The sequence below is a fragment of the Myxococcus eversor genome (genome assembly GCF_010894455.1).
Lineage (GTDB): Bacteria > Myxococcota > Myxococcia > Myxococcales > Myxococcaceae > Myxococcus > Myxococcus eversor.
In genome coordinates this window covers 229,522-286,962 of record NZ_JAAIXY010000012.1, presented here as the reverse complement: position 1 = coordinate 286,962, position 57,441 = coordinate 229,522, and the positions used below count along the sequence as shown (strand labels likewise).

Here is a 57,441-nt window from a genome sequence, read left to right as displayed (position 1 = left end):
GGGAGAACGACAGCAGTCCCGCGTTCGCGCCCCGAGTAATCAGCGTCTTGTGGATGCCCAGCATGTTCATCAGCCCGGACGTGTCGAACTTGCCCGCGAACACACCGATGGACCCCACCACCGCATGCGGGGCACTCCACAGCTCCTTCGCCCCCAGCGCCACCATGTAGCCCGCACTGGCGCACACCCGATCCATGTACGCGAGCACCGGCTTCTTCCGCGCCACCCGCTGCACCGCCTCCAATATCTGCTCCGAAGCAATCGCCGCCCCACCCGGGCTGTTCACATACAGCAGCACCGCCTTCGTGCGCTTGTCCCGCCCCGCCGCCCGCAACCCCTTCACCACCGCATCCACCGTGGCCAGCCGCCCGCCCGCGTTCCCCTTCCCCGGCACGATCATCCCCGACACCGGCACCAACGCGAGCCGAGGCTTCCTCTTCATCCGCCGCCACTTCACCGGCGGAAACGGCACCGTCTCCAGGTACGTGTCCAGAGCCTCCAGCTCCGTGTCCTCCACGTCCGCCGGCGCCTTCCCCTCCTCCACCTTCACCAACCCCAGGTGCAGCGGCAGGTCCGCCTCATCCACCAGCGCGTCCACCAGCCCCGCCGCCTCCGCCCTCGGCCCGCTGTACGGACCCTGGTCGATGAGCGCCCTCACCTCCTCGGGCGTCTTGCGCCGAGCCGCCGACACCGCGTCCACCAGCGTCGCGTAGCGCTCGTCCAGGAACGACTCCACCGTGCGCCGCTGGATGTCCGACACCGCCGGGTGCGTGAACAGCTCCGGCGCCGTCTTGTAGTCGCCCCGCCGGATGAACTGCGGCCGGATGCCAATCCGAGACAACCCCTCGCCCAGCGCCGTGGACTCCGCCGAGTACCCCACCAGCTCCAGCCGCCCCATCGGGGCCAGGAGCACCTCGTCAGCCGCGCACAGCACCGGGTACGTGTCCGTGTCCACCATCACCGCCCAGGACACCACCCGCTTGCCCGCCGCCCGGAACTCCGCCAGCAACGCCACCACCGCGTCCCGCTTCGCCCCCGGCAACCCCAGCTCCTCCACCTCCAACAGGATTCCCTTCACCCTGGGGTCCTTGGCGAGCAGCCTCAGGGACTCGCCGAACCGCTCCAGCGAGGTGACGTCCGCGGGCTCCGGACGCGAGCCTCCTCCCAGCGAAAACCGGGGCTTGCGCTGCTCCCGGTACGGAGGATCCCCCGCCAGCCGGAAGCGCACATAGGCGGGCCGATGACTGGCCGCGAACAGGCGGAAGGGCGCACCCAACAGGGTTCGCAGGAGCAGCAACAGGTTGGCGAGGGCGATGAAGGGCAGGCGCAGCATGGCGTCCGGGGTCGATGTGGGCCCCCTGGCGCGTACTGGACACGCTCTCCCGGTGCAAGCCCTGTTCAGCACTCCCGTTGGGTCGTGATAGCCTCCCCCCTCATGCGAAATCCCTCCCTTGCCCGACTCCTCCTGGTCCTCGCGCTCGCGACCGGCGGCGGAGCGGCACTGGCTCAGCCGCGCAAACCGGTCCAGGAATTCAACGCCCCTCGTGAACTCACCGCCGAGGAGCGCGAGGCCGCCAAGCAGCGCGCCATGGGCAACAACCTCAACAACTATGGCAAGGACATCCAGGTGAAGGCCCAGCCCTTCCCGTGGAAGGCCGTGGGCCTCGCCGGCCTCGTGTTCCTCGTCGCCATCCCCTTCGGGTTCCGCGCCTTCCGGTCCACCTCGAAGGAGATGGGCAACGAGAACACCTTCGGCAACAACTCCAACCGCGACAACGACGAGCCGGCCTGAGCCACCCCCACCCCGGCCCTCAAGCCGGGGCCACCTCCACCGCGCCGCCCGCCTCCACCCGGACTCGAACCGGGAGGAAGCGCTCGACGACGCGGGCATGGGTGGTCAGGTGGTCCGTCACCCGAGCCGCGGTGAAGCGCGTGGTGCCCGGCGTCACTGGCCCCAGGCGCCCCGCGGCCAGCAGCGCCGCCGGCAGCAGAATCTGATCCGCCAGCGACTCGTCCAGCGCGCCCCCCGTCTCCATGAAGCGCGCCAGGGCCTCGCCGGCCTCGCGCCCCACGTCCTCGGCGGGCCGCCCCTTCTCCCCCAGCGCGGTGAAGCCGGCGATGGTGTGCTCGAACTGCGCCAGCACGAACGTCACCGTGCCCAGCGAGCGACTCACCGGCAACGGGCGGTTCTCCGCCTCGGCCAGGATGCCCCGCTCCCGCAGCACGGCCACGGCGGCGCGTGACTGCTTCTCGGCGATGGCGAACGGCAGGCCTCCCACGAAGGACGAGACATGCACCTCGCGCAGCATCCCCCGCGCGGGCAGCTCCACCAGCCGGGGCGGCTCCTGCGGCGGAAAGACGTGGGCCACCATCTCCCCCGCGCCCTCCGGATAGAACCCCGCCTGCGTCATGGTGAGGTGCACGGGGAGCCCGTACGCGTGGGCCACCGGCTGCCATACCGTGGCGACGTAGTGGAAGCTGGGGCTGTGCGGCAGGTGTGTGCCGCCCCTCAGCGTGAGCTTCCCGCCCCCGGCCAGCGCCAGCGGATAGACGAGGCACTGGAAGATGAGCGGCGTGCTGCCCGCGGTGCCGACCTCCAGCAGATAGTCCCCCGCGCGCACGGGGCTCGGCGTGAAGGACAGTTCGGAGGCGCCCACCGTGGCGCCCTCGCTGGTGCCCCCCAGGGCCTCGGCGCCGCGCACACAGGCCAGGTGCTGGGGCCGCAACCCCGGAGGCTCCCGCCGCGAGCGCAGGCGGGTGATGTGGAACGGCCGTCCGGTGATGAGTGACAGCGACAACGCCGAGCGGAGGATCTGCCCTCCTCCCTCACCCTCACTCCCGTCGAGCCGCACCGGCCCGCTCTCGGGCCCCTCGGTGCCAGTCATGACCGTCCCATCCCTCCGTGCGGGCGAAAAGGTAACAGGAACGGGAGGGAAATCCCGCTCCGTCATCCGCCCTTCGAGCGCGAGCGGACAGTGCTGGACAGATGCACCGCCGCGCTCGCGCGCTTCACCTCAGTTGCCCTGTGCATCCAGCGCTGGCAGCACGCCCACCTTGATGGAGCTGGGGTGCGCCGCGGAGTGGTACACGCGATGGAAGGAGCGCGTGAAGTCCGTCTCCTTCGCCTCGAAGATGTTGGGCACGTACGTCTGCGGGTTGCGGTCGATGAACGGGAACCAGCTCGACTGGACCTGGATCATCACCCGGTGCCCCTTCTGGAACGTGTGGAAGACGTCGTTGATGGCGAAGCGCACCTTCGACACCTCGCCGGGCTTGAAGGCCTTGGGCTCGCTGTAGCTGTCGCGGAAGCGACCGCGGAACGGCTCGCCGCGCACCAGCGTCTGCTGCCCACCCCGGTTCTTCTCGCCCTTCTCCGCGTCGGCCCGACTCCAGCCGCGAGGCTTGCCGGGATTCACGTCCACCAGCTTCACCACCCAGTCCGCGTCCGAGCCCGTCGTGGAAACCCACAGGTCCGCCTCCAGCGGGCCCGCCAGCGTGAGGTCCTGCTCCAGGGGCTCGGTCTCGAACACCAGCACGTCCGGGCGGCTCGCGACGAAGCGCTGGTCCTCCGCCATGTAGTTCTTGCTCCAGCGCGTCGTGATCTCCTGCGTGTACGGCACCGGCTTGGCCGGGTCGCTGATGTACTCCGCGAAGGACTCCGTCGTGCCCGTGGGTGCCTGCTGGGACAGCCCGCCCTTGGGCTGGAAGAACAGCCGCGTCTCACGCAGCCCCTTCGGCGGCCAGCTCTCCAACTGGCGCCAGCGGTTGGCGCCCGTCTCGAACACCAGCGCCTCCGGCACCGCCGCCTTCTCGCCCCCCTTGAGGTGCTGCTTGAAGAAGGCCAGGCCCAGCTCCTGGTACGTGTCCGAGGTGTTGAAGCCGAACTCGGCGTCACCCAGCTCGGACCCCTCGGTGCCCACCCAGCCCCCGTGTTGCCACGGGCCCATCACCAGCGTGTTCGCCACGCCCGGGTTCTGCTTCTCGATGGCGGCGTACGTCCGCAGCGGGCCATACAGGTCCTCGGTGTCGTACCAGCCGCCCACCACCAGCATCGCCGCCTTCAGGCCCTTCAGGTGCGGCAGGAGATTCCTCGCCTGCCAGAAGGCGTCGTAGTTGGGATGCGCCGTGACGTCCTTCCAGAACGCGACGTCGCCCTTGAAGTGCTTCGTGTCCGCGTTGCTCAGCGGGCCCAGGTCCATGAAGAACTCGTAGCCGTCCGGCGTGCCGTATTCGAAGCGCGACCAGTCCTCGCTGTCCGTGGGCTTCGGCCGGGGCTTGCCGAACCCCGAGAAGAAGTTGAACGCGAGCGACAGGTTGAAGGCGCCATGCCGGTGCATGTCGTCCCAGAACCAGTCAGCGATGGGCGCCTGCGGAGACACCGCCTTGAGCGCCGGGTGGCCGCTGATGGCACCCGCGGAGGCGTAGAAGCCGGGATAGGAGATGCCCCACTGCCCCACCTTGCCGTTGTTGTTCGGCACGCGCGCCACCAGCCAGTCGATGGTGTCGAACGTGTCGGTGCTCTCGTCGGTGTCCTTCGCGCCCTTCTTCGGGTTGATGGGGCGCACGTTGACGAAGTCACCCTCGGACATGAGCCGGCCGCGCACGTCCTGGAACACGAAGATGAAGCCCTCCTTCTCGAACGCCTCGCTCGGCCCGAGCTGCGCCTTGTAGCGGTCCAACCCATAGGGCGCGACGCTGTAGGGCGTGCGCACCAGCAGGATGGGATAGCGCTTGGTGGGAGAGGCATCGACGGGGATGTAGACGGAGGTGAAGAGCTTCACGCCATCCCGCATGGGGATGCGGTACTCGAACTTGGTGTAGCGCGAGCGGATGCGCTCCGTGCGCTCCGGCGTCGAGGCACCAGGAGCCTTCGACGGCGGGGGTGGCGGCGTCTGGGCGACGGCGGGACTTGCGAGGGACAACCAAAGCAGCGCCGCGAGACTGCGGGACACGGGGGACATGCACGCTCCAGTGAAGAGACGCGACATCATGGGGGACACAACCGCCCCCGAACGGCCCGTATCGCCGTTTGTTCCCGAGCTCGACGGGGACGTCAGCCCCGTCCTTCTCCGCCTTCGTCCGGGGCGCTGTCCAGCCCGTACTTGCGAAGCTTGTCGTGCAGGGTGGCCCGGCCGATGCCCAGCCGCCGCGCCGCGCCGCTGCGGTTTCCGCCCTCGATGCGCAGTGCGTCGAGCACCAGCCCCCGCTCATAGGCTTCGACCCGCTCCTTGAGTCCCGTGCCCGTGGGGGTGGCCTCCCCTTCCTCGCTCCGGGCCCCTTCGGCCACGGGCCCCGCCGACGTGGCGCCAGCCGCCCGGGGCGCGGACGTGGGCAGGAGGGACAGGTCCAGCTCTCCATCGCTCGACAGGGCCACGAGGCTCTCCAGGGTGTTCTCCAGCTCGCGCACATTGCCCGGCCAGGGCAGCGCCACCAGCCGGTCGACGAAGCCCTCCGGCACCTTCAGCGGGCCGGTGTGGAACCTGTCGCTGAAGCGGTCCAGGAACATCCGCGCCAGCACGGGGATGTCCTCGGGACGCTCTCGCAGCGGCGGCACGCGGAGCTGCACCACGTTGAGCCGATAGTAGAGGTCCTCGCGGAACTGCCCCTCCACCGCGCGCTTGCGCAGGTCGCGGTGCGTGGCGGCCAGGATGCGGACGTCCACCTTCACCGGCCGGTCTTCACCCACCGGGCGAACCTCGCCCTCCTGGAGCACGCGCAACAGCTTGGCCTGGAGCGGAGGCGCCAGCTCGCCGACTTCATCCAGCAGCAGTGTGCCGCCATCCGCCTCGCGAAACAGCCCCGGGCGGACCCGATGCGCTCCGGTGAAGGCGCCCTTCGAGTGACCGAACAGCTCCGCCTCCGCGAGCTCCTCGGTGAGGGCCGCGCAGTTGAAGCGCAGATAGGGCCCGTTCGCTCGAGGCGAGGCGCGCACCAGGGCCTCCGCCACGCGCTCCTTGCCGGTGCCGCTCTCCCCGGTGATGAGCACCGTCACGTCGCGGGAGCCCGCGCGTTGGACCAACTGCGCCAGCCGGCCCATGGGCTCCGAGGAGAAGACCATGGAGCGCGACAGGTTCAGCTCCCCCGTCAGTCGCTCGTTCTCATGGCGCAGCCGCACGGACTCCAGGGCGCGCGTGACGACGGCGAGCAGTTCGTCCACGTCGAAGGGCTTGCGGAAGTAGTCATAGGCGCCCGCCTTCACCGCCTCCACCGCGAAGCGCTCCGAGCCATGCGCGGTGATGACGATGATGCGCGGCGCGTGGGGCACCACGCTGACCCGGCGCACCAGCTCCATGCCGTCCATCCGAGGCATGCGCAGGTCGGTGATGACCAGCTCGAACGGGCGCGCCGCCAGCTTCTCCAGCGCGGCCTCGCCGTCCTCCGCCTGCTCCACCTCGATGCCGGACAGGCTGCGCAGCATCTCCCGCAGGGTGAAGCGCACGCCCGCGTCATCGTCCACCACCAGCACGCGAGACACCGCGCCCGACTCACCGCGCATGGGCCACCTCGCGCACGTCCCGCACCGGGCCCAGGGTGTCCGCCGGAAGCTCGCGCGGCAACATCAACTCCGCCACACAGCCCCCCGACGCCTCGTTGCGCAGCGTCACTTCGCCGCCATGCTGCCGCGCCAGCGCCCGCGCCACCGTCAGGCCGAGCCCCGAGCCCTTCGACTTCGTGGTGACGCCCGCGTCGAAGGCCCGCGCGGACACCTCGGGTGACAGCCCCGCTCCCGAATCCCGAACGACGACGCGCACGTCGCCCACGCTCCCGGATTCGACGTCCACCATCACCTGGCCTCCTCGTGGACTCGCGTCGATGGCGTTGTGCAGCAGGTTCATCACCACCTGCTTCACCTTGCGCGGATCACACACGGCGACCACCTGCCCCTCGCCGCCCCGGGCCAGTCGCACGCCGTGCTCGGCGGCGAGCCCCTCGTGCAGCACCACGGCCTCGTCGCACAGCGCGCCCAGGTCCACCTCGCTGACCGACAACGGCACCAGCGGACGCGAGAAGTTGAGGAACTCCTCCAGGATGTCCTGCATGCGCGACACCTCGCCGGCCAGCACCTCCAGTCGCTCCTGGGGTTGCGCACGCCCGGGCTCGCGCCGCATGAGCTGCGTGAGTCCCTTCACCGTGGCGAGGGGATTCTTCAGCTCATGGGCAATCTCCCCCGACAAGGACTCCAGCGTGCGAGCGTGGGCGCGGTGCGTGGCGAACAGCTCGTCGCGCTGATGGAAGGACTCCGCCACCATGTCCTCGAAGGTTCCCCGGACGGCGGCGCCCACGATGTTGGCCACCACCACCAGGAGGAACATGCAGACCGCCACCGCGATGAGCAGCGCTCGCGGAGGCTCTCCCAGGAAGGACAGGTGCAAGGGCGGAGTCCACCCGAACAGATGCGCCGCCGACAGCAGCGCCAGCAGCCCCAGCTCCTCCCCCATCAACGCGAGCCGCTGACGGGGCGGAAGCACCGCGGCGCCGACGAAGGCCAGCGGGAGCAGCAGCGGCAGCAGCGGACTGGCGAGCCCTCCCGTACCCCACGTCAGGCTCTGCTCCAGGAGGATGCCCAGCGACAGGTTGCCGGCGATGCTGCGCTCCGTGAGGCCCTCGCGCTCATACCGGCGCAACTCGAAGAAGAAGAACGACAGGGCTACCACCACCTGGACGGGCAACCAGATGCGGCGCCAGTGCGCTCCATCGCACAGGGTCGCGACCGAGATGGCCGCCATCAGCAGGAGGCCGCCATACGCACGCAAGCGCACCATGCGGCCGAAGATTCGGTCGATGTGCTTGAGCCGGAGGGCCTCGTAGCTGCGGCGGGTTCGCGGTTCCATGTCGCCCTGTCAGGCCGAGGTGTGCCCGGCCTGGATGCCCGCCCGACGCTCCAGATAGCGGCGGGCCAGCTGATTGATGTCGTCGTTCTCGAGCACCTTCTTCGGCGCTCCCAGCTCGGCGGTGGCCAGCATCGCCAGACCCACCGCCTCCGTGGTCGTCACGAACCTTGGAGCCACGGCCTTGAGCACCGGGTACAGCGGGCTGAGAACCTTGTAGAGGACCCGGTAGACCCGCGTCTTCGATTCGATGCCGTGCATCGGCCGGATGATGCCCGGACGGAACAGGTACACCGCGCGGAACGGCATCGCGGCCAGCGCGTTCTCCGTGCGCCCCTTGACGCGGGCCCACATCGAGCGCCCCTTCTCCGTGCTGTCCGTCCCCGCGCCCGAAACAAAGATGAAGGTCAGCTTCGGGTTCGTCCGCACCAGCACCTGGGCCGCCGCGAGCGTCAGGTCATACGTCACCCGTCGGTAGTCCTCCTCCTTCATCCCCGCCGACGACACGCCCAGGCAGAAGAAGCAGGCGTCATGACCGTCGAGCGAGGACTCCGAGGAGGCATCCAGGAAGTCCTTGAGCAGCAGCTCGCGCAGCTTCGCGTGCTTCTGCCCCGTCTCCGCCCGGCCCACCGCGAGCACCTGCTCCACGTCGGGCGACAGCAGACACTCGCGCAGCACACCCTGCCCCACCATGCCCGTCGCACCGAAGAGGATGACCTTCATGGCTGACCTCCAGGCTGGTTCGCCGTCACGGGCGTCCCCATGCCCGTGGAGAGGATGGGATGTTGCGCCGCGGTCTCCCACGCCAGCTCCGGCCACCATCGCTCCCGGACACCCGCTGCTTCGACCTCCGGCTCCACACTCTGTCCAGGCCTGGGCAGCACCAACGTCACGGAGAGGCGCTCGGCCTCCGCTCGAGCCCGCTCGGCCGGCTCGGTCCACCCGTGGTAGGCGAGCCCGAAGAGGGCCCAGTGCACCGGAATCATGACCTTTCCCCGTAGCATCTGGTGTGCCAGCACGGCCTGCTCGGGACCGATGTGCCAGTCCGGCCAGGCGCGGTGGTACTGGCCCGTCTCAATCATCGTCACGTCGAAGGGCCCCAGGCGCTCGCCGATGTCCCGCATGGCCGGGAACAGGCCCGTGTCGCCCGAGTAGAATGCCCGGTGCTTGGGGCCGATGAGCGCGTAGCCGGCCCAGAGCGTGGCGTCCTTGTCGAACAGGAACCGCCCGGAAGCATGGCGCGCGGGGGTGGTGACAATCTCCAGCTCCCCGACACGGGTGCGCTCCCACCAGTCCATCTCCACGATTCGCTCGGCCGGAATGCCCCAGTACTCCAGGTGCGCACCCACGCCGAGCGGCACGATGAACACCACCTTGGAGTGCTTCGCGGAGTCCCTCAGCGCCAGGAGCGTGGGCCGGTCCAGGTGGTCGTAGTGGTCATGGGAGATGACCACCGCGTCGACGGGCGGCAGGTCCTCCAGGGCGATGGGCGGCGCGAACCACCGCTTGGGGCCCACCCAGGAATACGGCGAGACGCGCTCGCTCCACACCGGGTCCGTCAGGATGCGATGCCCGTCGATCTCCACCAGCTGCGAGGAGTGCCCCATCCACGTCACCCGCAGCCCCGTCGCGGGCGGCGTCTGGAAGCGCTGGGGGTTGATGGCCTCCACCGCCATCGGCTCGCCGGGGCTGGTGTGCGGGCTGACGTCGAACATCCCCGACATCATCTCTCCGAAGTGGTTCACCAGCGGCTGGGGGTTGTCGAAGTGCCCATCCTTCCACTGGGGCGAGCGCTCCATCCGCTCCCGCCGGGCCCCCGTCGCCTTCTTGCCGAAGCCCGTATAACCGTCCACGACGAGCACGAGGCTGCCCACCGCCAGCACCGCGCCCAAACCCATTGCTCCACGGCGCAGCACACGCCGCCAACCACGCGTCTTCATCGGGATGCTCCCAGGGGCATGCACAGCGCGCGGACCGCGACGCCGATGCCTTGAACGAATGCCTCACGCGTACCGCTGATGTACTTGAGCCCGCGCGCCGTCGCGTAGAGCGTGTCGGTGAGTTGCCGCGCGGTGAGGCCCGTGGACTTGTACGCGGCCACCAGCCCGGAGGCCCGCAGCACCTTCGCCACCGCCTCCTGGAACAGGGCCTCGAAGCGCATGGCCTCCTCGCCCAGCCCCATGGTGCTCAGGACCTCGGTCAGGTCCTTGGCGTCCGCGCCCACCATGCCGACGTAGCGGCCCACCCAGGCGTCGAAGCCCCGCACCAGCCGCTCTTCCAGCGGCAGGGAGACATCCGACAACCCCTCGCTGGCGCTCCGCAGCGAGGACTCCATCGCGTGCTGCAACGTCGCCTGGAAGAGCTCTTCCTTCGTCGCGAAGTGCAGGTACAGCCCCTGGCGGGACACGTCGGCGGCACGGGCCACCTGGTCCATGGACGTCTTCCGGAAGCCGTAGCGCAGGAAGACATTGAGCGCCACGTCCAGCAGCCGGCTCCGCCGTGCGTCGTCCGGCGGTTTCTCGGGAGATTTCAGCTCGGTACCCATCTTGGACAGATTTGACAAGATGGACCCAGATTGTCAATTCAATCAACCCCTCGCGCGGGGCTGGGACTTCGGCTCAGCGCAGGCCGGCGCGGCCTCCGTCGAGCACCCGCAGCGAGCGCTTCGCCGGCCGACGGGCACCGGTGGAGGGCTTGTCCGTCTTGCCGCCCACGGCCTTCACGCCGCGCCGGGGGGCGGGCCGGGAGGGTGCGACAGCGCGTCCGCTCGCTCGTCTCCGTCGGGGCGCGGTCTTGGCCTTGGGCCCCTGCTGAATCGGGCGGGTGAGCGGCAGGCAGAAGTACAGGTACATGTCGAGCAGCATGGGGCCTCTTCGCCTTCAACGAGATGCGCACGGGATGTGGCGCGCGGTTCATGAGCAATGGCGATGCCACCTTCCCCATCCTCCGAAGAAGGCAGGCGCAAGGTGCCATGGCGGGTTCGAACGAGCCCGTGAAGAAGCATGAAGATGCCGTGGTGAAAGCCCCTCCGCTCCTCGGAAGGACGCCCCTCTCACGAGGCATGCGCACCTTCTCCTCCGAGGCGAGCAGCGCCATCGCCGACACGCCTGATGGGTGTCGGCCTTCCGGCGGGGTGCCGGGTTTCCGGCAGGGGTTCCGCGCGGGCCTCCGACACCCAGGCGAGCACGCTCGGCGTGAGAGTGCTGGCATGGGCCTTGCCATCAGGGCGGGCGTCACCGCGGGGGGAAACCGCGGCATCGAGGAGAGGCTCCATGCGACGTGCCGTCGTGGTGTTCGTGGTCCTGGTGGTGGTGCTCGCCACCCTGTTGGGGGTGCGCATCCTGAAGGACCGACGGGCCGCGGAAGGGCCTGCTGGAGGCTCGGGCGTCGTGGAGGGCACGGCGGTGGACGTGCGGGCCCGGCTCAATGCGCGAGTGGTGACGCGGCATGTGGAGGAAGGCGCCCGCGTGGAGAAGAACGCGGTGATCGTCACGCTGGATTGCACGGAGCCCGAAGCGGGGTTGAGTGAAGCCACCGCGCGACTGGCCATGGCGCAGGCGCAAGCAGACGGTGCGCGCGCGGTGGCGGTGGCCGCGGGACGAAGCAGCGAGGCCGTGGCCGCGCAGGCCGAGGGAAGTCAGGCGCAGATCGCCTCGCTGGCGGACCAGCATGGACTCGCCCAGCGACAGGCGGACCGGCTCCAGCAGATGGGAGATGCGACGACGGCCGCCGCGTTGGACCAGGCGCGAGCCCAGGCCCAGTCCCTGGAGCAGCAGCTCTCGGCGGCGAAACACGCGAGCACCGCGGCATCCCGACAGGCCCGCGCCGCGACGGAGCAGGAGCGCGCCAGTCTCCAGCAGGCCGAGTCCGCCCTGCGCGCCATCCAGGCCGCGGAGGCCACGGTGCGCCGGGCCCAGGTGTCGGTGGCGGAGTGCGAGCTGCGCGCGCCGCTGAGCGGCACGGTGGAGACGCTGCCCTTGGAGGTCGGCGAGCTCGCATTGCCCGGTGCGGTCGTCGCTCGACTGGTGGACACGCACCGACCGAAAGCGACCTTCTACCTGCCCAACGCGGAGCTGGCGGCGGCGATGCCGGGGCAGTCCGCCACGGTGCGCGCGGACGCGTATCCCGACCGCACCTTCCAGGCACGCGTCGTCACCGTGGCGCGCGAGGCCGCCTTCACCCCTCGCAACGTGCAGACGCGCGGCGACAGGGACCGGCTCGTCTATCCCGTCGAGGTGCACATCGACGCGCCCGAAGGCGTGCTGCTTCCGGGCATGCCCGTGGACATCACCCTGGGGCCCGTGAACGACGCGGCGGTGGCGGAGCAACGGCCATGAGCAACAGCCCCGATGTGGACGTCTCGCTGGAGGATGTGCGCCGTGCCTTCGGGGCCGCGCAGGCGTTGAAGGGCGTGTCGCTGGCCGTCCACACCGGCGAGGTCTACGGGTTGGTGGGGCCGGACGGCGCGGGGAAGACGACGGCCATCCGGTTGATGGCGGGGCTGCTGCTCCCCGACGCGGGGCGTGTGCGGATGCTCGGCGAGGACCCGGCGGACACGCGCTCCTCGGTGCGTGAGTCCCTGGGGCTGGTGCCGCAGCGGAACACGCTCTACGGGGACTTGAGCGTCGACGAGAACCTGCGCTTCTTCTCGCGGCTGTTCGGTCTGTCGAACCAGGACTTCGCCGAGCGACGCGAGCGACTGCTGGACATCACCCGACTGGGCCGATTCACGGACCGGCGCGCGGACGCGCTGTCGGGCGGCATGTACAAGAAGCTGGCGCTGGCGTGCGCCCTGCTCCACCGCCCCCGCGTGCTGCTGCTGGACGAGCCCACCAACGGCGTGGACCCGGTGAGCCGCCGCGAGCTGTGGGAGCTGCTGTATGGCCTGGTCCACGAGGGCATGACGCTGCTGGTGTCCACTCCGTACATGGACGAGGCGGCGCGGTGCCACCGGGTGGGTCTGCTCTATTCGGGAGAGCTCATCGCGGAGGGAGACCCTCGGGAGCTGGCGCGCCAGCACGGGGCGGCGGCGTCCAATTTCGAGGCGGTGTTCCTGGCCCTCGTCGAGAAGCGCGATGGCGGGAGGGCCGCGTGACTCCGGCCATCGAGGTGCATCACCTGACGCGGCGCTTCGGAGACTTCACCGCCGTGGATGACGTGAGCTTCGAGGTGGGCGCGGGCGAAATCTTCGGCTACCTGGGCGCCAACGGCGCGGGAAAGTCCACCACCATCCGGATGCTGTGCGGCCTGCTGAAGCCCACCGGTGGCAGCGCGCGCGTCGCGGGCTTCGACGTGGACAAGGAGCCCGAGCGCGTGAAGGCCGGCATCGGCTACATGTCCCAGAAGTTCTCGCTGTACCTGGACCTGAGCGTGAGGGCGAACCTGGAGTTCTTCGCCTCCGCCTACGGCGCCCATGGCCGGGAGTTGGAGACGCGCATCGGGGAGATGGTGGAGCGGATGCAGCTCGGCGCCGTGCAGGACGAGGTGACGGGGGCGCTGCCCGGAGGCATGCAGCAGCGCATCGCGCTGGCGAGCGCGGTGCTGCACCGGCCTCGCATCGTCTTCCTGGACGAGCCCACCGCGGGCGTGGACCCGGTGCAGCGCCGCTCCTTCTGGGAGCTGATTCGCGACCTCGCCTCGCGCGGCACCACCGTCTTCGTCACCACGCACTACATGGACGAAGCGGAGAACTGCGCCCGCATCGGCATCATGGTGGACGGGAAGCTGGTGGCGCTGGACACGCCCGAGGGACTGAAGCGGACGCACGCCCCGGGTCGGGTGCTGGAGGTGCGAGGCCCGCGCCTCGCCCCGGCGTTGGACTCGCTGCGTGGCATGGCGGGCGTGCTGGATGTGAGCCGCTTCGGCTCTGGAGCCACCGTGCGCGTGGACCCGGAGCGCCTGCCCGCGGAAAGCCTGGCGGAATGGCTGCGAGCACGCGGCGTGGACCCGCTGGAGATGGAGGACTCGGCGCCCACGCTGGACGACGTATTCCTGGCGCTCACGGCCCGCGCGCAGCGGGGAGAGGACTGAAGCCCATGGCCTCGACACGCGTGAATCGTCGGGTGGGTCGCATCCTCGCGATGGCGGGCAAGGAGGTGCTGCACATCCGCCGCGACATCCGCACCCTCTACCTGGCCCTGGCGTTGCCGGTGGTGATGTTGGTGCTGTTCGGCTTCGGCATCAGCTTCGACGTGGACCACCTGGAGCTGGCCGTCGTCGACCAGGACCGCACGGACTTGTCGCGAGAGTTGGTGCGTCAGGTCACCGCGCCCCAGGAGTTCGTGGTCGTCCAGGACGGAACGTCGCCGGACGAAGCAGTCGGTGCGCTGCGCCGAGGCACCGCGATGAGCGTGCTCCTCATCAAGAAGGGGTTCGCCGAGGACGTGAAGCGCGGAGGCGCCCAGGTCCAGTTGCTGGTGGATGGCGCGGACGGCAACTCGGCCACGCAGGCGCTCGCCAAAGCCCAGGCCCTGGTGGAGATGGCGGGCCGCAAACTGGGAGGCTCGATACAGGTGGCCGCGCCTCCGCTGGAAGCACGCGTGCGCACGCTGTTCAACCCGGACGCGCGCTCGGCGATGTTCCTGGTGCCCGGGCTGGCGGCATATCTCCTGGCCATCGTCGCGGTGCTCATCACCGCGCTGACGGTGGCGCGCGAGTGGGAGCGAGGCTCGATGGAGCAGCTCTTCGCGACGCCCGTGGGTCGACTCGAGATTGTCGTGGGCAAGCTGCTCCCCTACCTGGGCATCGGCCTGCTCCAGGTGCTGCTGGTGCTCACGGTGGGCGCGTGGGTGTTCGACGTTCCGGTGCGAGGGAGCCTCGTCGCGCTGAGCCTGGGCTCGGTCCTGTTCCTGGTGGGGATGCTCGGACAGGGGCTGCTCATCTCGGTGGTGACGCGCAACCAGGTGGTGGCGACACAGGTGGCGACGATGACGTCCGTGCTGCCGTCGATGCTGCTGTCGGGCTTCATCTTCCCCATCGAGAACCTGCCGCCCCCGCTCAAGCTCATCAGCACGTTGATTCCCGCGCGGTACTACGTGGCGACGCTGCGCGGGGTGCTCCTGCGCGGCAATGGCCTGGACGTGCTGTGGCCGCAACTGGTGGCCCTGGCCCTGTTCGCGGCCCTCATGCTGGTGGTGGCGACCCGCCGCTTCCAGCGCCGACTGGACTGAAGGGAGGCTTTGCGAACATGCATCCGCTGGTGGTGCAGTACCGCGCGGTGGTGGTGAAGGAGGTGCGCCAGACGGCGAGAGACCGCCGGGTCATGGCGCTCATCACGCTGGCGCCGCTGGTGCAGCTCTTCATGCTCGGCTTCGCGGTGAACTTCGACGTGCGCCATGTCCCCACGGTGGTGGTGGACCGGGACAAGACGGCGGAGAGCCGCGACTACGCGCGCTCCCAGCTCGCCGGGGACACGCTCGACTTGAAGGCCGAGGTCTCCGACGAGCTCGCCGCCGAGGAGGCACTGGAGCGCGGCGAGGCCTCCGTGGCGCTCATCTTCCCTCGGGATTTCCAGAAAGACCTGCTGCGAGGCCACGGCGCGCAGGTGCAGGCGCTGGTGGATGGCTCGGACCCGACGCGCTCGTCCGTCGCGGCGAACGCGGTGGCGCAGTACGCGGTGCTCAAGGCGATGCAACTGGCGCGGGCGCAGGCACAGGCACAGGGAGAGACACCGCCCCGCTCCCCCGTGGAGCTGGTGCCACGCGTGCTCTACAACCCGGAGCTGTCCACGTCCGTGTACGTGGTGCCGGGCATCGCGGCGATGCTGCTGCTCATCGTCACCACGGTCATCATGGCCATGGGCCTGTCCCGCGAGCGCGAGACGGGGACACTGGAGCAGCTCCAGGTGACACCGCTGCGTCCCGGCATCCTGATGGCCGGCAAGGTGACGCCGTTCCTGTTGATTGGCCTGGTGGACGTGGGGCTCGCGCTGAGCGTGGGCGCCTGGGTCTTCAAAGTGCCCCTGCGCGGAAGCCTCACGCTCGTCGCGGTGGCCACCCTCTTCTACCTGCTGTCCACCCTGGGCGTCGGGCTGCTCATCGCGACGGTGAGCCGCACGCAGCAACAGGCGTTCGTCGGAGGGTTCCTCTTTGTCCTGCCCGCGGTGCTCTTGTCCGGAGTGATGAGCCCCATCCGCGCGATGCCGGGCTGGCTGGCGTGGCTGACGTACCTGAACCCCGTGCGCTACTACGTGGAGGTGCTCCGAGGTGTGCTGCTCAAGGAGGCGGGGTTGCCGGACTTGTGGCGGCAGGTGCTCGCGCTCGCCGTGTTCGGCGCCTTGATGATGGCCGTGGCCTCGCGCCGCTTCCACAAGACGTCGGCCTGAGTCACACCTCGAAAGGGGGGCGCTACCGTAGTCCAGGACGCGCCCTCCGTGGGGAGCCGCGACCAGGGAACAGGCGGCCCGTGTGCTCGTCCGCTCGTCCTCGCACTGTGACTGGAAAGCCCACCGGGTGTGCGTTACAGCCCCGCTCCAGCATGTCCGAGACCGCCGCCCCTTCCCTCTCCGTCTTCCGCCATCGTGACTTCCGCACGTACCAGATCGCCCGACTCTGCGCGGTGCTCGCCATGCAGATCGAGTCCGTGGCCATCGGCTGGCAGGTCTATGAGGTGACGGGCAGCGCCCTGGCGTTGGGCTACACGGGGCTCGCCCAGTTCGTGCCCTTCCTTGCCTTCTGTCTGATTGGTGGACAGGTCGCCGACCGGTTCGACCGCCGCATCATCCTGGCCATCTGTCAGAGCGTGATGTTTCTGTGCAGCCTCGCGCTGCTGTCCTTCTCCCTGGGCCACATCACGGACGTGCGCTTCGTGTACGGCGTCCTGGTCCTCTTCGGAACGGCCCGCGCGTTCTATGCCCCCGCTGGCGGAGCGCTCACGCCGCACCTGGTGCCCAAGAACGAGCTGACGCGCGCGGTCGCCGTGAACTCCACGACGTGGCAGGTGGCCACCATCGCGGGCCCGGCGGTCGGCGGAGTCCTCTATGGCTGGGCGGGAGCCACCGGGGCGTACCTGGGCTCCGCGTCGCTCTGCGCGCTGACGGTGGTGTGGATCCTCTCGTTGAAGGTGCGGACCGGGCGGGCCTCGTCGCAGCCGCTGTCCTTCTCCACGCTGGTGGCGGGCCTGGGCTTCGTGCGCCGGCAGCGGTTGCTCTTGGGGAGCATCACGCTGGACCTCTTCGCCGTATTGCTGGGAGGCGCGGTGGCGCTGCTGCCCATCTACGCGCGGGACGTGCTGCACACGGGCCCCTGGGGGCTGGGCCTCTTGCGGTGCGCGCCGGCCGCGGGCGCGGCGGTGGTGGCCGTCATGCTGGCGATGCGTCCCCTGGGCGGCCGGGCCGGATGGAAGATGTTCACGGCGGTCGCCATCTTCGGAGCGGCGACACTCGTGTTCGGCATGAGCAAGTCGCTGCCGCTGTCCCTGGTGGCGCTGGCCATCGCGGGCGCGGCCGACATGGTGAGCGTGGTGGTGCGCCACACGCTGGAGCTGATGGCGACGCCAGACGAGATGCGCGGGCGCGTGGGCGCGGTGAACATGATGTGCATCGGCGCATCCAACGAACTGGGCGAGTTCCGCGCGGGCTGGCTCGCGGAGCACGTGGGCGCGATTCCGGCCGTCGTCACGGGAGCCGTGGGCACGCTGGCCATCGTCGCCATCTGGGCCTGGGGCTTCCCCGAACTGAGGAAGGTGGACCGGCTGGAGACGGCGGGCCGCCCCACTCCGGCGGAGCCACAACCGGCGGAGTCACCCACGGCGCAGGCGGGCTGAACTCAGGCCTGCGCGCCCTCGTAGCTGACGCGCAGCCCCTTGTGCGTCACGGTGATGAGGGGCCGCCCCAGCCATCCGCAGTGCTTGCAGACGCCGCTGGGACCCGCCGCCGTGACACGTACCGGCAGGTCCGCCGCACAGACGGGGCAACCCTCGGGAATCATGAAGTCGCGCGTGGTGGGAAGTGCTTCGGTCATACCTTTGAGTTAACGCAGCTTCCGCCCTCCGCAATGGCGGCGGCCACCCGACGGACAAGCATCCAGCCGAGCAACCGCCCTCCCTCACGCCGCCTCGTCGAGGAACCTCCGGTAGGCACGGACGACGTCCGCATCGGAGACGTTGTCCAGGCCCTCACTCACCTGAAGCTCCGTCTCCACGACGCCGGGCACCCGCGTGGGACTGAAGCCTCCCAGCCAGACGCCCGTGTCCCGCGCCGCGTAGAAGGCGCGCAGTGAGAGCGTCTTCGCGTCCCCGCGCACGAACACCCGGAACATGTTCGTCTGCACCGGACGCGGCAGGACAGTGAGGCGGGTGTCGGCCGCCAGGGCCTCGGTCAGCGCCTTCGCGCGCTTCACCTGCGCGGGGACTCGCGCCACCGCCGCGTCCAGCCGCATGGCCGCGGAGGCGACGTAGGGCGTCAGGTGGAAGAGGTTGCCTCCATGCCGGTGCCGCCAGATGCGCGCCTCGCGGATGAAGTCGCGGCCTCCCACCAGCATCGCGCCACCCAGCGCCCCCACCCGCTTGTAGAAGGACACGTAGACGGAGTCGAAGCCCTGGCAGATCTCCGGGAAGGGCCGATTGTAGAAGGGTTGGCACTCCCACAGCCGGGCCCCGTCCATGTGGAGCTTCACGCCCTTCTCACGGCACGTCTTCTTCAGCTCCTCCAACTGCTCCCACGTCTGGAGCTGACCGCCCAGCCACCGCACCGGCAGCTCGACGCTCACGACGCCGAGCGGCTCCGGTGACTCCAGCACATCCCTGGCGAGCAACGGCCGCGTCCACGGAGAGACGATGACGTCATGCAGCCCATGCAACACGACGTGGGCGCTGTCCTCGTGCAGCACATGGTGTGACGACGGGTGGACGCCGAAGTTCCGGTTCTTCAACGCGTCCGCATAGCTCCGCAGCGCGATGAGCTGCGCCATGGTGCCGGTGGGCATGTAGCAGCCCGCCTCGAAGCCCAGCATCCCCGCGACCTTCTTCTCGAAGCCGTCGATGAACTCGCTGTTGCCGTAGAAGTCCCCCGTCACGCCCTGGCGCCGCATCCACTCGCCCACGGCGATGAGCTCCGCGCCCGGGTCATCCGCCGCGAGCACCCCCGTGAGTGAGCCACGACAGGCCCGGCGGACCTCCTCCACCTCCGCTCGCGAGGGCTCGGCGGGGAACCCCTTCATCTCCTTCCGAGCCGGAGCCTTCGTCGGCGCGGGCGCCGCGGCACCCGCCGGGGCACCCCAGAGCGCGCTCCCCGCGAGCAGGCTGGTCAACGACAGGAACTCGCTCCGACTGAACTGATGACGGGACATGGGACTCCTCAACCAGGGGACAGACGTCGCCCTCCCGCGAGCGTAGCCCCCACCCCGCCCCGGCTCATCCGATTCCCGCCTCCGACACACCCCATCCCGAGTCCGGACACGTTGTTTCAATCCCTGCCGCTGTGTGTCTCCCCCTCACCGCCCGCCTCCCAATCCCTGACGCAACGCAATATCCGACCACCCTTCCGGAGCCCCTCGAGGCCCTCCAGCGCCTGACGCACTGCAATACTGATTCAGTATTCATGTGCCGATGACCAGAAAGGTGAATCACCCTTCAACTTCATTTGCCGCCGGGACCACCCGTTTGGTACGGATCGCTGTGCTGTCACGGAAAGACGTGCCAGCGTCTCTCCACACAACATCAGCTAGCGATTGCAACGGAGCTACACATGGCAACGCGTCGCAGGGTTTTCCGCGCGGTGGTGGCTGTTGTCGGCCTGTTTGGAACGGCGTGCTCGGACCAGGAGCCGGGCGGCGAAGGTCCCGGGCCGGACACGGAGGTCCCCGCCGCGGTGAAGGCGTGTCGTGAGCGCATCGCCGCGAAGACGTCCGAAGTTCAAGCGGCGAGCATCGACATCGCGACGTGGTCCATCGGCGACCCCGAGGAGATGAAGGAGATCACCACGGCGGTACCGCAGACGCAGGAGACCTACCGCACCTATGACGGCAAGTACCGGCCCCTGTCGAACCATCCGGGCTGCTCCGTGAGCAACCTCTACTACGACAAGGCGAACACCACCGGCACCACGCCGTACACGGACGGCAACAACGACGGCAAGTGGACCGGCAACACGGCCTTCGGAGGTCCCAACAGCGCCACCGGGTTCATCGACGGGGACGTGGCGAAGATTCCGGGCTTCCCCTGTGCCGCCAAGGAATACGCCCAGCCCAACGAGGACACGACGAAGCCCATCATCATCCTCGTCCACGGCAACTCCACCCGGCCGCACACGTGGGAGAAGTTCATCCTGCCGCCGGGCACGACGGTCAACACGGCCACGGAGAACGTCCAGTTCACCGGGGACACCGCCGCCCGCGCGCAGCTCGCGGAGACGCTCATCGCCCAGCGCTATCGCGTCATCGCCGTGGACTTCCGCACGGACGTCGTCCCGGGCATCGACCCGTCCACCAACAACACCACCCAGAACGCCGCGGGCAACATCGACCACGGCTGGTCCACGCCCATCCTCCAGTCGCTCATCAAGGCGGTGATGAAGGACCAGCCCAACCGGAAGGTGGCGCTCATCGCGCACTCGCTCGGCGTGACGGTGGCGCGCGACGCCCTGCGCCGGATGTACGTGGAGTGGCGCTCCGGCCTCGCGGGCGCCGTCAACCCCTTCCCCCAGGTGAGCCACGTCATCCTCGGCTCGGGCGCCAACCACGGCGTGTCCACGTATGACCCGGCCGCCGGCTCGCTCTGCAGCACCAACAACACCATGCGCGGCACCATCGTCTGCGAGATGGGCAGCCGCTCCAACTACTCCCAGACGTACTTCCACAAGCCGCTCAACGGTCCCCGGGACTTGTTCGCCACGCCCTGCGCGGATGGTGACTACGCCTTCGGCAAGACGGGCCAGTGCGGGGAGAACGTCGTGAAGTACTACACGCTGACGATGACGGACAAGGAGCGGGGCACCAACTACCAGGACTTCTACGTGTCCGAGGCGGCCTCGCGCATCGAGATGGAAGGCTGCGTGACGAACACGCTGACCACGCTCAACGACTACGACACGAGCGGCTACTTCAATCGGGGCTTCATCGCCAACCACTTCGGTTCGCTCCGCTCGAACGCGGGGCTCGCGCTGACGCTGCGCTACCTGGGCGAGTAACCCCCTCCTCTCCCCCCCAGTCGGACCGGCGCGCGGCCTCCTCACCGCGCGCCGGTCCGAGCCCTTCCCGTCCTCCTCTTCGAGCCCCCCATGAAGCGACTTCCCTTCACCGCGTCCCTCTGCGTCCTGGCCCTCGGAACCTCGCCAGCGGCCTGGGCCCAGAGCACTGACTCAGCGCCCCCCTCTCCTCCCACCGTGGCCCAGGCTGAGCCCACGTCCACGCCCGCGCCCGCCGAGGCGCCCGCGCCCCAGGCCACCACCGACGCGACGTCCGCCGGAGAGCTCGCCGCCGAGAAGCCCACGGCGAAAGAGGCGGCCCAGAACCCCGAGGAGATGGCGGGCACCACCGAGGTCGTCGACACGCGCCCGCCGCCCGTCACCCGGCCGAGCCTGGCCGTGGGCAACGAGACGTTCTACGTGAAGCCCGTGCTCGCGCTCGCGGGCGGCCTCCACGTGGAGAACCTCATCCAGACACTCAACCGCAACCGGGAGAGCCGCGCGACGACGGTGGCCCTCACCCGCTTCGGCTTCGAGGGACGCCTGGGGCAGTACGTCTCCTTCCGCAGCGAGTTCGAGCGCAACATCCGCGCGCACGGCTCCGGCGTGTGGGAAGGCACCGCTTCCTTCAGCGTCAGGGACCAGGTCATCCGGCTCCAGCGCTGGGACGTCACGCTGGAGGCCGGCATCATCGTGGACCCGGCCAGCGTGGACTTCATCTCCACGCACATCGCCGACACGCTGCTGGCGGACAAGTACACCCGAGACCCGCTGCTCTACAGCGGCTTCAACCGGGGCCAGGGCGCGCAGGCCGCCTACGAGTGGAACGGCTTCCGCGTGGGCATGGGCTTCACCGCGGCCAACCCGCTGAGCACCTCCAGCTCCTACCAGGTGGGCGGCTCGTTCGGCGGAGGCAGCCGCTTCTGGGAGCGCCCGCTGGCCAACTACCGCAACGGCCAGCCCGATGACGACCTGCACTTCCAGGTCCTCAGCCCCTCGCTGTCGTACTCGCACGAGCTGTTCGAGGCGAAGGCCATGGCCCAGGTCTTCGACGTGAACTACCAGACGACGTCGCGCACGGACCCGCTGCTGCACGGCAACAACCTGCGCGGCAACCTGCTGTTCAAGCTGCACGCGAACGTGGGCATCCCCCTCTTCATCACCCCGTTCTTCAACTTCGCGCGCGTCACCAACGACGTGACGAACAGCACGCCGGGCTTCGCCGACCAACTGCTGGGCACCCGGTACACCGCCACCAGCCTGGGCGCGGGCGTGGACGTCAACCTCCACGGGCGCTCGGGCATCGGCGTGCAGTTCAACCGCGTCGCGGACCGCTCGCCGTCCTTCGTCGCGGCCACCCAGGACGCGCCCGCCCGCGAGCCCGTCACCCGCACCACGCAGACCTTCCTCAACATCGGTGGCACCTACTGGTTCACCGAGGACGTGGCGATTGGCGGCCGGTACGCGCGCTACCAGAAGAAGCAGGACGGCGTCCAAGACGAGATTGACGCGTCCTACTTCCTGACGCTCCGCCTGCAGATCTAGCCCCGCGCCGACGCACGCCACTTGATCCAGCCCAGAGGAGCAGCCCCCCATGGAAGCACCGGCGCAAGAGCAGCGGGACTCCATCCTGAAGGTGGCGGTGGCCAGCTTCATCGGCACCGCCATCGAGTGGTACGACTTCTTCCTCTACGGGACGGCGGCGGCGCTGGTGTTCAACCGCCTCTTCTTCCCGTCGTTCGACCCGCTCACCGGGACGATGGCCGCCTTCGGCACCTTCGCCGTGGGCTTCATCGCCCGGCCCCTGGGCGGCGTCGTCTTCGGGCACTACGGCGACAAGCTGGGCCGCAAGGCGATGCTCAGCGCCACGCTCATGCTGATGGGCGTGGCCACCTTCGCGGTGGGCCTGCTGCCCACGTATGAAACGGTGGGCCCCTGGGCTCCCGCGCTGCTCGTGCTGCTGCGGCTCATCCAGGGCTTCGGGCTCGGCGGTGAGTGGGGCGGCGCGGTGTTGATGGCGGTGGAGCATGCCCCCGCGCATCGCCGGGGGTTCTACGGGAGCTGGCCGCAGATGGGCGCCCCCGCGGGCCTGCTCGTGGCCACGGCGGTGTTCAGCTACTTCTCGAGCATGCCGGACGCCGCGTTCCTCGCGTGGGGCTGGCGCGTGCCCTTCCTGCTCAGCGCGGTGCTCATCGGCATGGGCGTGTTCATCCGGCTGAAGGTCGCGGAGTCGCCCGTCTTCAAGGCGCGCCCCAAGCAGGAGGCGGCCGAGAGCATGCCGGTGATGGAAGCGCTCCGTCAGTACCCGCGACAAATCCTGCTCGCCATGGGGGCGCGCTTCGCGGAGAACGGCTTCTTCTACATCATCACCACGTTCGTCCTCTCCTACGGGACGGAGCGGCTGGGGCTGCCTCGCACCACGCTGCTCAACGGCGTGCTCATCGCCACGTCCGTGCACCTGGTGGCGATTCCCGCGTTCGGCGCGGCGTCGGACCGCTTCGGCCGCCGCCCCATCTACCTGGCCGGCGCGCTGGGCTGCGGGCTGATGGCCTTCCCCTTCTTCTGGCTGCTCGACACGAAGGAGACGGGGCTCATCTGGCTGGCGATTACGCTGGGCATCATCGCCCACGCGGCCATGTACGGCCCGCAGGCCAGCTTCTTCTCGGAGCTGTTCGGCACCCGCGTGCGCTACAGCGCGGCCTCGCTCGGCTACCAGCTCGCGTCGGTGTTCGCCGGGGGCCTGTCCCCCGTCATCGCCACCGCGCTCCTGGCACAGTCGGGAGGACAGGCCTGGCCGGTGTCGCTCTACATGGTGTCCCTGGCCGTCGTCACCCTCGTCTCCGTCTGGCTGTCGGCGGAGACCTACCGCGCCCACCTCACGGACGCGCCTCCAGCAGGAGACGCGCTCAGCGAGCCGTCCAGCCACAGTCCATCACCTGCGCGGACCCCGTGATTCCTCCGGCGGCGTCCGAGCACAGGAAGCCGATGTAGGCGGCGACCTCCGCCGGCTCCAGCAGTCGCTTCACCGCCGCGGGCGCGAGCATTATCTTCTCCACGACCTCCGCTTCGGTGAGGCCGTGGACGCGCGCCTGGTCGGCGATCTGCTTCTCCACCAGCGGCGTGCGCACGTAGCTGGGGCACACGGCATTCACGGTGACGCCCCGGTCCGCGGCCTCCAGCGCCACCGTCTTCGTCAGGCCCATCAGCCCGTGCTTCGCGGACACGTACGCGGACTTGTACGGCGAGGCGACCAGCCCGTGGAGCGAGGACACGTTGATGATGCGCCCCCACTTCCGCGCATACATCAGCGGCAGCGCGTGCTTCGTGAGCACGAAGGGCCCCACCAGCATGATGCGGATGAGCTGCTCCCACTTCTCCTCGGGGAACTCCTCCACCGGCGCCACGTGCTGCACGCCCGCGTTGTTGACCAGGATGTCCAGCCGCCCCCACTCCCGCTCCGCCCGCCCCACCAGCGCCTTGCAGTCCTCGCGCGAGGACACGTCCGTGCGCTGGAACAAGGCCCCCGGAAGTCGCGCCGCCGACTGGGCGCCGGCCACCTCGTCCAGGTCCGCCAGCAACACCTTCATCCCCTGGGCGGCCAGCGACTCCGCCACCGCGAGACCGATTCCGTTCGCCGCTCCGGTCACCACCGCGCACCGAACTGAAGGTGAATTCATGTTCATGTCACCATGGTGACGGAACGCGCCGCCTGGGGCAACGCCGCTCGCACGGGCTTCGGATGCCGCACCCCGCCTTGAAGCGGATGACGCATTCAGGCGAAGGTGGAGGCCTTCATGACGGAACGTCCATCTCGCGCGGGGACCACCGGAGCCTGGTGGCATTGGCCCCGCTCGCTCGTGCTGGCGCTGGGGCTGGGCATCCTCGTCTCGCTGCCGTCCCTGAACGTGGGACTGCTGCTCGATGACCTCGTGCACCGGCTCGTCCTCTCCGGGCAGTTGTCCTCCATGGGTGACTGGGGACCGCTGACGCTCTACGAGTTCGTGGGAGGCCCGCGCTCGGACCCGATGCGCTTGAGGGAGTTCGGGCTGTTGCCCTGGTGGGCGTCCGACTCGCTGGTGGTGCGCTTCTTCCGCCCGGTGCCCAGCGCGCTGCTCAGCCTGGACGCATGGCTCTTCGACGACGCGCCCTTCCCCGCCCACCTGCACAGCCTCGCCTGGTTCCTGGGGCTGGTGACGCTGGTGGGGTGGTTTCACCGGCGCCTGTTGCCGCCCTCCGTGGCGGCGCTCGCCACCGTCCTCTACGCGGTGGCCGCCGCGCACCTGTTCCCCGTGGCCTGGCTCGCCTCGCGCCATCCCCTCATCTCCGCGCTCCTGGGACTGCTCGCCGTGGCCTCGCACGTGCGCGCTCGTGAGGACGGCTGGAAGCCGGGCCGCGTCCTCGCGCCGCTGCTGCTCATCGCCGCGCTCCTCTCCGGAGAGGCCGCGCTCGGCTCGGTGGCGCTGCTGGGCGCCTATGAAGTGTTCGGCCGCCGCGAGGGCTGGCGTCGGACGACGGTCGAGCTTCTGCCCTTCGCGGTCCTCGTCGTGCTCTATCTCGGCTTCTACGCGAGCCAGGGCTATGGCGCGCGCGGCAGCGGCGGCTACCTGGACCCCATCGGCGCGCCCGGAGCCTTCCTCGCCACCCTCCTCCAGCGCGTGTGCATCCTCGCGGGGGAGCTGGTGGTGGCCACGCCCTCCGACGTCGCCACCGGCACGCCCGCCCTGCACTCCGGCTTCGCGGCCTGGGGCGCGCTCACCACCGTGGGCGCGTTGCTGATGTTGCGCGCGCTCCGGCCACACCTGTCCGAGCAGGAGCGCGCCACGCTGCGCTGGCTGTTGCCCGGAGGCCTGGCCGCCACGCTCCCCGGCGCGGCGGGAGTCATCGGCGGGCGCGTCCTCATGGTGCCGCTGCTCGCGGGCAGCGCGCTGGCCGCGGTGCTCATCCTCAGGGGATGGGCGGCGGCCCGCGAGACGTCCCTCCCTCGACGCCACCAGCTCCTTCTCCGGACCGCCGTCTTCGTCCTGGTCCTGGGCCACGTCGTGCTGGGGCCGCTGTTCCGCATGGGGCTGGGCATCGCGCTGGGGCACATCGCGGACGAGCAGTGGCGCATCGCCCGCGAGGCTCCGCCGTGCGCGGGGACCCTGGTCATGGTGGCCGCCTCGGACCCGAGCGTCTCCCTCTACGTGCCCGCCGCCATGCTCCTCCAGGGCCGGGCTCCTCGCCTCTACCGGCTGCTCAGCGCCGCGCCGCATGACCACGTCATCGAGCGGACCTCTCCAGAGGCTTTCGACCTGGTCGTGAGCGGCACGCCGCGACACCCGGGCTTCTGGGAGCTGGTCAACCGGGACACGCCTCCGTCTGTCGGCACGAAGCTGCGGCTGGGGGACCTGAACATCACGGTGCTGGAGTCGAATGACGCGGGCTTCATGCGCGCGCACTTCGACTTCGGCAAGGCGCTGGAGTCGACCGAGCTGTGCTTCGTCACGTGGAGCGGAGACGGACTGCGCGCCATCACGCTTCCGCCGCCCGGCGAACATCTGTCTCTGCCTTACAGCCAGGGCCCAGCGCGGCTTTGAACAGTCGGACATGAACGGCTGTGAATGAGCCGACGCCGCTCGGGGATTCCTTTTGCCTGACGCGTGGGAACAGGGCCGGATTCGCCGCACTCCACCCTTGCCCCATCCGGCCCCATGACTCCACTTCGCCTCCTCCGTCTCGCGCCGCTGCTCGCGTGCGCTCCGCTGTTCCTCCTTTCCTGCGGCGACGATGACTCCGACGACTCCGTCGAACCCGGCATCGCCCAGTTCAAGGTGATGACCCGCAACCTCTACCTGGGCGGCAACATCGAGCTGCTCGCCACGGCGCAGGCTCCCCAGGACGTCCCCGCAATCGCCGCGCGCATCTACACGACGGTGCAGGCCACGGACTTCCCCGACCGGGCCAAGGAGATCGCGGATGAAATCCAGGGCTCCAACCCGGCGCTCGTGGGCCTCCAGGAGGTGTCCCTCTTCCGGACCCAGAGCCCCAGTGACTTCTCCTCCAATCCGGTGCCCAACGCGCAGACGGTGACGTACGACTTCCTGGCCATCTTGCTCGCGGAGCTGCAGAGCCGGGGGCTCAACTACCGCGCCGCCGCGACGGTGCAGAACGCGGACGCGGAGGTCCCCGCCGCGCTCGCCGGCAACGCCACGGACCTCACGGACGTGCGCCTCACGGACCGGGACGTCATCCTCGCTCGCGGGGACGTGCAGATCGCCAACGTCGTCACGGGCAACTACGTCTATGCCCAGGAGGTGCCCGTGGGCGGCGCGTCGATTCGCTTCCTGCGCGGCTACGCCAAGCTGGACGCCACGGTGGACGGTGCGCGCTTCACCTTCGTCAACACGCACCTGGAGACGTTGCAGCCCGGCAACGAGAACCAGGCCGCGGAGCTGGCCGCGCTCGTCGTCACGTATGACAAGCCGCTCATCGTCGTCGGGGACATGAACACCGGACCGGGCGCGGCGACCACCGGCTATGACGACCTCGTCAACTCGACGACGGGGCTCGCGGATGCGTGGACCACGGTGGGCACGGGCAACGGCTTCACCTGCTGCTTCAGCGAGACGGTGAACGACACCACCACCGCCGCGCTCGATGAGCGCATCGACCTGGTGCTGTACGCCGGGGACAACGTCAATCCCCAGTCCGCCGAGGTGGTGGGGGCGCTGCTCGAGGACCGCACGGCCGCGGGCCTCTGGCCGTCCGACCACGCGGGCCTCGTGGTGGAGTTCCGGTTGGATCGCTGAGCCGTGGACACAGGGGGCTGGAGGTCTCCCGAGGCAGGGAGTATTCAGCCCCCACATGGCTCTCCGCCTCGTCAAACGGCTCGCGCGGGACTGGTTCCTCCTGGGAATGCTGGGGGCCGTCGGGCTCGCCCTCCTCTTCCCTGACTTCGGCCGGTCCGGCGGCGCGATGCACGCCGACGTCGTCACCAACGTGGGCATCTTCGCCGTGTTCTTCCTCCACGGTCTGGGCATGCCCATGGCGCAGCTCAAGGCCGGGGCGCTCCAGTGGCGGCTGCACGTGCTGGTGCAGTCCTTTACCTTCCTCGTGTTCCCCGCCCTCTGGCTCCTGCTCAACCTGGCCTTCGGCGCGTGGGTTCCGGAGGACGTGGCGCTCGGCTTCCTGTTCCTGTGCGCGGTGCCATCCACCATCTCCTCGTCCGTGGCGATGACGGGCGCCGCCCGGGGCAACGTGGCCGGAGCCATCTTCGATGCGAGCCTGTCCAGCCTGCTCGGCATCTTCCTCACGCCGCTCATCGTCGGGCTGCTCGCGCACACCACCGGTCAGTCGCTCTCGCTGGCGGAGGCCATCCGCAAGCTGTCCTTCTTGCTGCTGCTGCCGCTGGTGCTGGGCCAGCTCGCAAGGCCCCTGCTGGGCGCGTTCTTCGCCCGCTACCGCAAGTACACCAACGGCGTGGACCGGGTGTTCATCCTCGTCCTCGTCTACGCCTCGTTCTGTGACTCCGTCTCGTCCGGCATCTTCAGCCGACATGGCGGAGCCATCGTGGCGCTCATCCTGGGTGGCGCGGTGCTCATCCTCGCCACCGTGTTGACGCTGAGCACGCTGGCGGCGCGGCGGTTGAGGTTCTCCACGGAGGACGAAATCGCCGCGGTCTTCTGCGGCTCCAAGAAGACGCTGGCCTCCGGAGTCCCCATGGCGCGGCTGTTGTTCGGCGCGCACCCGGGCCTGGGGCTCATCGTCCTGCCGCTCATGTTCTACCACCAGCTCCAGTTGCTGGTGTGCTCGGTGCTCGCGGAGCGCTACGCCTCCCGCCCGCCGACGCCATGAGCCCACCGGTTGCCTGAGTTGAGGGCATCCCCGACAATGCATTCCGAGCAGCACGTCGCCTTGGAGAGACGGGACGGATGGCACAGACACGACGCGATCAGGGCGTGGCGGCGGTGCGACACTTCAATCGCTTCTACACGCAGAAGATTGGCGTGTTGGACGAAGGGCTCCTGAAGAGCGAGTTCTCGCTGACCGAGGCCCGCGTCATCTACGAGCTGTTCCACCGGGAGACGCCCACCGCCGCGGAGCTGAGCCGGGAGCTCGCACTGGACCCGGGCTATCTCAGCCGGCTGTTGCGCGACTTCAGCGCCCAGGGGCTCATCGAGAAGGTGACCTCCGCGAAGGACGGCCGCCAGCACCTGGTGAAGCTGACGGAGAAGGGAGAAGAGACCTTCGAGCGACTCAACAGCCGCTCCCACGACTCCATCCGCGCGCTCATCTCGCCCTTGCGAGCGGACGCGCGCCAGCGGCTCCTCGACGCCATGCAGACCATCCAGGAGCTGCTGGGCGACAAGCCCGCGGAGTCGGGCGCCAACGTCGTGCTGCGCCCTCACCGCCCGGGAGACATCGGCTGGGTGGTCCACCGGCACGGCGTGCTGTACAGCCAGGAGTACGGCTGGGACGAGCGCTTCGAGGCGCTGGTCGCCAGCGTCGCCGCGAAGTTCATCCTGGAGCAGGAGCCCGCCCGGGAGCGCTGTTGGATCGCCGAGCTGAATGGCCGCGGCGTCGGCTCGGTGTTCCTGGTCCGCGACACGAAGACGGTGGCGAAGCTGCGCCTGCTGCTCGTGGAACCCTCGGCGCGCGGGCTGGGCATCGGGGCGCGACTGGTGGACACGTGCGTGGCCTTCGCGCGCGAGGCCGGTTACCGCAAGGTGCGGCTGTGGACGGACAGCCAACTGCATGCCGCGCGGCGCGTCTACGAGGGCGCCGGCTTCGAGCGCGTCAGCGCGGAGCCCCACCAGCAGTTCGGCGAGGGGCTCATCGGCGAGACGTGGGAGCTGAAGCTCTGACGAACGAGGCGGCCTCCCCGACAGGGAAGCCGCCTCGAAGTGAAGGCCCTCGTCAGCGGCGGGAGCGGAGTCCCACCGTGACGAGGGCATGCCGGTGAGCCGCTTGGACTACAGCGGCGTCACGCAGGCGCAGGTGCTCGCCGCGCCGTAGCAGGCGGCGCTGCTGCCCGCGGCGACCACGGAGTAGCAGGTGTTGTGGCCGGTGAGGACCTCGGTGTCGACGTAGTTGGTGGCCGTCACGGTGGCGACGCGCGCCTTGCCGTACGTGCAGCCGTTGATGCCGTCGGACTTCATCACCCAGTACTGCGTCGCGCCGCTGACGGCGCCCCAGCTCAGGGAGACCTGGCCCGTGGCCGGCGTCACCGTGACGGTGGGCTTCGCCGTCGGGCCGCCGCTACAGCCGCTGTTCACCGGCGCCGGAGTGGTACAGGCGATGTTGTGGCGGTTGAACGCGGCGTAGATGGCCGTCATGTGCGGCGTGCCGTCGTTGATGTTGCCGTTGTCGTCATCCGCCGCCAGCCACTGCTTGTAGCCGTTGGTGGCCGCGCAGCCATCCGACGTGCCCGCGGTGCAGTTGCAGGCGTGCCACGAGCCGATGTTGCCGCTGCCCTGGTAGAACACCTTGTTGCCGATGTTCTGCGCCGTGTTCCAGTCGTAGTTGAACGGAGCGGACTGGAGGTCGCGGGCGACGAAGTCCCACGCGGCCTGACGCACCGGGGACGCGGCGCAGTGCACCTGACGGCTGCACGGGCCCGTGCCGCTGGAGCAGCGGGTGCAGACGAAGTTCTGCGGCGTGGTGGGCGTGGGCGGGTTGTGGACCGCGTAGTCGGCGTCGCGGACGCCCGAGCAGTTGGTCGCGCACCATGCGGCCCCCGTCTGCGCCTCGTTCACGTTGTAGCCCGTGCCATCCGCCGTCATGCCGCAGCCGCTGCTGGTGGTCTGGAAGAAGCCATAGCCCACGCACGACGCGGGAGACCGGCCGCTGGTGGGAGTGGCGGCGGGGTTGAACGGCAGGCGGTACATGGACGCGATGTCAGCGTAGGCCTCGCTGGAGTTGCTCAGCGTGCCGGCCGTGTCGTTGTCATCCATGCCGTGGCCCCACTCGTGGTCGAACACGGCGCCAATCTCACCCGTGTTCCGGCACCCACCGCCGCTGCGGTAGAAGTTGACCGTGGAGCCGTTCCAGAAGGCGTTGCAGGTGTTGTTGATGTTGACGTTGGCCGTCATGGACGCCTGCAGCCACGCGTTGGTGGGCAGCCAGCCACGGGCCAACTCCTTGATGCGGTTGAGTTCGTAGAACGCGCTGCGGGTCGCCGCGGTATTGCCGCTCGCGGGAGACGGGCACGTGGTGGTTCCGTTCCCGAAGTTGATGTCACCCGAGCCGCTGCCGCTGATGGCGCCACACGAGTCGACGATGCGGATGTAGCGGCCCGCGAGCGTCGTGGTCGTCGTCCCGGACGTGTAGTTGTAGACGCCGTAGCCGTCCGTGTAGACGCCCGTGCCGACGTTGGCCCAGGGCATGGGGTAGTTGGGCTGCAGGACGCCACAGAACGAGCCCGCCGGGCAACCCGCGGGCACGCCCGTGTTGGTGAACGGGTAGACTCCGCCCTTCACCGACTGGTCGAAGTAGTGGTTGTCGTCCTCGAGCGCGAGCACGTCACCGGTGGCGGCATCCACCGTCACCTTCCAGCGCTCGTTCTCGTTCTGGAGCTGGAAGCCATACGTCCACACCAGTTGGTGGGCCATGCCCTTGGCGAAGCCCGCGCCCGGCACGGAGACCGGAGCGACTTCCAGGGTGGGCGCCTGCCAGACGTCGGCGGGGCTCTCGTAGAGGCCGAAGCGCTCGTGCGCCACGACGGTCGCCTTGTCCGCGTCCACCAGCGGCATGGGCGCGATTTCGACGTTGGACCACGACTCGGTGCCCAGGAGAATCAGGTTGCCGTGGCTGATGGTGGCCGCCAGCCGTCCGTAGCGGACGGGGATGCCCTGGTGCTGCTGGACGATGGAGACCTGCCAGAGGTCCGGGGTGATCTGGTCCACCCGGGCCTGGCCCAACTGGAGCATGTCCACGCCCACCGCCGCGCGGTTGGCCTCCACGAACTTGTAGACGAGGTCGGCGACGACGCCGCCATCCACCTTGTCCACGGAACGCCCGAGCTGCCTGCCCAGGCTCCCCAGGGTCAGCTTGTTGCCCACGCCATTGCCCGGGATGAGCGGGATGGCACCCTGGATGTTCGCCGCGGTGCCCGTGACGGAGTCGATGTAGATCTCGAAGTTGTTCCCGTTACGAGCGAAGAAGTCGTCCCAGACCTTCGCCACGTCGGGGCTCAGCTTGGGCAGGGCCTCTTTCAGAGGCACCTGACCGCTGGCCAGTGACAGCTCGGGCTTGAAGAACGCCTGAGTCGCCAGTGAGCCCTTGGTGGATTGGGCGCCGGGGTCGAACCCGAACGCCTGGGACGTCGCCATCACTGCCATACATACGGCGGCTTTCACGACGCTGCGCATGCGGTGCTCCTTCAGATGAAGGACCAACGGAACGAGGCCTCCAAGGAACCGGAATGGCTCCAGGAATCCCCGGGTTGCGCATAATCCTTATTTACTCGGAGTGTGCTCCCGCAAAGCACACTGAGTGTCGCCCCGCTGACATTGACTAGACGCGGTACGTGGCGGCCACCGTCTCCATGCGCGCGGCGACCTCGCGCAGCGACGCGGTAATCCGCTGGGAGCTCTGCAATCCCTGCATGGACTCTTCCATCATCCGGGACAAGTCCGTCACGGCGGTGAAGATTTGAGCGACGCCGGCATTCTGTTGCGTCACGGCGGCGGCGATCTGCTGAGCGGCGGAGGCGTTGTCCTGGATGATGCCGGTGAGCTCGCGAAGGCTGTCGCCGCTGGCGCGCACCTGCGTCAATCCGGTTTCAGCGCTGCCCTGGCTCTGCTCGGCCTGCCGGACGGCGCCCTGGATGGACAGGCGGATGTCGTCGAGGATTTCGCGGACGCGGCCGGTGGAGGTGATGGACTGGTCGGCGAGGCTGCGAATCTCGCGCGCCACCACGCCGAAGCCCTTGCCGTGCTCGCCGGAGCGGACCGCTTCGATGGCCGCGTTGAGGGCGAGCATGTTGGACTGGTCGGCCAGGTCCTGCACCGTCTGGGTGATGCCGCCAATCTGCTGCGTGCGCTCATTGAGGGCGGAGATGCTGCTGGCCACGCGGCCCACCTGCTCGCGCAGCTGCGCGAAGCCCTCCAGGCTCGCGGTGACGGTGGCCTCGCCGGCCGCCCCCACGCCCGTGGTGTCCATCCTTCCATTCAGCGCGGCGCGGAACCACGACGTGGCGCGCACCTGGGCCTCGTGGCCCTCGTAGGCCTCGCGCAGCCGCTCCTCGCTGGCGGACACCGCGCGGCCCTCCTCGGTGAAGAGCACCAGCCCGGCGAAGGACGGGTGCCGCTTCTCCAGGGCGACGAGCACCGCGTCGCTCTTGTCGAAGGTGTCGAAGAGCAGCGCGCCCCGGAGGATGGAGTCCTCGGACCAACTCCGGGCGTTCGCCTCGCGCTCGGCCAGCGTGGACTCGACGAGGTCTCTCAGGCCCTGCGCCTCCACGAGCAACGTCGCGTGGATCTGCGCCTGGAGGTTGTCGGAGATGAAGATGCGGCCCAGGACGTTGAGCGGCGCCAGCGCGCAGAGCGTGAGCAGGGAGACCGCCAGCGTCAGGCGGGTGCGGAGGGAGAGAGCGTCGAGCAAGCGCATGGGCGGTCCGCGAGGAGGCTTCAGAGGTCGAGCAGGGAGAGGCCGATGGTGACGGCGCCGATGACCTGGCCGCCGTCGCGCACAGGCAGGGAGACCTGGATGACGTAGGCCTGGGAGGACTCGTCGAAGAAGGGGTGCTCGGTCAGCACCCGCCCCTGCTTGAACGGGACCTGGAACTTCTCTTCGTCCCCCTGCCAGTAGTCGCTCGTCCGCCGCGTGGCGCCCACCAGCGCGCCCTGGCGATCCATCACGAACGCCTCCGCCACCTTGCGCACGCCCACGAGTTCGCGGTGGCGCGCCAGCACCCGCGAGCCGGCCGCCTCCAGCACCCGCTGCTTGAAGGGTGTCATCGCCGGAGTGGACAGCCACGCGGCATCGTCCGCGCGAATGGACGCCAGCGAGACTCCCCGCGCGTTCTGCTCGCGCACCGCCCGCACCAGCTCAGGGTCCACGGCCATCCGCTGGAGCGCGGGCATCAGGCGCTCCACCTTCTCGAGCTGAGCGACGCCGTCCGGGGGCACCCCCGCGAGCACCGTCAGCACCATGCCGAAACACCACATCCCCACCTCAACGCGTCCGCACGCTGTATCGGCGAGACAGACTTCCCCCTCTTCGCCGGCGGATGACTCCGACGATACATGACTGAGACATCTCACGTGAGCCAGGAGGGCAAAGGGGCCCTCCCCCTCCCGGTTCAAAGCCGCCCGCTCGGAGCCAGACGGACCCAGGGTCAAAACATGCCTGGCTGCTTCGAGTCACATGGACGCTTCAAGGCCCAGGCGAGGCCCGCCAGGGACGTTCAGCGGACGTGCTGCGCGAAGTGCTCCGCGAGACGCTGGAGCAGTTCGGCATTCTCTTTTTCGGCGGATTCGAGTTTCGGAAGCGCGGCCTTCAGCTCCGCGAGGTCCCTGCCGCGTTGGCGGAGGTCCTCGGCGCCCAGCTCCAGCCAGCGCCCCATTTCCCGGGCGGTCAGCTCCAGGTGGAACTGGAAGCCGAACGAGGCGCCGAGCCGGAACGCCTGCTGGACGTAGCGGTCGGTGGAGGCCAGCAGCGTGGCGCCGGGCACGGCCTTGTACGTGTCACCGTGCCAGTGGGCGACGACGGTGCGCGGACGCACGCCGGCGATGACGGAGTCCTTGAGGCCCTCCGCGGTCCACCGCACCGGGCCCACGCCCACCTCGAAGCCATTCTTGCCGGCGAAGACCTCCGCGCCCGCGGCGTCCGCGAGGAGCTGCGCGCCCAGGCAGATGCCCAGACACGGACGCTCGTGGGCCAGGCGCTCGCGGAGGACGGACAGCTCCTCGCGCAGGAACGGGTGCTGGTCCGCCTCGTAGACGCCCATGGGGCCGCCCATCACCACCACCAGCTCCGCGTCCACGTCCTCGTGCTTCACGGAGCGGAAGCGATTGACGAGGGTGAAGCCCACCTTGGTGAGCGCGGGTCCCAGGAGTCCAACGCCCTCGTGCTCTTCGTGCTGGTACACCACCGCGCGCATTGAGAAGCCCTCCGTGTCCGCCGTCGCGCGGGCAGCCTACCCGGATTCCCTCGAGCACGGGCGCGCGCGGCCACGTGCGGCGAGCTACCGCTTGTCGCCCTTGACGATGCGCAACAGTCCTTCTTGCGCCACGGAGGCGACGAGGCGGCCATCGCGCGTGTAGACGGAGCCGCGCGCCAGGCCCCGGGCGTTGCCCGCCCACGGGCTGTCCATGACGTAGAGCAGCCAGTCATTCACCTTCAAGTCGCCATGGAACCAGAGGGCGTGGTCCAGGCTCGCGCCAACGACTTGCGGCTGGAAGAAGCTGGCCGCGTGCGGCAGCAGCACGGTGCTGATGAGGTTGAAGTCGGACGCGTACGCGAGCACGTACTTGTGCACCTGCGGGTCATCCGGAAGCCCGCCGTCGGCGCGAATCCACACCGCCTTGAGCGGCTCGGTGGGCACGGGATTGAACGGGTCCGTGTAGGCCACCGGTCGCATCTCGATGGGCTTGTCGCAGAGGATCTTCTCGCGCAGCCGCGCGGGGATCCGGTCCGCCTGGCGCGCCAGCAGCTCCAGGTCCGTGGGCAGGCTCTCCGGAGGGGGCACGTCCGGCATGGAGGACTGGTGCGCGTAGCCGACCTCGTCTCCGTGGAAGGACGCCATCATGGTGAAGATGGGCTGCCCCTTCTGGATGGCGACGATGCGCCGCGTGCTGAAGCTGCCGCCGTCGCGCACGCGGTCCACGGTGTAGACGACGGGCAGGCTCGCGTCGCCGGGGCGAAGGAAGTAGCCGTGCAGCGAGTGGACATGCCTCGCCGGCTCCACCGTCTGGCTGGCGGCCGAGAGCGCCTGCCCGAGCACCTGCCCGCCGAAGAGCTGGCGGAAGCCCAGGTCCTGGCTCCTCCCCCGGAACAGGTTCTCCTCGATGGCCTCCAGCTTGAGGAGCTCCAGCAGCTCGGTCAGGACTCGGCTCATGCGCCCCTCCTAGCCGACGCCGGCCTCGCCTGTCTCGCCCTGAAGTGAGGCAGGCCTGCGCCATGGGACGGCTCTTGCCAGGCACGGCTGGAATGGCCCGCCCCGTCGCTCGTCAGGGAGACAGGCCCCTCGCCACGAGCGCGCCCCTGCACCGTTCCGTGTTGCGGACCTCGCTGTTGTTGCTGCCCACCCTGGCCCCCGCCGCCGAGCCCTCCCCCGAGGTGAAGCGTTGGTGGGGCCACGTCAAGGTCCTAGCTCACGGAGCTGACTCGCACCGTGGCCAACGCCCCCGAAAGACCGCGCTGGAACGACACCAGCTTCTTCCGCCGCTTCGCCCGCGTCCCTACCCCGGAAGGCAAACAGGACACCCCCCTGAGCAAACCGTGACACCACCCCGCACCGCCGGGTAACACGCGTACAGGTGTAGCTTTCCATCGATGTGACAAATGAATGACGCCGGGCGTCATGACCTGCCAGGACACCGTCGCAAATCGCGAGGGGTGGCTTGAAGCGAGACACCCAAGTGCGCCACGCTTGTTTGCATTGAGACACCAGCGCGGCGCGGGCGACGGAACGCCCGAAACTTGGCGGGGGGCGAATGCAGTCAAACGTATTCACCGCGGTACTGATTCCTTTGTCGTTGGCCGTCATCATGCTCGGCCTGGGACTGACGCTGACGCTGGCGGACTTCAAGCGCGTCATCGTCTATCCGCGAGCGGTGATTGTCGGGCTCGTGTGCCAGATGCTGGTGCTTCCCGCCGGCTGTGCGCTCATCGCCCATGCCTTCGGACTGGGACCGGAACTCGCGGTGGGGCTGATGTTGCTGGCGGCCTCTCCCGGCGGCGCCACGGCGAACCTCTTCAGCCACCTGGCCCGCGGTGACGTCGCGCTCAACATCACGCTGACGGCGGTCAACAGCGCGCTGACGCTCTTCACGCTGCCGCTCATCGTCAACCTGTCCCTGATGCACTTCATGGGAGAGGACCGCGCGGTCCCCATGCAGTTCTCCAAGGTGCTGCAGGTCTTCGTCATCGTGCTGGGCCCGGTGAGCATCGGGATGCTCATCCGCTCACGCAAGCCGGGCATCGCCCAGGCGCTGGACAAGCCCATCCGGCTGATGTCCGTCGCGTTCCTCATCTTCGTCATCGCCGCCGCCGTCTACCAGGAGCGGGTGAACATCGGCGTGTACTTCAAGCAGGTGGGGCTGGCGGCGCTGAGCTTCAACCTGCTGAGCATGGCCATTGGATTCGTCACCCCGCTGGTGTTCCGTCTGCCACGACGCCAGGCGGTGGCCATCGGCATGGAGATCGGCATCCACAACGGCATCCTCGCGATGACCATCGCCATGAGCCCGCTGCTGCTCAACAACGCGACCATGGCCATTCCTCCCGCCATCTACAGCATCGTCATGTACTTCACGGCGGCCATCTTCGGCTACGCGGTGACGCGCCGCCACTCAGACGAACAGACGAGCCCCGCGGTTTCTCCCAGTCGTTCCTGAAGGCCTGAGCCGCGGTCTGCCTCGCCGCGGTCCCCCCTCACACCCGAGGAAGTGTCGAGATGATGCTCAAGCGTCTATCGCTGTCCATTTGCACGCTCTGCCTGAGCCTGGGTCTGGTGTCTCCCGCGGCCGCGCAGCAGTCCACCACCGCCGCCCAGCCGTCGGATGTTCCGACGACCGGGGCGCCCCAGCCACCGGAAGTCACCCCGGCCAACGAGCCGTCGCCGGCGCTCCCACCCCGGCCCATCCCGAACGTCCGGCTGTACATGACGAGCTTCAACCTGTTCCGGGTCAACCCCATCGGCCTGGAGACGCAGAACCGCCTGGTCATCCAGAAGCGGCTGCTCGACAGCGAGTCGGTGCTGTTCCGCGACACGTTCGTCAACGCCGCGGCCCTCATCAAGGCCAACCCCGCCTCGCTCAAGGTGGGCCCCCAGTTCGAAATCCAGCCCATCGCCCTGTTCAACGTACGCGCCAGCTACGAGTACACGCGCTTCCTGGGCACCATGGGCTTCCTCCAGTCGTATCCGAACCCGCTGCAGGACTTCTCGGATGACGCGTTGGACCTGGGCGAGGACAACGCCTACAGCACCAGCGGCCACCACTTCATCGTGGAGCCGACGCTCCAGGCGAAGGTGGGCCCCATCGCGGTGCGCGCCAAGTTCAGCCTGGAGTACTGGAACCTGACGCTGCGCGACGGCGCGACGACGTTCTATGACCCGATGCTCGACTCGATTCTCGCGGGCAAGGGATGGGTCTTCACCAACGACTCGGACGTCGTCTACCTGTCCGGCCGCTGGATGCTGGGCGCGCGCTTCAGCGCCGTGTGGCCCCGCTACAACGAGGACCAGGGCGTCTCCGGAAGCACCACGGTCGACAACAGCCACATGCGCGTGGGTCCGGTCGCCTCGTACGCGTTCAACACGGACGAGGGGACGCTGTTCAACCGTCCCACGGTGCTCGGCATGGTGGCCTGGTACGTGAAGCACCCGAGCCGGCAGGAGCCCATGCCGTACATGCTCATCGGCTTCTCGTTCAACTCGGACCTGATGGGCGGTCGCTGAGTCGGGATGGATGGGAAGGGAGGGCTTCCTGGGCCCTCCCTCCCGCACCGGGCGGACTCAGTGCGCGTCGTCCGGACCGTGCGCGTGGCCGTGCTCCAGCTCCTCGGCCGTCGCGGCGCGGACGTCACTGACGGTGACGTCGAAGTGCAGCGTCTTGCCGGCGAGCGGGTGGTTGTAGTCCACCACCACGAGGTCGCCCTTGATCTCCTTGATGAGGAAGTCCACCTCGTCCCCATCCGGGTCCGTGGCGGTGAGGATGCCTCCCTCGGTCAGCTCCAGGCCCTCCGGGAACTCGCTCTTGGGAACTTCCTCGATGCCTTCCGGGTCATGCGGCCCGTAGCCGTCCTCGGGGGGGATGACCACTGACAGGGAGTCCCCCTTGGCCTTGCCCTCCAGGGCCTTCTCCAGACCGGGGACGACCTCCTCGTGGCCCTGCAGATAGACGAGCGGATCTCCAGGCTCGCTCTCGTCCACCATCTTCCCATCGCCAAGGTGGAGCCGGAAGTCGATGGAGACGACACTGTCCTTCGTGATTTTCATGGCGCCTCTCTTAGCGCAGGCCGGGGTCCAACGCTCCCATCATGTGCTCGGTCGACCTGCGGGTGGGCATGGGAGCGAGCCGGCCCGCCCGAAACCGGACGCAAGGGCTTTCAGACGCCAGGGCGCGGGGGCCGGGCGCCTGACTCCAACGCGCGGCCTCGCGTGCTCCGGTCGATGCGGCCCTCCAGGCGAACGATGCGGCGCCGATGGTCATCCGGCAACTCCGCCGCCGCCGACAGGCGCGCGTGGCGCAGCGCGCTCGCGAGGTCCTTGAGGGAGTGCTCGTAGAGCTTGGTCAGCTCCAGGTGGAGCGTCGCCGCCTGGAGGCCCCGGGCCGAGGCCAGCCCCTGGAGCAGGTGTTCGACGGCGACCTGGGACTCGCCGGCCATGCGGGCCAGCCGTGACGCCAGGGCATGAGCCTCCACGCCCACCGTGCCCGCGCCGCCCGTCGCCGCCCGGGCGAAGGCCCGTGCCCGGGCGAGGTCTCCGGCCCGGAGCGCGACTCCGGCGAAGCCGAGCAGATCTCTCGGGTCCTCACCCGAAGGCACCGCGGTGCCGTCCCCTGCCCTGAACTTGCGCACGAGTTCACCCAGGAGCGCGGCCAGCAGGAGCAGGTCATTGGCGTTGTGCTCCAGCACCGGCGTCAGCGCGGAGCCGTCCCCGCCGCGCAGGTAGCGGAAGTACAGCTCCGGAATCAGCGAGCCATCCACGTCGTCGACGCGGCGGTGGCCGAGCACCTGCTCCTCCACGTGCACCAGTCGCGTGCCCGCGCCCCGGTGTTTGAAGACGCGGCGCGCGCAGTGGAGCAGGTCCAGGTGGGGCAGCTCCGGCGGTGTGGCGACGCGGTTGAGCACGAAGCGCGTGCGCAGGAGCGGCCAGTCGAAGCTCTTGCCGTTGAACGTCACCAGGCACGAGGACGTGGCCATGCGCGCGGCGAGCACCCGCAGCATGGGAGCCTCCTCGCCCAGCTTGCGCAGGAAGAGCTGGTGGACGCGAAGCGAGCGGCCCTCGAACCACGCGAGCCCCACGAGGAAGGGCACGGTGCCGGTGCCGCCCGCGAGCCCCGTCGTCTCCGTGTCCAGGAAGAGCATCCGCTGGAAGTCCACGCCCGCCAGTTCTTCGTGCAGCGCGAGGCGGGCGACCAGGTCTCCTTCGACGTCCAGCGCCCCCGCCACGGGCGCGGAGCCGTGCCGGTGCTCGGGGGACAGCAGCGTCTCCGACACGTGGACCGTCCCGTAAGGTGTCTCCTGGGGCACCACCGGGAGCGGACCCGGGCGAGGCTTGGCGGGAATTGTCCCCCGACGCGCGGCCGTCTGGCCCTGGCGCTCGGACCAGTCCGCGAGCATCCGCCGGAGGGCCTCGATGCGCGGGTCCTTCGGGGCCACGGGCTCGGCACCCGTCGTCTGGGACAGCGCTGACGCGGCGCCCGACGAAGCCATCAGCGCCTGGGACGGCGATGGCGTGGCCGCGACATCTTCGTGCGACACCTCCGCCGGATGGGCGTCGACGGATGACGGGTACGAGGCCTCGGCTCGCGGAGTGGATTCGGCGCGAGGCTCCGACGAGGGCTCGGGCAGCGTGGCCACGCGATTCGTCGCGGGCTTGCCTCCCGGGCCCACGCCTGTCAGTCGCGCCAGCTTTCGCTTGAGGTCCACGCGCCGAGCCTCCGCCTACTGCACGCCCGCGATGCCGAGCACCGACAGGAGCTCCAGCCCCAGCCGCTTGCGAGGATGCGGGTCCACCGGAGCCTGTCCGGGCATGACACCCGACGCGGGACCGATGCAGGCGGGGCAGCCCTCCTCGCAGGCGCACGACTCCAGCAGGCGGCGCGCGCGCACGAGCAGCTCGTCCCGCTGGTCGAAGAGTCGCGCGGCCAGTCCCACGCCGCCCGGCACGTTGTCGTAGAGGAAGATGGTCGGGTCGAACCCCACGCCGCCATCCTTGCGCGGAGGTCCCTCCGCGTCGTCGCGGCTGCCGAGCGTCTTGCCCACGTCCCTCGGGTCGATCATCAACCCCACGCAAGCGACGGTCCGCAGCGCGGTGGCCACGCCTCGGAGCGCGTCGATGACAGCCGGGCGCGGTGCATTCATCGAGCGCACCACCGACTCCGGCACCGTCAGCCAGAGGGACGTGGTGTGCATCTGCATCTCCGGGAGCGCCACGTCGCCGTAACCGACGTTCTCATGCGTGTGGTACTTGATCTTCTTGTAGCCCACCACCTTCTCGATGACGCTCACCTCGCCCATGCCGGCATGCAGCTCCGGCCCCATGGGCGCGCTCTGGTCCTCTTGAATGACGTTCACCCGCACGTACGTCATCGCGTCCGTGAAGTAGTCCGGCGCCACCTTGCGGACGAAGGCCTTGTGGTTCTCGTAGTCGAACTTCTCGACTTGATACTGCTCGCCCTCGTGCTGATAGATGGCCTGCTCGTGCAGCATCGTGTGCGCCGAGCGGAAGTCCATCTCCGCCAGCGTCCGGTCCGTGCCGCGCTCGATGATGACGACGTTGTCCCAACCCACGCTGCGCAGGGACACGTGGTTGGCCGGGTACGCGTCGGAGGACCAGTGGAACACGCGCCGCCCCCCCTCCCCCGCCGTGGGATGCACGACTTCATGTTGCGCGAGGAAGCCCAGCGCCTCCGCCGTCGACTCCGGCGGCACGTCGCCAAAGGGCTCGCCCTCCTCGAAGGGCAGCTCGAAGGAGGCGCACTTGAGGTGCTGGACGAGGATCTCCACGTTGTCCGGGTCGATGCGCGCATGCTCCACCGGCGCGCCGATGAGGAAGCGCGGGTCCCCCGCGAGGTACTGGTCCAACGGGGCGCTCGACGTCACGAGCAGCGCCAGGCTCCCCGCGCCTCGACGACCCGCGCGACCGAAGCGCTGCATCAGCGCCGCCACCGAGCCCGGGTAGCCCGCGCACACCACCGCGTCCAGCGAGCCGATGTCGATGCCCAGCTCCAGCGCGTTGGTGGCGACGACACAACGCACCTCGCCCGCGCGCAGCGCCGCCTCCGTGGCCCGCCGAGTGCCCGGCAGATAGCCGCCCCGGTAGCCCTGGATGAGCGCCGGGTCCAGCTTCTCCTCGACGAACTTGTCCCGCAGGTACTTGAGCATCACCTCGATGTTGTTGCGCGACTGGCCGAACAGCAGCGTGGACACGCCCGCGCGCACCAGGTCCGCCGTCAGGCGCACCGACGTCTTCAGGTAGCTGGCGCGGATGCCCAGCTCCGCGTTGACCACGGGAGGGTTGAACACCATCACCCGGCGCTCCCCTGCCGGCGCCCCGCTCTCCGAGACGAGCTCCACGTCACACCCGAGCATCCGCCGCGCGTGCGCCTGCGGATTGCCGATGGTGGCCGACGCCGCGATGAACACCGGGTCCGAGCCGTGGAAGCGCGCCACGCGTCGCAGGCGTCGCAGCACGTTGGCCAGATGTGAGCCGAAGACGCCGCGATACGTGTGCAGTTCGTCGATGACGACGTAGCGCAGATTGGAGAACAGGCGCGCCCAGCTCGCGTGGTGCGGGAGGATGCCCGTGTGCAGCATGTCCGGGTTGGTGAGCAGGACGCCCCCGCGCTCCCGAGCCGCCCGCCGCGCATCCGCCGGAGTGTCTCCGTCGAAGGTGATGGCCCCGTGAGACAGCCCCGCCTCGCGCATGAACGCGCGCAGGGACTCTTCCTGATCTCTCGACAAGGCCTTGGTGGGAAACAGGTACAGGGCCCGCGCCTGTGGCTCCCGCGCGAAGCGGTCCAACAGCGGCAGGTTGTAGCAAAGGCTCTTGCCGGAGGCCGTTGGTGTAGCAATGACCAGGTTCTTCCCGGAGCGGGCCAGACGGAAGGCCTCGGCCTGGTGGGAGAAGAGCTGCTCGACGCCGCGCTGGCGGAGGGCTTCGCGGACCTGGGGAGCCACCTCGTCCGGAATGGGGGCGAAAGCGCCCACGCGGGCGGGAGTGGCCTCGTCGAGGGAGAAGCACGGCCCCAGCCCCTTGTCCGCCTTCCACTGCTGAAGCACGGAGTCCAGGCCCCGGGGGGCGTTCCAGGGGGTGCGGCGGGGGCCACCAAAGGCCGCTTCTTCCTTCTCGAACTTCATGGGTCGGGCACTGTACAGGCGTGTACCCGGCCGGACAACGCGAACGCGGCCAGCGCGCGTGGAACGGCGCTCGGCTAGGGTGCGCCGCCCGTGGCCCTCGCCATCTTCCTGTTCACGTACGTCTTCATCGCTGGCGCCCGGCTCCCCTTCATCAAGCTGGACCGTCCTGGCGGCGCGCTGCTGGGCGCAGTGCTGATGGTGGTGCTCGGCGTCGTCACTCCCGCCGAGGTCTTCAACCACAGCGAGGACCCGTCCAAGCACGCCATCGACGCGGACACCATCGTCCTCTTGCTGGGGATGATGCTGCTGGCGGCCTATCTCTCGCAGGCGGCCTTCTTCCGCACGGCGGGGGCCTGGGCGGTGCGGCGAGCGCGCACGCCCCGACTGCTGCTGGTGGCGGTGACGTTCATCTCCGGGTTGCTGTCCGCGTTCCTCGTCAACGACACCGTGTGCTTGATGCTCACGCCCCTCGTCCTCGCCACGGTGGAGGACGCGCGCCTGCCGCCCGTGCCGTACCTGCTCGCCGTCTGCATGGGCAGCAACAGCGGCTCGGTGGCCACCTTCACCGGCAACCCGCAGAACATGCTCATCCAGGGCGCTTCGGGAATCTCCTACGCGAGCTTCGCCGCGTACATGGCCCTGCCCGCGCTGCTGTCCACGGCCATCGTCGCGGGCGCGCTCGTGTACATCTTCCGCAAGGAGCTGACGTCCACGCGCTTCGAGCCCCGTCCCCCTCCCCCGCCCGTGGACCGGGTGCTGCTCACGCTGACCCTCGTCGTGATGACGGGCGTCGTCGTGGCCTTCTTCGCGGGCCTGCCCATGAGCTGGAGCGCGCTCGCGGGCGCCGCGCTGGTCATGGCGCTGTCCCGACGGGAGCCTCGCGAGGCGCTGGAGCGCGTGGACTGGGTGTTGCTGCTGTTCTTCTCCAGCCTCTTCGTCGTCGTCTACGGCGTGAACAAGCACGGCTGGGCGGAGGACATCCGCCTGCTGTTCGCGCCGCTGATGACGGGGCCGGCGTGGCGCGAGACGCTGGGCTTCGCGGGGCTGACGCTGGTGGCGTCCAACATCTTCAGCAACGTGCCCTTCGTCATGCTCGCGCGCTCGTGGGTGCCCGCGCTCCAGAACGTGGAGCTGGGCTGGCACGTGCTGGCGCTGGGCTCCACGCTGGCGGGCAACCTCACGCTGGTGGGCAGCGTCGCCAACCTCATCGTCTTCGAGGCGGCGCGCGAGAAGGTGGACATGAGCTTCCTGCGCTACCTGCGCGTGGGCCTGCCCGTCACCCTCGTCAGCTTCGTGGTGGGGCTCGCGGTGCTCCTCGCGGAGCACGCCCTCTTCTAGCGCCCGGCCCGGAGTCCTTCGACGTCAGGACGGGTCCGGGTCCGGCAACTCGCCCGGGGCCAGCTCCGACTCGGGCGTCTTCGGGGGCTCCACCACCGTCGGCACGACAGTGTCCGGCGAGGAGGTGATGGGGTGGGCCGGAAGCGAGGGCCCCCCGCGCCTGTCCCTCGGCGTGAGGTCCTTCACGAAGTCGAGCGCCACCTGGTCCAGCATGGTCGTCATGGCCTGACGGAAGAGGTCGGGGTCCTTGCCCACCTTGAACGGGTCCAGGTGCGCGGCGTCGGTCTCCGCCTGGTTGATCTCGAATGGATGCCGCCAGACCTCCGAGCGCCCATCCAGCGTGAACATCCGCCCATACCCGCGCAGGAAGGCGCCCGCGTGGCCCTTCTTGCTGCGCATGCCGAACTCCTGCACGACGAACTCGACGACGGTGTCCGCGCCCAGCGGCATCACCAGGTCGTAGTCCGGAGCATTCGCGGGGACCTCCTCCACGAGGAAGCTCTCCAGCACGGAGGCCACGCGCGCCGGGTCCACCGTCGCCGTCCACGGCGCCTCGCGGGGAAGCTGCGTCAGCGTGTTGACGCGCAGCCGCTCCGAGACTTCGAAGCGCGTCACCGCCTGCTGGAGCTTCACCGTGAGCCGCCGGTCCGCTTCCACGGGCTCGAGCTTCTTGAGCTTGTCTCCGTAGGCCTCGTCTTCGCGGAATACGAAGCTGCGAGGGCCGGCGCCATCTTCGATGCGGGAGATGAAGGCGGGGCGGCGCACGCGGTCCAGGTCCGCGCCGGCCAGCCGTTGCGACGCACAGCCGGCGCAGAGCGCCAGCGTGAGAAACGGGAGGAGGCTTCGCGTCATGTCCTGACATTTACCCCATTGCGGGGGGGCTCGCCCCTTCCCCACCGGCGGGCTGGCTCCCAGGGGACCGGTCGACCCGGCCGCTGGTATGCTGGGGGGCGTGAATCCTTCTTCCGTGCCACCCCCTTCTTCGCCCCCCGGCCGCAAGCGCCGACTCGGGGAAATCCTCATGGATGCCGGTCTCCTGACGGAGACCCAGTTGCGCTCCGCGCTCGCCGAGCAGCGCAAGTGGGGCGGCCGTCTGGGCCTGACGCTGGTGCAGATGCGCTTCGTGGATGAGAGCTCCATGGTCCACGCGCTGTCTCGCCAGCTCTCCATTCCGACGGTGGAGTTGGATGGAATCACTCCCTCGGCCGTGGCGCTCCAGGCGCTGCGCCCGGACATCGCCGAGCGCTACACCGTCTTCCCCACCGCGGCGGACCCGGCCAACAAGCTGCTGACCGTGGCCACGGCGGACCCCACCAATGTGGAGTCGCTCCAGGAGTTGGCCTTCCACACGGGCCAGCGCATCCAGGTGGTGGTGGCCGCCGCGTCGTCCATCGAGCGCGCCATCCGTCGCCACTACCATGGCGAATTCACGTCCACGACGGCCTCGCCGCTGTCGTTCAACATCGACGAGCAGACCTTCGAGCTGGCTCCGCCCTCCGAGCCACAGGAGACGACAGCGCCCTCTCGCCCGTCGGTCAGCCAGACTCCCGCGCCCGTGAGGGAGAGCGAGCTGGCGCAGCGCGTGGACATCCTCACGCAGCAGGTCTCCGACCTGGAGCGCATGGTGGCGCAGCAGGCGCGCTCGCTGCGAGCCATGCTGGAGCTTTTGGAGACGCGGGGACTGGTCACCCGCGACGACTACCTGGCGAAGGTGCGCTGAAGCCCGCGCACCTCAGACCAGGATGAGCTCCTCTTCGCCGTCCAGCGAGCTCAAGGTGCCGGAGAGATGACTGCCGAGCACCTGCTCCGTGCGGCGAAGGCGCTCGTCGCTCAGCTCGGAGATGAGCACGAGGATCTGCGGGTGGCTGGAGATGAGCGCGTCGAAGTCCTCGCGCGGCAGCCGCAGCAGCGTGGTGTGGCGCGCGGCCGTCACCGTCGCGGTGGCCGGCGTCTTCTGGAGGAGGGAGATTTCACCGAACAGGTCCCCCTCTTTCAGCCGCGTCAGCAGGTGCCCATCCTTGTGCACCTCGACCTCGCCCGAGAGCAGGACGTAGAGGCCGTCGGTCTGGTCGCCATCCCGGATGATGACCTCACCGCGCTCGATGTCACGGGCGCGGAAGCGCTCCACCAGCGTGCGCCGGTCCTTCCGGTTGAAGGGGCGGAACAGCGCCGAGGTGTTCATCACGTTGGTGAGCAGGCGCTGCCGCACGAACTTCTTCAGGGCCGCCGCCACCTGGGGGTGGCTCCGCGAGAGCGAGGTGAGCACGGTGGCGGAGATTTCGAGCAGCTGCGTGTCCTCGGTGCCGGCCTCGACGGACGCGGTGCGCGGGGCTCCGGACAGGATGGCCATCTCGCCGAAGAACGCCCCGCCCTCCAGCGTGGCCAGGTCGACGCGGCGGCCAGACTCGGTCCGGAAGACGCGCGCCTGTCCTTCGCAGATGACGTAGAAGGCGTCGCCGTGGCTGCCCTGGTCGATGATGCGCTCTCCGAGGGTGAAGCGGCGCAAGGGGCAGCGCTCGAACAGCTCGATGAAGGCGTCGCGAGGCAGGTCCGAGAACAGCGGGATGCTGGGAAGCGCGTCCAGCGAGGGCACGTCGGTGACGACTTCCTCGGTGAGACTGAAGACCTCTTCCTCGTCTCCGCCCGCGATGACCTCGGCGCGCTGGTTCAGCCCTGACTGGGCCGCCAGTTCGACGGCATGGAGCAGGGAGTCTGCTTCCATTTCCAGTTCGGTGAAGGACGACGGGCTCGGCGGCACCGCGCGCAGCGAGGCACCGAGCTCCCGCGACACTTCCCGGAAGGGCACGGCCGTGGCGCCCGCGTGAGGGGTGGCTTCCGCGCGGCGTGGGCGCAAGCCCGGGGGCGCGGAGGGCGGGTCGATGACCATCGGCGTCCGAGGCGTCTCGGCCGAGCCCTGCTCTCCGATGGGTGAAGACAGCGCCTTCCACTTGCCGCTCGGAGAGCGCGGGGTCAACGCGTCCACGTCCGAGGCGGCGGGCGTCTCCGGCACGGCAGGACGAACCCGCTGCGTGGCCCCCCGTGGCGCGAGTCCCGGCGGCAACGAGGTGCCATTGCCTTCACGCGCGCTGATGACGGTGGTCCCCGTGGGAACGGGGCTGCCACTCGCGACGGGAAGCGACTCGAGCGCACCGAGCGAGGGAGTGGCGGGAGCCGCGGCCGTACCGGGTGCATCGGCACGCGTGACAGGAGTCCCAACGAGACCTGTGCTGACACTCGCTGACGTGCCGGGTGCACCCGCACTCGTGACGAGAGTCCCGGCAGGACCCGTGCCGACACTCGCGGTCGAGCCTTGCCTCCCCGCACTCGTGACGGGAGCGCTGGCGGGAGCCGCCGCGACACTCGTGGACGGTGACGACTCCGACTCGCCCAGCGCGATATCGAAGCCCTCGTGCTCCTCGGCCGACGAGGTGGAGGTCTCGGCGTCCGAGAGCCCCATGCTCACGGAGTGGACGACCTCTTCCGATGTCTCGACGGAGCCCGGAGAAGGTGCGTCGTCCACGGACAGCGCCAGCTCCGCGGGGAGCTCGGCGGAGAGGTTGATGGTGCCCTCCCCCGCCGACAGCGCCGTCGGGGTATCGGCACGCCCTGGCACGGGCCCGGCGGCTACGGGAGCGGGGCGCTCGGGGGGCGGCGGCGCGGAGAGCGCGCTCGTCATCGGCCCGCGAGCCCGTGCACCCGCTGGCGTCCCCCGACGTGCGTACAGGTTCGCCAGCATCTGCTGGACGCCCTGGTGGCTGGGGTCCAGCTCCAGGATGAGCTTGCTCGCGGCGATGGCGCGCGGGAGGAAGCCCTCCTTCGCGAAGCCCTCGGCGGCGGAATGGTACGCGGCGATGGCGCGCTCGCGCTCACCCGCCTTGGCCCAGGCATCCCCCGTGCGCAGCCGCGACTGGTGGTCCTTCGGGTCCAGCTTGCAGAAGTCCTCGTACAGCTCCGCGGCTTTGGAGAAGCGGCCCTTGGTGAAGGCTTCAGCGGCCCTGTCCTTGAGCTTGCGCGCCTCCATCACCTGGCTCCCTCGGCGGCGGTGCCACCCTTCGCCAGTGCCGCTCCCGCCGCGTCCCGCACGGTGCGGAAGTAGTCGCTCTTGAGCGCATCCAGCGACTCGCCCTGGTTCGTCGCCCCCATGCGCTTGAGCGCCGTGGCCGCCGCCGCGCGAATCTCCGGCAGGTCGTGGAACAAGTCTCGCGACACCACCTCCGCCGCCTGCGCATCACCGAGCGTCCCGAGCGCCAGCAGCACATCCCTGCGCGCGACGCTGTTCGTCTCGTCCAGGGCCTTGATGAGCGTGGGCACTGCCTCCTTCGACTGGATGCGCCCGAGCAGCCCCGCCGCGAGCGCGGCCTCCGGGCCCCCTTCCGTCACCACCGTCTGGAGGACCGCGGACGCCGAAGCGGGCGCACCCGAGCCCCGCGTCAGCGCATCCAGCACCAGCAGCTTCTCTCCGCCCATCTTCGGGAGCAGCTCCACCAGCGCGGCCTGTCCTTCGGGCCCCGACTCGGCGAGGGCCTGCGCCAGCGCCTTCTGGAGATCTCTCTCGGGCTCCAGCATCCCCTCGCGCGCGATGGCCACGCCCTCGGCGCCCAGGTGCGTCAGGCCCACCAGCGCGGCGGTGCGCAAGGGAATGCTTGAGTCCTGGCTGAACCCCTTGAGCAGCTCCAGCGCGCCCGGCGCCCGAAGCGTTCCCAAGGAGCGCAGCAGCGTCGCGAGCGGCACCAGACGCTCCGGCTCCACGTCATCGAACAGCTCCGTGGGCACGCGAGGCTTGACCACTGGACGACCCGACGCACGAGCCCGCTGCGCGTTGAGCGCCTTCACGCGCTCGAAGAGCGAAGCGTGGCGAGCCACCCGCTCGTCCCCCGCCTGCCCATGCACATGAGGAGAAGTGGACGGAGCCGACGGGTCGAACTCCGCCGAGTAGTTCTCCGGCAGCTTCTGGCTGACCCAGTCGGTGCGCAGCTCCTCCAGCCCCTTGGCCTCCTGCTCGTAGAGCTTCTGGAGCTGCGGCACCACGGACGCATCGCCCACGACGGTGACGGCCTCCACCGCGAGCAGGCGCAGCGTGGCGTCGTTCTGGTTGAGCCACGGCGTCACCTTCGGCAGCAGCGGCAGCGCCGTGGGGCCCAATCCGAGGACGGCCTGCAGGCCGCTCGCGGCGGTGGCGGGACGCGACAGGCGCTCGCCGATGGGGTCCAGTGGACAGCCACCGCGTGAGCGCATCGCCTGACCCGCGGCGAGCGCCTCGGCCGGCGCGCCATCAAGGGTGACGGCGCACAACGCGGTGTCCGTCTCCGGGGTGCGCGGGAAGGACAGGATGGCGTCCATGGCCATGGGGCTCACGGCGCTCTTCTCCACCGCCACGGCCTGCAGACGAGGCGCGGCGGCGGGGTCCTGCAACTTCATCAGGGCGATGATCGCGGACTCGCGCAGCTCGGGGAAGCTCTCGTCCAGCAGCAGGGCGATGGCTCCCACCGCGCGCTTGTCACCGGCATCACCCAGGCCCCGCACCGCCGCGGCGGCGAGGATGACCTGACTGTCGCGGACCAGGGGCAACAGGCGATTGACGGCCTCGGGACGACCGCTCTTGCCAAGCTCCTCGGCGGCGCCCACCCGCTCGGGCAGGGCTCCCTCGGTGAGGGTGAGCAGGTTGCGATCCCACTGCCCCTTGGCCTCGGCGGCGACGACTTCCGCCATGGCGCCCGGGACGTTGGCGTTCTTCAGGGCCTGGACGATGACCTGACGGGTGGCGCGGCCTCGGCGCCCGTATTGGAGCGTGAGGTAGGCCTTGGCCTTGTCGTTCTTGACCTTGGAGAGCGCCATCGCGGCGCGGCCCTGGACCTCCTCGTCGGAGTCCTCCAGGAGCTCGCCGAGCAGGTCCACCACGCGGGGGTCCTGACTCTCCCCCAGCGCGACGGCGGCCTCGGCGCGGACGATGGCGGCCAGGTCCTTGGCCGCTCGAGTGAAGAGGACGAGGTCGTCCGGATTGCCTTGCCCGGCGAGCTTCTTCACCGCCAGGGCGCGGACCTCCGGGCGAGGACTCTGGAGATCCGCGAGGAGCTGGTCCCGGCTGCCATTGCAGCCGAGGACCAGGACCAGCATGAGGAGGAAGGGGCGCGTGCCGGTTCGCATCGGTCTCCGGTAAGGCGAACGGTGGAAAAGTCGCAGGGGGTTATATCAACGACCCCCCTGCCGCCCAATCCGCTGTGGTGTGTGTCAGTAAGGCCTACGAGGACCCTTGGAAGGCGAGCCCGCCCGGCCCTTGAAACCCTCGGACTTGCGGGCGCCTTCGGGGGCGAGGCCCCGGGAGCCGCCACGGACGACCCGCTCACGGGGGGCACCCTTGGCGTCGTAGGGCTTCCAGGCGCGCTCTTCCGACCGGCCGCCCGCTCCCCGAGGACCCTTGCCGCCCGGCTTCGCGCCGAAGCCACCGCTGCGACCCCGAGGCGCGCCGCCTTCCGAATCGCGAGGCTTGCGGTCGAAGCGACCCCGCGGGGCGCCCTTGTCTCCCCCGCTCCACTCGCGGCGAGCAGGACGACCCTCACCGCCCGAGGCGGGACGGCCCGCGCCACGCGAGGCTCCCGCACCGAAGCGAGGACGGCCTTCACCGGCGCCCGCGCCACGCGAAGCACCCGCGCCGAAGCGAGGACGGCCTTCACCGGCACCCGCGCCACGAGACGCGCCACCGAAACGAGGACGACCCTCGCCGGCACCCGCGCCACGTGAGGCGGCGCCACCGAAGCGAGGCTTGCCCTCACCGGCACCCGCGCCACGTGAGGCGGCGCCACCGAAACGAGGACGACCCTCACCAGCGGACTCACCACGGCCCGCGCCGCGCGAGGCAGCGCCACCGAAGCGAGGACGGCTCTCGCCGTCGGCATCGCCGCGCGCCGGACGAGCCGCTCCGCGAGCCGCACCAGCGCCGAAGCGAGGACGGCTCTCGCCGTCGGCATCACCGCGCGCCGGACGAGCCGCTCCGCGAGCCGCACCAGCACCGAAGCGAGGACGGCTCTCACCGTCGGCATCACCACGGGCCGGACGAGCCGCTCCACGAGCCGCACCAGCGCCGAAGCGAGGACGGCTCTCACCGTCGGCATCACCACGACCCGCACCGCCGAAGCGAGGCTTGCTCTCGCCACCGAAGCGCGGCTTCGAATCACCGCCGAAGCGAGGCTTGCTCTCGCCACCGAAGCGCGGCTTCGAATCACCGAAGCGAGGCTTGCCCTCACCGCCGAAACGCGGCTTCGAATCACCGCCGAAGCGAGGCTTTCCCTCGCCACCGAAACGCGGCTTCGAATCACCGCCGAAGCGAGGCTTTCCCTCGCCACCGAAGCGCGGCTTCGAATCACCGAAACGAGGCTTGCCCTCGCCACCAAACCGGGGCTTCGAGTCGCCACCGAAACGCGGCTTCGAATCACCGCCCGCGTCACGGCGCGCGGCTCCACGAGGCGACGCCCCTTCCGCGCTCCATTCCTTGCGAGCCGGCCGGCCTTCACCATCGCCAGCGCTCCGACGAGGACGCGGGCTGTCCTCACCACCCGCGCTCCACTCCTTGCGTGCGGGACGACCCGCGCCGCCCTCGGCCGAACGACCGAAGCGCGAAGCGCCCCCAGCCGCCGGTGCCCGACGCGGCGGACCGCGACCCGCGTCACCCTCGGCGCGAGGCCCACGCGAGCGCGGCGAATCCGCGCCACCCGCGCCCCACTCCTTGCGAGCCGGCCGACCCGCGCCACGCGCCGGGCGATCCTCGTCGCCACCCGTGCGTCGCGCGCCACGGCCCTCGGCGGCGGCCCCACGCCCGAAGCGAGCGAGCTTGGCGCCACCATCCACGACGGGCTTCCACGCGCTCCCCGCCGAGCCTCCAGCTCCACGCGCCGGAGCCTTGCGAGCCGCACGCTCACCCGCCGCCTTCCGAGGCGCCGGAGCATCATCATCCATGGACAGCTCGTCCTCGTCCGCCTCGTTGAAGCCCGGCGCCGCACGCCCATGGCGCCGAGGCGGCAGCCGCAGCTCCGCCGTCGGAGGCGCGACACGGCCCTCTGCCACGTCGTTCAGCAGCTCGACCTCAATCTTCTTCAGCGGACGCAGCTCTCCCGGCCGCAAGCCTTCCACGCCAATGCCCGCGTACGCCGGACGGAACAGGCGCACCACCGGGTGCCCCACCGCGGCGCACAGCCGCTTGATGAGGTGCGGACGGCCCTCCGCCACGACAATCTTCAACCACGTGTTCTTCTCGGCGGACTCGAACACGCCCACCGACACCGGCGTGGCCATGCCGTCTTCCAGCCGCACGCCACCGCGCAGCTTGTCGAGCGTCAGGATGTCCGGCTCGCCCTTCACCTTCGCCAGATACGTGCGAGGCACCTGGAAGCTCGGGTGCGTCAGCTTGTGCGCCAGCGCGCCATCGTCCGTGAAGAGCAGCGCTCCCTCGGCGTCGTAGTCCAGGCGGCCCACCGGGAACAGGCGCTTGCCCGTCTCCTCCAGATAGTTGGCCACCGTCGGCCGACCCTGAGGATCCGACAGGGTCGTCACCACACCCACGGGCTTGTAGAGCAGGAAGTAAGAGGATTCATCAGGGGGAGTGACGAGCTTTCCGTCCACCGAGACCAGGTCCGTGCCCGGCTCCACTCGGCTCCCCAGCTCCGTCACCGTCGTGTTGTTCACGGCCACTCGGCCCGCGGTGATCAGCTCTTCTGCGTGCCGGCGCGAAGCAACTCCCGCGCGGGCCAGGTACTTCTGTAGTCGTTCTGCCGACATTACTTCCCCTTCTTCCATTGCTGCCCGTCACTCGGGCTTCGGCCCCTCGGCGCCCGTCTCGGGCTTCGGGGGCGTGTCCAGGACGCTGGAGCTGGCCTTCTGTGTCCGCTCAGCCGCCTCGATGGCGTGTTCCAGGTCCTCAAGCGCCGCCTCGCTGGCCGCCGCGTTCTTCTCCATCCGCTTCGTGAATCCCGGGTCCGATAGCGCTTCCACCGTTCCCGCTGCCACCGGCGCCGGTCGTACTTCTTTCTCCACGATTTCGCGATGCTCCTGCGTGAGTTCGTGGAATTCCCGCAGCGTCGGCAGCGCTGACAGGTCCTTCAAGGCGAAGAACTCCAGGAATTCGCGAGTAGTCCCATAGAGGATGGGGCGCCCCACCTCTTCGCGTTTGCCCAGGATTTTCACCAGCTTGCGATCGATCAACGCCTTGAGGACGGCGCCGCAATCCACCCCGCGGATATCCTCCAGCTCCGGTCGGGTGACTGGCTGCCGGTAGGCGATGATGGCCAGGGTCTCCACGGCCGCGCGGGTGAGTCGCTGGGGCTTCACCCGCAGGTAGCGCCGGACGTACTCGCCCGAGTGCGGGTCCGTGCGGAACTGCCACCCCCCGGCGACTTCGTACAGGACGATGCCGCTGATGCCGTCCCGGTGGACGCCGGAGATCTGGTTGAGGGCCTCGGCGATGAGCTCCCGCTCGATGCCGGTGGCCTGCCACAGCTCGTCCACGGACAGGGGCCGCTCCGCGACGAAGAGCACGCTCTCCACCACGGTGCGGATGCGGTCCGTGGACAGCTTGCGGCTCTTGGAGACGAGCTTCTCGAAGGACGACTCCAGGTCCGGCATGACGCCGTCCTGGTCCTCTTCGATGGCTGCGGGTTCGACTTCGTCCAGCTCGTCCGCCAGTCCGGGCCCGGTGACGGCGGCCAGCTCTTCCTCGGAGAACGGACTGGGACCTCCGGACGCGACTGGGACCTCCTCGTCCGAGTCACGGGGGCCTTTCCTACCGGTAGTCACTCTCGTCGACCTCCGTGGGGACCAAGCGCTCCAGGGCGTCCCCGTTGGGCAACAACAGGATGGGGCCGAGCGGCTCGTCCTGTACCACACGGATGAGCCGGCGTTTGACCATCTCCAGGATGGCCAGGAAGGTGATGACGATTTCCTGGCGCGTCGGCGTCGTTTCCTCGGTGAACAGGCTCTCGAAGAGGACCTGTCCATGGGGGTGCAGGCGCTGGGCGATGCGGAGGATGGCCTCGGAGAGCGTCACCCGCTCGCGCACCACCTCGTGCTGCACCTTGGGCTGCAGGCGCTCCAGCACCCGGTCCAACGCCTCGATGAGCTTGAGGACGCTGAACTCCTGGAGGCCCACCTCCTCCTCGGGGATGGGCACGGCCTCCACCGGCACGCTGCGCGCGAAGACGTCGCGGCCGAGGATGTCCTGCATGGCCATGTGCTCGGCGGCGTCCTTGTACTTCTGGTACTCGAGCAGCCGCCGCACCAGCTCCGCGCGGGGGTCTTCTGGCTCCTCCACCGCGGCCAGGGCCTCGCCGCCCTCGGGCACCGCCACCGCGTCCTGTCGCGGCAGCAGCATGCGGCTCTTCAAGTGGGCCAACGTGGACGCCATCACCAGGAACTCCCCGGCGATGTCCAGGTTGATCTCCCGCATCCGCTCCAGGTGCTCCAGGTACTTCTCGGTGATGAGCGCCAGCGGGATGTCGAAGATGTCGAGCCGATGCTCCTTGATGAGATGGAGCAACAGGTCCAGCGGCCCTTCGAAATTGGGCAGCGCGACGCGGAAGGCGTCGCCCGGGGTGAGGGGCAATTCGCCGTCGCGGTGGCCCTCGTCGGCCGAAGTGGGACGGCCGTTACTCACCGGCGGAACCTGGCTGTCCTTCTGGCTTTCGGTGGCGGCTCGTCATCACGCAAGGGCTCAAATCCGCCGGCCTCGAGCGCGAGCCGGGGGACACACCTCCTTAACAGTGGCTTTTAGGTGGGTCAAACAAACGGCGGTAAACACCCGTTCAGGCCCAGGACCTCACGGGATACCCACCGCGCGCCGCACCTTGTCCATCAACACGGAGGCTTCCTGGCGGGCGCGATTCGCGCCGTCCTGGAGGATGCGCTCCAGTTCGGCGGGGTCGCTTACCAGCTCGGCGTACCGCCGACGGGCCGGGCCAAAGGTCGTCAGGTAGGCCTCCAGGAGCTTCTTCTTGTAGTCCCCGTAGCCCTTCCCTCCCGCCCTCCACGACGCGTCCACTTCGGCGAACTCGGACTCGGGGAGCATCAGCTTGAGCAGGTCGTAGAGCGGCACCTCGCTGACGACGTCCGCCGGACGCTCCGCGCCAGGCACCGGCTTGGGCGCCTCCACGGGAGTCGAGTCCGTCTTGATGGACATGATGCGCTTCTTGATGTCCTTCTCTTCGCCGAACAGCTCGATGGTGTTGCCGTACGACTTGGACATCTTCTTGCCGTCGATACCGGGCACCGTCTGGGTGGACTCCTGGATGCGGGCCGTGGGCAGCTTGAGGATGCCGGGCGTATGCCCGCGCTCCTTGCCGTCCGGGTCCGCCGGGTCATAGCCCTTCACGTACTCGGTGTTGAACTTCACGGCCCAGTCGCGGGCGAACTCGACGTGCTGAATCTGGTCCTTGCCCACGGGGACGGCGTCCGCGCTGTAGAGCAGGATATCCGCCGCCATCAGCACGGGGTAGGCGAAGAGGCCGAAGTCCGGGGAGATGCCCTTGGCGACCTTGTCCTTGTAGCTGTGGGCCCGCTCCAGGTGCGCGTGCGGCACCACGGTGCCGAGAATCCAGTTGAGCTCCAGCACCTCGCGCACGTCGCTCTGGCGGAAGAGCACGGCCTTCTTCGGGTCCAGCCCGAGCGCCAGGTACGAGACGGCGGCGTCTCGCGTGAGCTCCAGCGCGAGCTTCGGGTCCCTCACCGTGGTGAGCGCGTGCAGGTTGGCGATGAAGTAGTACGCCTCGCCCTCGTCCTGCATCTGCACGAACTGGCGGATGGCGCCGTAGTAGTTGCCGATGTGCAGCTTTCCGGAGGACTGCACGCCTGAGAGGGTCCGCATGTCTGGGTTCCGAATCGCGAGTCAAAAGGGTCAGATTCGAGTTCCGAATCTGACTTGTGAGCGCGGGTGGTCGCATACCCGCCGTGCCCCTGCAACCTTCCGTTCAGCCCTGCTGGCATCCGTTGCCTGCTGAATGCCCGCCGCGTCCCTGCCTGAAAAATTCCGACCCGCACGTAAATCCTGAGGGATTCCAAGGGCTTGTGGTTGAGCGGTGGTGGGTGGAGCGGTACCCTGATCGCCTCACCTGCGAGCAACCTCACCTCGGGAGGATGAACCGGCATGGAGTCATTCAAGGGAAGTCTCGCCAGCTATCGCCTGCAGATGGTGATGCCGCCGCTGTTCTCGGGTGCCGGAGTGGAGGGCACGCTGAGGGTGGAGCGCGGCGCCATCCAACGCTGTTTCCAGGTGAAGGACGGCTTCCTCGTCGGTGAGAGCTCGAATGACCCCCGGGAGCACCTGGCCCAGGTGCTGGTGAACCTGCGCATCCTGGACGCGCCCCGGGCCGCGGCGGCCTTCGAGGCGGCGGAAGGAGCGGGCACGCCGTACGGCACCTTCCTGGTGCAGCGCTGCTTCGTGGAGCTGCCGCGCCTCATCGAGGCGATGGAGCACAAGGCACGCGAGGCCCTCTTCGACTGCTACGGCTGGGAGTCGGGAGAGGTGGAGTTCACGCCGAAGCTGCCCCCCGCCTCCCGCGCCGTGGGACTGAAGCTCTCGCTGAACGGCCTCCACCGGGACGCGGTGACACGGCTGCGCGAGTGGACGATGTTCCGCGACGTCTTCCCGCACCTGGACGCCACGTTCAGGGTGTTCCGCGAGTTCGCCGTGGAGACGTTCTCCGAGGAGGAGGACAAGCTGCTGGAGCTGGCGGCGGGCGGCGCCACCCTGAGCGAGATGCTGGCCACGGCGAAGGAGGCCCCGCTGTTCGCGGCGCGGTGGATCCTCCACCTGTATCGCCGGGGCGCGCTGTCTCCCCGGATGGCCAAGGGTCCGAAGGTCGGCGAAGCCGCTGAGCTGGCCGAGCTCCTGACCCTGGTGAAGCGATTCCTGGAGACGGGGAAGTACGACCACGCGGTGGC

46 protein-coding genes (2 of these 46 cut by a window edge) are annotated in these 57,441 nt (G+C 69.4%); 19 read left to right on the top strand and 27 right to left on the bottom strand.

All coding sequences use genetic code 11. The annotated features are described in order from the left end of the window. Positions 1–1,333 carry the 5' portion of a signal peptide peptidase SppA gene (sppA, locus tag G4D83_RS24835; protein ID WP_163867294.1) on the bottom strand. Its footprint begins 464 nt before the window's first position, so 1,333 of the gene's 1,797 nt are visible here — the first part of the coding sequence; its start codon is at positions 1,331–1,333; its stop codon lies beyond the left edge, outside the window. A gap of 102 nt (positions 1,334–1,435) precedes the next feature. Between sppA and G4D83_RS24830 the strand changes: the two genes are divergently transcribed. After that, entirely contained in the window at positions 1,436–1,792 is a 357-nt protein-coding gene (locus tag G4D83_RS24830) for a hypothetical protein (RefSeq protein WP_163867293.1), read from the top strand. Between the two features lie 19 nt (positions 1,793–1,811). On the opposite strand, the gene rtcA is transcribed toward G4D83_RS24830, so the two are convergent. The 8 genes from rtcA to G4D83_RS24790 form a co-directional block, all read right to left on the bottom strand. Further along, on the bottom strand, positions 1,812–2,885 hold the full coding sequence (rtcA, locus tag G4D83_RS24825) for an RNA 3'-terminal phosphate cyclase (protein WP_163867292.1): 1,074 nt from the start codon (positions 2,883–2,885) through the stop codon (positions 1,812–1,814). 129 nt (positions 2,886–3,014) lie between these two features. After that, positions 3,015–4,961 (bottom strand): CocE/NonD family hydrolase, encoded by a 1,947-nt coding sequence (locus tag G4D83_RS24820; RefSeq protein WP_163867291.1) that lies wholly within the window; start codon positions 4,959–4,961, stop codon positions 3,015–3,017. Between the two features lie 92 nt (positions 4,962–5,053). Next, a complete protein-coding gene (locus G4D83_RS24815; RefSeq protein WP_163867290.1) occupies positions 5,054–6,496 on the bottom strand; it encodes a sigma-54-dependent transcriptional regulator in 1,443 nt (480 codons plus the stop codon). Then, a complete protein-coding gene (locus G4D83_RS24810) occupies positions 6,486–7,832 on the bottom strand; it encodes a sensor histidine kinase (RefSeq protein ID WP_163867289.1) in 1,347 nt (448 codons plus the stop codon). The genes G4D83_RS24815 and G4D83_RS24810 overlap by 11 nt, the downstream gene beginning before the upstream one ends. 9 nt (positions 7,833–7,841) lie before the next feature. Next, the gene (locus G4D83_RS24805; RefSeq protein ID WP_163867288.1) at positions 7,842–8,552 is read right to left on the bottom strand and encodes a Rossmann-fold NAD(P)-binding domain-containing protein; all 711 of its coding nucleotides are present in this window, start codon (positions 8,550–8,552) and stop codon (positions 7,842–7,844) included. Further along, entirely contained in the window at positions 8,549–9,769 is a 1,221-nt protein-coding gene (locus tag G4D83_RS24800) for an MBL fold metallo-hydrolase (protein ID WP_163867287.1), read from the bottom strand. Before G4D83_RS24800 ends, G4D83_RS24805 begins: the two co-directional genes overlap by 4 nt. Continuing rightward, positions 9,766–10,374, bottom strand: a complete 609-nt coding sequence (locus G4D83_RS24795; protein ID WP_163867286.1) for a TetR/AcrR family transcriptional regulator — start codon at positions 10,372–10,374, stop codon at positions 9,766–9,768. The genes G4D83_RS24800 and G4D83_RS24795 overlap by 4 nt, the downstream gene beginning before the upstream one ends. Positions 10,375–10,447: 73 nt before the next feature. Then, positions 10,448–10,693, bottom strand: coding sequence for a hypothetical protein (locus tag G4D83_RS24790; protein WP_163867285.1), 246 nt, complete (start codon positions 10,691–10,693; stop codon positions 10,448–10,450). A 408-nt stretch (positions 10,694–11,101) separates the two neighbouring features. Here G4D83_RS24790 and G4D83_RS24785 point away from each other — a divergent pair, with 408 nt between their 5' ends. The 6 genes from G4D83_RS24785 (at position 11,102) to G4D83_RS24760 (ending at position 17,591) form a co-directional block, all read left to right on the top strand. Next, positions 11,102–12,166, top strand: coding sequence for an HlyD family secretion protein (locus G4D83_RS24785; RefSeq protein WP_163867284.1), 1,065 nt, complete (start codon positions 11,102–11,104; stop codon positions 12,164–12,166). Then, positions 12,163–12,924, top strand: a complete 762-nt coding sequence (locus tag G4D83_RS24780; protein WP_163867283.1) for an ABC transporter ATP-binding protein — start codon at positions 12,163–12,165, stop codon at positions 12,922–12,924. The genes G4D83_RS24785 and G4D83_RS24780 overlap by 4 nt, the downstream gene beginning before the upstream one ends. Then, positions 12,921–13,859 carry an ABC transporter ATP-binding protein gene (locus G4D83_RS24775; protein ID WP_163867282.1) on the top strand — a complete coding sequence of 313 codons (939 nt, stop codon included), beginning with the start codon at positions 12,921–12,923 and terminating at the stop codon, positions 13,857–13,859. The genes G4D83_RS24780 and G4D83_RS24775 overlap by 4 nt, the downstream gene beginning before the upstream one ends. Before the next feature lie 5 nt (positions 13,860–13,864). Further along, positions 13,865–14,998 (top strand): ABC transporter permease, encoded by a 1,134-nt coding sequence (locus tag G4D83_RS24770; RefSeq protein WP_163867281.1) that lies wholly within the window; start codon positions 13,865–13,867, stop codon positions 14,996–14,998. Between the two features lie 17 nt (positions 14,999–15,015). Continuing rightward, on the top strand, positions 15,016–16,152 hold the full coding sequence (locus G4D83_RS24765) for an ABC transporter permease (protein ID WP_163867280.1): 1,137 nt from the start codon (positions 15,016–15,018) through the stop codon (positions 16,150–16,152). 152 nt (positions 16,153–16,304) lie between these two features. Further along, on the top strand, positions 16,305–17,591 hold the full coding sequence (locus G4D83_RS24760) for an MFS transporter (RefSeq protein WP_163867279.1): 1,287 nt from the start codon (positions 16,305–16,307) through the stop codon (positions 17,589–17,591). Between the two features lie 2 nt (positions 17,592–17,593). Here G4D83_RS24760 and G4D83_RS24755 read toward each other — a convergent pair whose 3' ends face one another. Then, positions 17,594–17,788 carry a hypothetical protein gene (locus G4D83_RS24755; protein ID WP_163867278.1) on the bottom strand — a complete coding sequence of 65 codons (195 nt, stop codon included), beginning with the start codon at positions 17,786–17,788 and terminating at the stop codon, positions 17,594–17,596. Between the two features lie 84 nt (positions 17,789–17,872). After that, a complete protein-coding gene (locus G4D83_RS24750) occupies positions 17,873–19,114 on the bottom strand; it encodes a threonine aldolase family protein (protein WP_163867277.1) in 1,242 nt (413 codons plus the stop codon). A 398-nt stretch (positions 19,115–19,512) separates the two neighbouring features. Here G4D83_RS24750 and G4D83_RS24745 point away from each other — a divergent pair, with 398 nt between their 5' ends. From G4D83_RS24745 to G4D83_RS24735, 3 genes are all read left to right on the top strand, one after another. Beyond that, positions 19,513–20,952, top strand: coding sequence for an esterase/lipase family protein (locus G4D83_RS24745; RefSeq protein ID WP_163867276.1), 1,440 nt, complete (start codon positions 19,513–19,515; stop codon positions 20,950–20,952). 90 nt (positions 20,953–21,042) lie between these two features. Next, positions 21,043–22,494, top strand: a complete 1,452-nt coding sequence (locus G4D83_RS24740) for a hypothetical protein (protein WP_163867275.1) — start codon at positions 21,043–21,045, stop codon at positions 22,492–22,494. A 49-nt stretch (positions 22,495–22,543) separates the two neighbouring features. Further along, the gene (locus tag G4D83_RS24735) at positions 22,544–23,902 is read left to right on the top strand and encodes an MFS transporter (RefSeq protein WP_163867274.1); all 1,359 of its coding nucleotides are present in this window, start codon (positions 22,544–22,546) and stop codon (positions 23,900–23,902) included. Here G4D83_RS24735 and G4D83_RS24730 read toward each other — a convergent pair. Then, a complete protein-coding gene (locus tag G4D83_RS24730) occupies positions 23,856–24,626 on the bottom strand; it encodes a 3-hydroxybutyrate dehydrogenase (protein WP_205522704.1) in 771 nt (256 codons plus the stop codon). The two genes, G4D83_RS24735 and G4D83_RS24730, sit on opposite strands and share 47 nt — an antisense overlap. A 117-nt stretch (positions 24,627–24,743) precedes the next feature. On the opposite strand from G4D83_RS24730, the gene G4D83_RS24725 reads away from it, so the two are divergent. From G4D83_RS24725 to G4D83_RS24710, 4 genes are all read left to right on the top strand, one after another. Then, positions 24,744–26,525: a hypothetical protein gene (locus G4D83_RS24725; protein WP_163867272.1), complete on the top strand. Its 1,782-nt coding sequence runs from the start codon at positions 24,744–24,746 to the stop codon at positions 26,523–26,525. A gap of 114 nt (positions 26,526–26,639) precedes the next feature. Then, on the top strand, positions 26,640–27,737 hold the full coding sequence (locus G4D83_RS24720; protein WP_163867271.1) for an endonuclease/exonuclease/phosphatase family protein: 1,098 nt from the start codon (positions 26,640–26,642) through the stop codon (positions 27,735–27,737). Positions 27,738–27,792: 55 nt separating this feature from the next. After that, positions 27,793–28,782 (top strand): bile acid:sodium symporter family protein, encoded by a 990-nt coding sequence (locus G4D83_RS24715; RefSeq protein ID WP_163867270.1) that lies wholly within the window; start codon positions 27,793–27,795, stop codon positions 28,780–28,782. Between the two features lie 77 nt (positions 28,783–28,859). Next, positions 28,860–29,792: a bifunctional helix-turn-helix transcriptional regulator/GNAT family N-acetyltransferase gene (locus G4D83_RS24710; protein ID WP_163867269.1), complete on the top strand. Its 933-nt coding sequence runs from the start codon at positions 28,860–28,862 to the stop codon at positions 29,790–29,792. Between the two features lie 108 nt (positions 29,793–29,900). On the opposite strand, the gene G4D83_RS24705 is transcribed toward G4D83_RS24710, so the two are convergent. From G4D83_RS24705 to tesB, 5 genes are all read right to left on the bottom strand, one after another. Continuing rightward, entirely contained in the window at positions 29,901–32,297 is a 2,397-nt protein-coding gene (locus tag G4D83_RS24705; protein WP_163867268.1) for a gluzincin family metallopeptidase, read from the bottom strand. 145 nt (positions 32,298–32,442) lie between these two features. After that, positions 32,443–33,537, bottom strand: coding sequence for a methyl-accepting chemotaxis protein (locus G4D83_RS24700; RefSeq protein ID WP_163867267.1), 1,095 nt, complete (start codon positions 33,535–33,537; stop codon positions 32,443–32,445). Between the two features lie 20 nt (positions 33,538–33,557). Then, positions 33,558–34,097: a PDC sensor domain-containing protein gene (locus G4D83_RS24695; RefSeq protein ID WP_163867266.1), complete on the bottom strand. Its 540-nt coding sequence runs from the start codon at positions 34,095–34,097 to the stop codon at positions 33,558–33,560. 239 nt (positions 34,098–34,336) lie between these two features. Then, the gene (locus G4D83_RS24690) at positions 34,337–35,032 is read right to left on the bottom strand and encodes a glutamine amidotransferase-related protein (RefSeq protein ID WP_163867265.1); all 696 of its coding nucleotides are present in this window, start codon (positions 35,030–35,032) and stop codon (positions 34,337–34,339) included. 84 nt (positions 35,033–35,116) lie between these two features. After that, positions 35,117–35,989 (bottom strand): acyl-CoA thioesterase II, encoded by an 873-nt coding sequence (tesB, locus tag G4D83_RS24685; protein WP_163867264.1) that lies wholly within the window; start codon positions 35,987–35,989, stop codon positions 35,117–35,119. 598 nt (positions 35,990–36,587) lie between these two features. Between tesB and G4D83_RS24680 the strand changes: the two genes are divergently transcribed. Continuing rightward, on the top strand, positions 36,588–37,490 hold the full coding sequence (locus tag G4D83_RS24680) for a bile acid:sodium symporter family protein (protein ID WP_163867263.1): 903 nt from the start codon (positions 36,588–36,590) through the stop codon (positions 37,488–37,490). A 59-nt stretch (positions 37,491–37,549) separates the two neighbouring features. After that, on the top strand, positions 37,550–38,554 hold the full coding sequence (locus tag G4D83_RS24675; protein WP_240356552.1) for a hypothetical protein: 1,005 nt from the start codon (positions 37,550–37,552) through the stop codon (positions 38,552–38,554). Between the two features lie 57 nt (positions 38,555–38,611). On the opposite strand, the gene G4D83_RS24670 is transcribed toward G4D83_RS24675, so the two are convergent. From G4D83_RS24670 to G4D83_RS24660, 3 genes are all read right to left on the bottom strand, one after another. After that, a complete protein-coding gene (locus tag G4D83_RS24670) occupies positions 38,612–39,094 on the bottom strand; it encodes an FKBP-type peptidyl-prolyl cis-trans isomerase (protein ID WP_163867262.1) in 483 nt (160 codons plus the stop codon). Between the two features lie 110 nt (positions 39,095–39,204). After that, complete coding sequence (locus G4D83_RS46940) at positions 39,205–40,749, bottom strand: ribonuclease H-like domain-containing protein (protein WP_163867261.1); 1,545 nt, start codon at positions 40,747–40,749, stop codon at positions 39,205–39,207. Positions 40,750–40,764: 15 nt separating this feature from the next. After that, the gene (locus G4D83_RS24660) at positions 40,765–43,182 is read right to left on the bottom strand and encodes a DEAD/DEAH box helicase (RefSeq protein WP_240356550.1); all 2,418 of its coding nucleotides are present in this window, start codon (positions 43,180–43,182) and stop codon (positions 40,765–40,767) included. Between the two features lie 90 nt (positions 43,183–43,272). Between G4D83_RS24660 and G4D83_RS24655 the strand changes: the two genes are divergently transcribed. Next, positions 43,273–44,520: an ArsB/NhaD family transporter gene (locus tag G4D83_RS24655; protein WP_163867260.1), complete on the top strand. Its 1,248-nt coding sequence runs from the start codon at positions 43,273–43,275 to the stop codon at positions 44,518–44,520. A gap of 24 nt (positions 44,521–44,544) precedes the next feature. On the opposite strand, the gene G4D83_RS24650 is transcribed toward G4D83_RS24655, so the two are convergent. Continuing rightward, positions 44,545–45,372, bottom strand: coding sequence for a hypothetical protein (locus G4D83_RS24650; protein ID WP_176437503.1), 828 nt, complete (start codon positions 45,370–45,372; stop codon positions 44,545–44,547). 169 nt (positions 45,373–45,541) lie between these two features. Between G4D83_RS24650 and G4D83_RS24645 the strand changes: the two genes are divergently transcribed. Further along, entirely contained in the window at positions 45,542–46,240 is a 699-nt protein-coding gene (locus G4D83_RS24645; RefSeq protein WP_163867259.1) for a GspE/PulE/PilB domain-containing protein, read from the top strand. A 12-nt stretch (positions 46,241–46,252) separates the two neighbouring features. On the opposite strand, the gene G4D83_RS24640 is transcribed toward G4D83_RS24645, so the two are convergent. The 6 genes from G4D83_RS24640 to trpS form a co-directional block, all read right to left on the bottom strand. After that, on the bottom strand, positions 46,253–48,541 hold the full coding sequence (locus G4D83_RS24640; RefSeq protein WP_163867258.1) for a cyclic nucleotide-binding domain-containing protein: 2,289 nt from the start codon (positions 48,539–48,541) through the stop codon (positions 46,253–46,255). Beyond that, complete coding sequence (locus tag G4D83_RS24635) at positions 48,541–50,664, bottom strand: HEAT repeat domain-containing protein (RefSeq protein ID WP_163867257.1); 2,124 nt, start codon at positions 50,662–50,664, stop codon at positions 48,541–48,543. The genes G4D83_RS24640 and G4D83_RS24635 overlap by 1 nt, the downstream gene beginning before the upstream one ends. 84 nt (positions 50,665–50,748) lie before the next feature. Continuing rightward, positions 50,749–53,289, bottom strand: coding sequence for a pseudouridine synthase (locus G4D83_RS46385; protein WP_163867256.1), 2,541 nt, complete (start codon positions 53,287–53,289; stop codon positions 50,749–50,751). Between the two features lie 27 nt (positions 53,290–53,316). Further along, positions 53,317–54,303 (bottom strand): SMC-Scp complex subunit ScpB, encoded by a 987-nt coding sequence (gene scpB, locus G4D83_RS24625; RefSeq protein WP_163867255.1) that lies wholly within the window; start codon positions 54,301–54,303, stop codon positions 53,317–53,319. Then, positions 54,290–55,159: a segregation and condensation protein A gene (locus G4D83_RS24620; RefSeq protein ID WP_163867254.1), complete on the bottom strand. Its 870-nt coding sequence runs from the start codon at positions 55,157–55,159 to the stop codon at positions 54,290–54,292. The genes scpB and G4D83_RS24620 overlap by 14 nt, the downstream gene beginning before the upstream one ends. Positions 55,160–55,321: 162 nt before the next feature. Then, the gene (gene trpS, locus G4D83_RS24615) at positions 55,322–56,365 is read right to left on the bottom strand and encodes a tryptophan--tRNA ligase (RefSeq protein ID WP_163867253.1); all 1,044 of its coding nucleotides are present in this window, start codon (positions 56,363–56,365) and stop codon (positions 55,322–55,324) included. Positions 56,366–56,644: 279 nt separating this feature from the next. Between trpS and G4D83_RS24610 the strand changes: the two genes are divergently transcribed. Continuing rightward, positions 56,645–57,441: the 5' portion of a DUF4388 domain-containing protein gene (locus G4D83_RS24610; RefSeq protein ID WP_163867252.1), read on the top strand. The gene runs 388 nt beyond the window's last position; only the first 797 of its 1,185 coding nucleotides appear in the window; it begins with the start codon at positions 56,645–56,647; its stop codon lies off the right edge, out of view.

Excerpts from the sequence above, each read along its gene's own strand:
- G4D83_RS24830 (WP_163867293.1), top strand. The coding sequence starts at position 1,436 with ATGCGAAATCCCTCCCTTGCCCGACTCCTCCTGGTCCTCGCGCTCGCG.
- rtcA (WP_163867292.1), bottom strand. The coding sequence starts at position 2,885 with ATGACTGGCACCGAGGGGCCCGAGAGCGGGCCGGTGCGGCTCGACGGG.
- G4D83_RS24820 (WP_163867291.1), bottom strand. The coding sequence starts at position 4,961 with ATGTCCCCCGTGTCCCGCAGTCTCGCGGCGCTGCTTTGGTTGTCCCTC.
- G4D83_RS24815 (WP_163867290.1), bottom strand. The coding sequence starts at position 6,496 with ATGCGCGGTGAGTCGGGCGCGGTGTCTCGCGTGCTGGTGGTGGACGAT.
- G4D83_RS24810 (WP_163867289.1), bottom strand. The coding sequence starts at position 7,832 with ATGGAACCGCGAACCCGCCGCAGCTACGAGGCCCTCCGGCTCAAGCAC.
- G4D83_RS24805 (WP_163867288.1), bottom strand. The coding sequence starts at position 8,552 with ATGAAGGTCATCCTCTTCGGTGCGACGGGCATGGTGGGGCAGGGTGTG.
- G4D83_RS24800 (WP_163867287.1), bottom strand. The coding sequence starts at position 9,769 with ATGAAGACGCGTGGTTGGCGGCGTGTGCTGCGCCGTGGAGCAATGGGT.
- G4D83_RS24795 (WP_163867286.1), bottom strand. The coding sequence starts at position 10,374 with ATGGGTACCGAGCTGAAATCTCCCGAGAAACCGCCGGACGACGCACGG.
- G4D83_RS24790 (WP_163867285.1), bottom strand. The coding sequence starts at position 10,693 with ATGCTGCTCGACATGTACCTGTACTTCTGCCTGCCGCTCACCCGCCCG.
- G4D83_RS24785 (WP_163867284.1), top strand. The coding sequence starts at position 11,102 with ATGCGACGTGCCGTCGTGGTGTTCGTGGTCCTGGTGGTGGTGCTCGCC.
- G4D83_RS24780 (WP_163867283.1), top strand. The coding sequence starts at position 12,163 with ATGAGCAACAGCCCCGATGTGGACGTCTCGCTGGAGGATGTGCGCCGT.
- G4D83_RS24770 (WP_163867281.1), top strand. The coding sequence starts at position 13,865 with ATGGCCTCGACACGCGTGAATCGTCGGGTGGGTCGCATCCTCGCGATG.
- G4D83_RS24765 (WP_163867280.1), top strand. The coding sequence starts at position 15,016 with ATGCATCCGCTGGTGGTGCAGTACCGCGCGGTGGTGGTGAAGGAGGTG.
- G4D83_RS24760 (WP_163867279.1), top strand. The coding sequence starts at position 16,305 with ATGTCCGAGACCGCCGCCCCTTCCCTCTCCGTCTTCCGCCATCGTGAC.
- G4D83_RS24755 (WP_163867278.1), bottom strand. The coding sequence starts at position 17,788 with ATGACCGAAGCACTTCCCACCACGCGCGACTTCATGATTCCCGAGGGT.
- G4D83_RS24750 (WP_163867277.1), bottom strand. The coding sequence starts at position 19,114 with ATGTCCCGTCATCAGTTCAGTCGGAGCGAGTTCCTGTCGTTGACCAGC.
- G4D83_RS24745 (WP_163867276.1), top strand. The coding sequence starts at position 19,513 with ATGGCAACGCGTCGCAGGGTTTTCCGCGCGGTGGTGGCTGTTGTCGGC.
- G4D83_RS24740 (WP_163867275.1), top strand. The coding sequence starts at position 21,043 with ATGAAGCGACTTCCCTTCACCGCGTCCCTCTGCGTCCTGGCCCTCGGA.
- G4D83_RS24735 (WP_163867274.1), top strand. The coding sequence starts at position 22,544 with ATGGAAGCACCGGCGCAAGAGCAGCGGGACTCCATCCTGAAGGTGGCG.
- G4D83_RS24730 (WP_205522704.1), bottom strand. The coding sequence starts at position 24,626 with ATGAATTCACCTTCAGTTCGGTGCGCGGTGGTGACCGGAGCGGCGAAC.
- G4D83_RS24725 (WP_163867272.1), top strand. The coding sequence starts at position 24,744 with ATGACGGAACGTCCATCTCGCGCGGGGACCACCGGAGCCTGGTGGCAT.
- G4D83_RS24720 (WP_163867271.1), top strand. The coding sequence starts at position 26,640 with ATGACTCCACTTCGCCTCCTCCGTCTCGCGCCGCTGCTCGCGTGCGCT.
- G4D83_RS24715 (WP_163867270.1), top strand. The coding sequence starts at position 27,793 with ATGGCTCTCCGCCTCGTCAAACGGCTCGCGCGGGACTGGTTCCTCCTG.
- G4D83_RS24710 (WP_163867269.1), top strand. The coding sequence starts at position 28,860 with ATGGCACAGACACGACGCGATCAGGGCGTGGCGGCGGTGCGACACTTC.
- G4D83_RS24705 (WP_163867268.1), bottom strand. The coding sequence starts at position 32,297 with ATGCGCAGCGTCGTGAAAGCCGCCGTATGTATGGCAGTGATGGCGACG.
- G4D83_RS24700 (WP_163867267.1), bottom strand. The coding sequence starts at position 33,537 with ATGCGCTTGCTCGACGCTCTCTCCCTCCGCACCCGCCTGACGCTGGCG.
- G4D83_RS24695 (WP_163867266.1), bottom strand. The coding sequence starts at position 34,097 with ATGTGGTGTTTCGGCATGGTGCTGACGGTGCTCGCGGGGGTGCCCCCG.
- G4D83_RS24690 (WP_163867265.1), bottom strand. The coding sequence starts at position 35,032 with ATGCGCGCGGTGGTGTACCAGCACGAAGAGCACGAGGGCGTTGGACTC.
- tesB (WP_163867264.1), bottom strand. The coding sequence starts at position 35,989 with ATGAGCCGAGTCCTGACCGAGCTGCTGGAGCTCCTCAAGCTGGAGGCC.
- G4D83_RS24680 (WP_163867263.1), top strand. The coding sequence starts at position 36,588 with ATGCAGTCAAACGTATTCACCGCGGTACTGATTCCTTTGTCGTTGGCC.
- G4D83_RS24675 (WP_240356552.1), top strand. The coding sequence starts at position 37,550 with ATGATGCTCAAGCGTCTATCGCTGTCCATTTGCACGCTCTGCCTGAGC.
- G4D83_RS24670 (WP_163867262.1), bottom strand. The coding sequence starts at position 39,094 with ATGAAAATCACGAAGGACAGTGTCGTCTCCATCGACTTCCGGCTCCAC.
- G4D83_RS24660 (WP_240356550.1), bottom strand. The coding sequence starts at position 43,182 with ATGAAGTTCGAGAAGGAAGAAGCGGCCTTTGGTGGCCCCCGCCGCACC.
- G4D83_RS24650 (WP_176437503.1), bottom strand. The coding sequence starts at position 45,372 with ATGACGCGAAGCCTCCTCCCGTTTCTCACGCTGGCGCTCTGCGCCGGC.
- G4D83_RS24645 (WP_163867259.1), top strand. The coding sequence starts at position 45,542 with ATGGATGCCGGTCTCCTGACGGAGACCCAGTTGCGCTCCGCGCTCGCC.
- G4D83_RS24640 (WP_163867258.1), bottom strand. The coding sequence starts at position 48,541 with ATGGAGGCGCGCAAGCTCAAGGACAGGGCCGCTGAAGCCTTCACCAAG.
- G4D83_RS24635 (WP_163867257.1), bottom strand. The coding sequence starts at position 50,664 with ATGCGAACCGGCACGCGCCCCTTCCTCCTCATGCTGGTCCTGGTCCTC.
- G4D83_RS46385 (WP_163867256.1), bottom strand. The coding sequence starts at position 53,289 with ATGTCGGCAGAACGACTACAGAAGTACCTGGCCCGCGCGGGAGTTGCT.
- trpS (WP_163867253.1), bottom strand. The coding sequence starts at position 56,365 with ATGCGGACCCTCTCAGGCGTGCAGTCCTCCGGAAAGCTGCACATCGGC.